Raw genomic sequence first — 57448 nt, forward strand, 5'->3', positions numbered from 1 at the left:
GGGAGGGCGGGGGGGACGTGGGGGGGTGTGGGGTGTCTTTTTCCCCCCCCCCCCCCCCCCCCCCCCCCCGGTTCTTCGTGCGTCAGGGCGTGTCAGGCGACCGTCGCCGGGTCGGACGGCGCCGGAGCCGTGCCGCTCTCCGAGGCGTCGGCCGACGGGGCGGCCGAGAGGCCGGACGTCGGCGCGGAGGTGCCGCCGCTCGGCTCCCCGGACGAGCCGGAGTCGGTGCCGCCGGTGGGGCCGGTGGTGGTCCCGCCCGAGGGCTCACCGCCGGGGTCTCCCGTACTCCCACCCGTGGGGTCGCCGGAGCCGCCGGAGGAGGAGCCGCCGCCGCTCGTGGGTTCGCCTCCGGTGCCCCCGCCGGACGGGCCTCCGCCGTTTCCGCCCTGCGTGCCGCCGCCCGTGGAGTTCCCGGAGCCCCCGGAACTCCCGGAGTTCCCGCCGGTCGACCCCCCGGCCTTCCCGCCGGTGCCGCCGCCCGAGGAGTCGGCGGACCCCGACGGCTTCGGGGGCTTGGCCGAGGAGTCCGAGGACGTGCCGTCGCCCGACGGCACGTGGCTCTCCGACGGCTCGGCGCCGCCCGGCACCGGGTCCTCGGACGCACCGGTGGTGCCGTCGTGGCCCGGATCCTTCGGAGTGCCGGCCACCGTGCCGGTGCCGCCTGCCCCGCCACCGTCCTGCTGCGGCGTGTCGGCACTCAGGCCGCCGTCGTCGACGCCCTGGCCGGCGGACGGGTTGACGTTGTCGGAGGGGGTGTCGGCGCCGTTCTGGGAGGTGGCGCCGAGCGTCACCACGGTGCCGAGGACGGCCGCGAGCAGCGCGCCGGCGCCGGCCGCCACGAGGTTGCGCCGGGCCAGCCCCTTGAGGCCGACGCGGTGCCTGGCCGGGGTGGACGGCGGACCCGGGACCGGCTTCTGGTGGGTGACCAGTGTGGAGGCGTCCCCGTCGAACGACGGGAACGCCGCGACGGGTACGGCCACCCCACCCGGCGGGGACGCCGACTCCTCGGTGCGGGCCTCCGGCACCTCCTCGCCCGCCGTCGCGGCGAGGCCCGGTGCCGTACCGGAGAGGTCGGCGACCAGGGCCAGGGCGCGGCGTCCGGCGACCGTGCCGCGCTTGTCGGCGAGCGCGCCGCGCAGCCCGATGGAGGCCTCCAGCTCGGCACGGGCCCGGTCCAGCCGGCCGTCGCAGAGTGCATCGATGCCCAACTCGTGGTGGAAGTAGGCCTGTTCGGCGACCTCCCCGGCGAGCCGGGAGGCCTCGGTGCCGTACCGCAGCGCCCGGGCCCAGGCGTTCCAGTCGAGGCCCGCGGCGAACGCGGGGGCCGCGGCACGGGCGAGCCGTACGGCCGTGCTCTCCTCGCCCCCGGCCGACGGCGTGGTGAGCGGCACCAGCACGGCCAGCGCGGCGAGCACGGCGTCCGCCTCGGCGCACACCCGCTCCGGGGTGACCGAGGGGTGGCCGGCCCACCAGGCGTAGTGGCGGGCCGCGGTGAGCGCCTGTTCCTCGGCGTCCTCGCCGTATCCGGCGGCCTCCAGCTGGGTCAGCACACCGGCGGCGAGCCGGTGGCGGGAGCCGGCCGGGGAGATCAGGCCGCAGCTCGCGAGCTCGCCGAGCGCGGCGTCGGCGTGGGTGTCGCCGACCAGCGCCGGCAGGTGCGACTGGTGGGGCACCTCACCGCCGAGCGCGACGGCGAACCGCAGTGCGGCGCGCGCGGAGGTGCTCAGCCGGGAGGCGAGCAGGGGCGCGGGCGCGGCGGCCTCGCCGAGCGACGGCAGGGGCACGTCGTCGCCGTCGTCCCCGTCCAGGACGGACTCCACGGGCGGCGCGTCCTGGAAGACGCCGAACTCCTCGACGGCGCTGGTGCCGGCCCGCAGGTGGTCGTGCTGGCTCAGCAGGGCGCCGGCCTGCACGAAGCGCAGCGGCAGGCCCTCGGACTCGAACCAGAGGTCCCCGGCCCAGTTGGCCTCCTCCTCGGTGAGTACACGGCCGACGGCGCGCTCGATGAGTTCGACTCCGCCGGCCCGGTCCAGGCCGCTGAGGAGGACCTCCTCGATCTCCGACTCGGCGGACGGCGCGGGCACGTCCGGGGCCGCGCCGATCAGGAAGGCGCATTCGGGGGTGGCGTCGATCAGCTCGTCGAGCGCGCCGCCGCCGAACTCGATGTCGTCCACCACGACGACCGCGCCGACCTCCCGGACGTGCTCGAGGAGTTCGTCCCGGTCGGGCCGGTACCGCGGCGCGGTGTACACGGCCTGGAAGAGGTCGTACAGCAGGTCGCTCGCGGTGCGGCGGTAACCGCTGAGGCGGACGACGCCGTCGGGGGCGAGGTCCGCGCAGTCGTCGGCGACGAGGTCGAGCAGGCTGGTACGGCCGGAGCCGCCCGGCCCTGTCAGGCGTACGGAGCGGCCGCGGGCGAGCAGCCGCACCAGCTGCTCGCGCATGTCCTGGCGCTCCAGCAGCGCCTGCGCGGACGGGGCGGGACCGGGCAGGACGGGCGGCCTGGCCCCGCGGTCGTGCTCGGCGCGTTCGGCCGGTGTGTACTTGCGCGGCCGGTCGGGTTGCTCCCCGGGCGGGCAGACCTCGATCTCGCTGCCGTCCACGGGGTTGACGGTGAGCAGGAAGTCGCCCGAGACGAGCTGCACCGTGCGGGCCGGTGCGGGCGCGTGCTGGACGAAGTCGGATGCGAGGGAATCCCTGGGTGGGCGCCGGCTCGGCACGTGGCCGTCGCCGCCGTGGCCCATGTCCTCGGGTTCCCGGGTGTTCGGGTCCATAAGGTTCCAAGCCCCCCAAAAGCGTCGTGTGCCGGTCACGACCGGCCCCTCCCGGCCTTGCCGCACACCGCGCTGTCGCTTCTGGTCCGGGCCCGCTCGAGGGTTGCTGAGCTGCGGGCGACCGAACCCTAAACCTTCGGCCAGTATCCACGACAGGCCGGGGTACCGTCCGGCCCGAGACGTCACGGTCTCATGAGGATTGCGCGCCACGTACGGTTCGCCGACGTGCGCCCGGGTCTCCCCCGTCGCCCGGTTTCACACCTGTTCGGGCCGGGCCCGTGCGGACCGGTCTAGACGCGGGGCAGGGAGTCGACGCCGATGCCGCCCTCGATGGCGAGGATGCGGTGCAGCCGGGTGGCCACCAGCAGGCGCTGCATCTGCGGCGGCACGTCGCGCAGCACCAGCCGCCTGCCGCAGCGGCCGGCCCGGCGGTGGACGCCCATGATCACGCCGAGGCCCGTGGCGTCCCAGGAGTCGAGCTCGGACAGGTTGAGCACCAGGTCGCCGACGCCGTCGTCGACCGCCGAGTGCAGGACCGTACGGGCGTCCGCCGCGCTGCGGACGTCGAGGCGGCCGCCGACGACCAGCTCGGCGTGGTCGCCCCTGATGTGCATATGCGCTCCCCGTGAATGCTGTGGCGTACTCCGTGGCGGTGGCTGTGCAACCTCTGACTGCTTCCGCGGCGGTCTGGTTGCTGCTTGTAAGCGAACCGATACCGAATTCACCCAGGAGGGTGACCCCCGTGGCCCCTGTGCGGTCTCAGTGCTTGTAGAAGCCCTGCCCGCTCTTGCGCCCGATGTCACCGGCGTCAACCATCCGGCGCATCAGCTCCGGCGGCGCGAACTTCTCGTCCTGGGTCTCGGTGTAGATGTTGTCGGCGGCGTGCAGCAGGATGTCGACGCCGGTCAGGTCCGCGGTCGCGAGCGGGCCCATGGCGTGACCGAAGCCGAGCTTGCAGGCGAGGTCGATGTCCTCGGCGGTGGCCACGCCCGACTCGTAGAGCTTCGTCGCCTCGACCACGAGCGCCGAGATGAGCCGGGTGGTCACGAAGCCGGCCACGTCCCGGTTGACCACGATGCAGGTCTTGCCCACGGACTCGGCGAACTCCCGTGCCCGGGCGAGGGTTTCGTCGCTGGTCTTGTAGCCGCGGACCAGCTCGACGAGCTGCATCATCGGCACCGGCGAGAAGAAGTGCACGCCGACGACCCGCTCCGGGCGCTCCGTGACGGCCGCGATCTTGGTGATCGGGATGGCGGAGGTGTTGGAGGCGAGCACGGTGTCCTCGCGGACGAGCTTGTCCAGGGTGCGGAAGATCTCGTGCTTGACCTCGATCTTCTCGAAGACGGCCTCGACCACGACGTCCGCGTCGGCGGCCGCGTCCAGGTCGGTGGTCGCGGTGATGCGGGCGAGGGCGGCGTCGGCGTCCTTCGCCTCCAGCCTTCCCTTGGCGACGAACTTGTCGAACGAGGCCTTGATGCCGTCCGTGCCACGCCTGAGTGCCTCGTCGGTGACGTCCCGCAGGACGACGTCCCAGCCCGCCTGCGCGGAGACCTGGGCGATGCCCGACCCCATGAGGCCGGCCCCGATGACGGCGAGCTTCCGTGCCACTGACGACTCCCCTTCGAAACGACTGCGCGACGACTGCGTGAGCGCCGGCGTTCACCCGCTGCTTACGCATGGCTCCTGTGCGGACACTAGCGCTCACCCGGGTCCTTGAGACCCTTAAGTAATGCGTGTCACTGTCTCAGGGCGTGAGACGCCGGTCACGTCCGGGGCAGCGGACCCGGCCACGAAATCCTCCCCGCTCGGGGCGGGTTGGCACCACCGCGCAAACGCCGCGTCGCGGCCGTCGCGGGAACGTCTAGATTGGCCTCATGGTCAACCTGACGCGTATCTACACCCGCACCGGCGACAAGGGCACCACCGCCCTCGGCGACATGAGCAGGGTCGCCAAGACCGACCTGCGGATCTCGGCGTACGCCGACGCCAACGAGGCGAACGCGGCGATCGGCACGGCGGTCGCGCTGGGCGGTCTCGGCGACGACGTCGTCAAGGTCCTCACCCGGGTGCAGAACGACCTGTTCGACGTGGGTGCGGACCTGTGCACGCCGGTGGTGGAGAACCCGGAGTTCCCGCCGCTGCGGGTCGAGCAGTTCTACGTCGACCGGCTGGAGGCGGACTGCGACCTCTTCAACGCCGAGCTCGACAAGCTCCGCTCCTTCATCCTCCCCGGCGGGACGCCGGGCGCGGCCCTGCTCCACCAGGCGTGCACGGTGGTCCGCCGGGCGGAGCGCTCGACCTGGGCCGCCCTGGAGGTGCACGGCGAGACGATGAACCCGCTCACCGCGACCTACCTCAACCGGCTGTCGGACCTGTTGTTCATCCTGGCGCGCACGGCCAACAAGGCCTCCGGGGACGTGCTGTGGGTACCGGGCGGCGAACGCTGAGCGTTCCTTCCCGCCGAGGCGCCCCTCGCCCGCTCACCGTCCGGCCGGTGTGCGCTCCCCGTCCGTGCGCTCCTCGCCCGGGCCGGCCGACCCGGCCGGCGCCTTCTTGGGGAAGAGCAGGTACGACAGCGCGATCAGCCCGTGGATCCCGGCGATGCGCAGCGTGGTCCCCTGCCAGGACCTGAGCGGCTCGGTGGCGGACGCGTCGCCGACGTACAGGATCGCCGCCTGGAGCAGGGCGAGGGCGACACACGACGCGAGGAGGGTGCGCAGCCAGAGGCCGCCCTCGTAGCGGGCCCGGGCCAGGCCGTGGCGGGGCGGCTTCTCGGGGCGCGGACCGCCGGCCAGCCGGTGGGTCGCGTGGGCGTCGAGTCGGCGGACGGTGTAGTGGCCGTAGCCGACCGTGAAACCGATGTACAGGGCTGCCAGGCCGTGCTCCCAGCCGGGCTCCGCACCGTTCCTCAGGTCCAGGGCCGTGGCGACGAACAGCACCACCTCCAGCAGCGGCTCGCCCAGCAGCAGGGCCAGGCCGGTGCGGCGCCACCGCAGGAGGTAGCGGGCGGCCAGGCCCAGCGCCAGCAATACCCAGAAGCCCACCTCGCAGGCGACGACCAGTGCGACGATCACGGTTGCTCCCCTCGGTCCCCGCTCTCAGGATTCCGGGGGATCGCGTCCGGTCCGTCGTCGGCAGTGACGAACCGCGACTGCATCCTTCGATGTAGTCGAGATGCTCCCCGGGTATCAGGCGGCAGGGCGCCGGGCCGTGTTGGATGGACCCATGGCCGTACGACTGCCCCGCCCGCACCGGGACGACGTGCGGATCGCGCTGGGCGGGCTGCTCGGCGGGCTGCTGCTGTGGGCCATCGGTCTGGGTCCCCGCGAGAGCGCGGACGGCCTGGTGCTGTGGCCGCAGCGCTGGGTCGTCATGGTGCCGCTCGCGGTGACGGCGGGCTGCGAGCTCATGCGCCGCACCCGGCCCGGGGCGGCTGTGCTGATCGGCACGGCCGCGCTGGCCGCGGACACCCTGACGCGGGGCAGCGTGGTGACGGTCGTGATGTTCACGGACCTCATGTACGCGGCCGTCCTGTACGGCACCCCGGCCTCCGCCCGCCGCCTGCCCTGGGTGACCGGGCTGCTCACCGTGATCGGCGGTGTGGTGCCCGCCGCGCTCTGGCGCACTCCCCAGGGCCTGCTGGTCGGCGTGGGCGTCGGTGTGGTGGCGCTCGCGCCCGCGAGCACCGGCTGGGTCGTGCGCAACCACCGCGAGGCCGCCGAGGCCGCCCGGCTGCGCGCCGAACAGACCGCACTGCTCGCCGAGACGGACCGCACCCAGGCCGTTGTCGCCGAACGTGCCCGTATGGCCCGGGAGTTGCACGACCTGGTCGCCAACCACCTGTCCGCGATCGCCATCCACTCCACGGCCGCACTGTCCATCGACGACCCGGAGACCTCGCGGCACGCGCTCACCGTGATCCGGGAGAACAGTGTCGAGGGGCTGGCGGAGATGCGGCGGCTGATCGGCGTCCTGCGCGACAGCGGGGACGAGCACCCCCCTGCCGCCGCGCCGACCCTGGACGGTCTCGAGGCGCTGGCCGAGGCCGCCCGCGGCAACGGGCTCGAGGTCACGCTCGACGCCCGCCACGACAAGGTTCCGACGCCGGTGGAGCTGGCGGCGTACCGGATCGTGCAGGAGTCGCTGACCAACGCGCTCAAGCACGCGGCGCCGGGCCCCGTCACCGTCACGCTGGCCAGGGGCGCACCTCCGGGGCCGCCAAGGCACTCGGATGACGACGGCGCGCTGGAGGTGCGGGTCACCAGCCCCTACGGCCACCGGGGCGGCCCGCGCGCTCCGGGCTCCGGTGCTGGCCTGATCGGGATGCGGGAGCGGGCCGCACTGCTCGGTGGCACGTTCGCGGCCGGTCCCGAGGGCGCCGTCTGGACCGTCCGTGCCACCCTCCCCCTGGGCGACGGCGAAGGAGAACCCGCATGATCCGTGTCCTCGTCGCCGAGGACCAGTCCGCAGTCCGCGCCGGGCTGGTGCTGATCCTGCGCGGCGCGGCCGGCATCGAGGTGGCCGGCGAGGCGGCGGACGGCGAGCAGGCGGTGGCGCTGGCCCGCGAGCTGCGCCCCGACGTGGTGCTGATGGATGTCCAGATGCCGCGCCTGGACGGGGTGTCGGCGACCCGGCAGGTGGTGGCGGAGCAGTTGGCGGACGTCCTCGTGCTGACCACCTTCGACTTCGACGAGTACGTCTTCGGGGCGCTGCGCGCGGGAGCGGCCGGGTTCCTGCTCAAGAGCGCCGAGGCGCGGGAACTGGTGGAGGCGGTGCGCACGGTGGCACGCGGGGAGGGGATCGTCGCGCCCGCCGTCACCCGGCGACTGATCGCCGAGTTCGCCGCCGGTCCGGCACGGGAGGCGAAGGCGGCGCCGGCCTCGCTGGGCACCCTCACCCCGCGGGAGCGCGAGGTGCTGTCGTGTCTGGGCGAGGGGCTGTCCAACGCCGGGATCGCGCGCCGCCTGGACCTCGCGGAAGGCACCGTGAAGACCCACGTCAGCCGCCTGCTGAGCAAGCTGGGGCTGCGCAGCCGAGTGCAAGCGGCCGTCCTCACACAGGAGTTGGGGATCTGAGGAGCAAGGAGGACTAGTGGTCCAGACCTATTGACCCGTGGTCCAGACCTTTCTATTCTCGCGGCACCGGTGGGCGTGATGGCTCAGCCACGCTCCCGACCACAACCCCCACCGCCGAAGGGGTGGCCGCAGCGCCCCGCAGGCGACATCAAAAGAGGAGGCGCGGTATGCGCTTCAGACACAGAGCCGCGGCCGGGTTCGCGACCCTGCTGCTCCCGCTGGCCGGCCTGGTCGGCCTCGCGGGCTCCGCCCAGGCCGCGACAACGGCCACCGCCACCTACGCCAAGACCCAGGACTGGGGCACCGGCTTCGAGGGCAAGTGGACGGTGACCAACTCCGGCTCCGCCGCCATCAGTTCGTGGACCATCGAGTGGGACTTCCCCTCCGGGACCTCCGTCACCTCCGCCTGGGACGCGGACGTGACCAGCTCCGGCACCCACTGGACCGCCAAGAACAAGTCCTACAACGGCACCCTCGCCCCGGGCGCCTCCGTCTCCTTCGGCTTCAACGGCGCCGGCGCCGGCTCCCCGAGCAACTGCAAGCTCAACGGCGGCAGTTGTGACGGCGGCAGCACCGTACCCGGCGACAACCCGCCCTCCGCCCCGGGCACCCCGACCGCCTCGAACATCACCGACACCTCGGTGAAGCTCACCTGGGGCGCGGCCACCGACGACAAGGGCATCAAGAACTACGACGTGCTGCGTGACGGCAGGACGGTCGCGACCGTGACGACGACCTCGTACACGGACACCGGACTGACCGCCGGCACCGACTACTCCTACAGCGTCCAGGCCCGCGACACCGCCGACCAGACCGGCCCGGTCAGCGGCTCGGTCGCCGTGCGCACCACCGGCGGCGACAACGGCGGCGGCGACAACGGCGGCGGCACTCCCCCGCCCGGGAGCAAGGTGCGGCTCGGGTACTTCACCGAGTGGGGCATCTACGGCCGCAACTACAACGTCAAGGACATCGTGACCTCCGGCTCCGCGTCGAAGATCACGCACATCAACTACGCCTTCGGCAACGTCACCGGCGGCAAGTGCGCGATCGGCGACTCCTACGCCGACTACGACAAGGCGTTCACCGCCGACCAGTCGGTCAGCGGCGTCGCCGACACCTGGGACCAGCCGCTGCGCGGCAACTTCAACCAGCTGCGCCAGCTCAAGGCCAAGTACCCGAACATCAAGGTGCTGTGGTCCTTCGGCGGCTGGACCTGGTCCGGCGGCTTCGCGGACGCGGCCAAGAACCCGACCGCCTTCGCCCAGTCCTGCTACGACCTGGTGAAGGACTCCCGCTGGGCCGACGTGTTCGACGGCATCGACATCGACTGGGAGTACCCGAACGCCTGCGGTCTGACCTGTGACACCAGCGGTTCCGCGGCCATCAAGAACGTGGCGGCCGCGCTGCGCGCCAAGTTCGGCAACGGCGCCCTGGTCACGGCGGCCGTCTCCGCCGACGGCACCTCCGGCGGCAAGGTCGACGCCGCCGACTACGGCGGGGCCGCGCAGTACCTCGACTGGTACAACGTGATGACGTACGACTTCTTCGGCGCCTGGGACGCGCAGGGCCCCACCGCCCCGCACTCCCCGCTCACCTCGTACGACGGCATCCCGCAGGCCGGCTTCACCACGGCCGACGCGATGGCCAAGTACAAGTCCAAGGGCGTCCCGGCGAGCAAGCTGCTCATCGGCATCGGCCTGTACGGCCGCGGCTGGACCGGGGTCACCCAGGCCGCCCCGGGCGGCACGGCCACGGGCCCGGCGAACGGCACGTACGAGCAGGGCATCGAGGACTACAAGGTGCTCAAGACGTCCTGCCCGGCCACCGGCACCATCGCCGGCACCGCCTACGCCAAGTGCGGCAACAACTGGTGGTCCTACGACACCCCGGCCACCATCGGCACGAAGATGTCCTGGGCGAAGCAGCAGGGACTGGGCGGTGCCTTCTTCTGGGAGTTCAGCGGTGACACCAGCAACGGCGAACTGGTGAACGCCATCAACAGCGGTCTGTCGTAGGGGCCCACCGGCCCCCGAGACCGGAAGAGCTCCCCCGGATCCACGTCCGGGGGAGCTCTTCCGTCGTACTACGCGACGTTCACCCTCTGCCCGGGCGGCGCCGCCTCCAGCCAGGCGAGAAAACCGGTCAGCGCGTCCTCGCTCATCGCGAGTTCCAGCCGGGTGCCGCGGTGCAGGCAGGTGAGGACGACCGCGTCGGAGAGCAGGGCGAGTTCCTCCTCGCCCTCGGGCAGCCGGCGGCCTGCCACCTCGATGGACGCCCGTTCCAGGGTACGGCGGGGCCGCAGGGCGTAGGAGAAGACGCGGAACCACTCGACGCGGTCGCCGTTGTAGCGGGCCACGCCGTAGCTCCAGCCCTTGCCGCTGGTGTCGGTCTTCTCCGGTACGTCCCAGCGCAGGCTGCAGTCGAAGGTGCCGCCGGAGCGCTGGATAAGCCTGCGGCGCAGGCCGAAGACGAACAGTCCCACCACCACGAGCAAGACCACCAGCCCGCACACAGTCAGAGCGAGGACCATCGACACCGACCTCCTCGTCTCCTAGGTAATGGAACGGAAAAAACACCCACATTCACCTCAGCCGCGGCCGGTTCCGGATTGCTCCGGTACCGGCCGCGGCTGAGTGACGTCATCACACGGCTGGCTGGTTCAGCTCGCGGTCGCCGCGCGCAGTCGGACCTCCGCGCGACGCTCGGCATGAGCGTCGCCCTCCGCCTTCGCGCGTTCGAGCTCCCGCTCGGTGCGCTGGACGTCGATCTCGTCGGAGAGTTCGGCGATCTCCGCCAGCAGCGACAGCTTGCCGTCCGCGAACGAGATGAAACCGCCGTGCACCGCGGCGACGACCGTCGCACCTTCACTCGTACGGATGGTCACCGGGCCCGACTCCAGCACACCGAGCAGCGGCTGGTGACCGGGCATGACGCCGATGTCGCCGGACGTGGTGCGCGCGACGACCAGGGTGGCCTCGCCGGACCAGACCTGGCGGTCGGCAGCGACCAGCTCGACGTGCAGCTCAGCAGCCAAGAGTGGCTCCTCGGGTCACCACCCGGCGGGACTGCCGGGTGTTGGGGTCAATTCTAAGGGGCGTGGGAGAGGGGGCGGGACGTACCCCGCCCCCTCAGGTGAGCTGGATGCTCAGGAGACGCCCAGCTCCTTCGCGTTCTTCTTCAGGTCCTCGATACCACCGCACATGAAGAACGCCTGCTCGGGGAAGTGGTCGTACTCGCCGTCGCAGATCGCGTTGAACGCCGCGATCGACTCGTCCAGCGGCACGTCCGAGCCGTCCACACCGGTGAACTGCTTGGCGACGTGGGTGTTCTGGGACAGGAAGCGCTCCACGCGACGGGCACGGTGGACGACGATCTTGTCCTCCTCGCCGAGCTCGTCGATGCCGAGGATCGCGATGATGTCCTGCAGGTCCTTGTACTTCTGCAGGATGTTCTTCACGCGCATGGCCGCGTTGTAGTGGTCCGCCGCGATGTAGCGGGGGTCCAGGATCCGGGACGTGGAGTCCAGCGGGTCCACGGCCGGGTAGATGCCCTTCTCCGAGATCGGACGGGACAGAACCGTCGTCGCGTCGAGGTGGGCGAAGGTGGTGGCCGGGGCCGGGTCGGTCAGGTCGTCCGCGGGGACGTAGATCGCCTGCATCGAGGTGATCGAGTGACCGCGGGTCGAGGTGATGCGCTCCTGGAGGAGACCCATCTCGTCGGCCAGGTTCGGCTGGTAACCCACCGCGGAGGGCATACGGCCGAGCAGCGTGGAGACCTCGGAACCGGCCTGCGTGAAGCGGAAGATGTTGTCGATGAAGAACAGCACGTCCTGCTTCTGGACGTCACGGAAGTACTCGGCCATGGTCAGGCCGGCCAGCGCGACGCGCAGACGGGTGCCCGGGGGCTCGTCCATCTGACCGAAGACCAGGGCGGTCTTGTCGATGACGCCCGACTCGCTCATCTCGTCGATGAGGTCGTTGCCCTCACGGGTGCGCTCGCCGACACCGGCGAACACGGAGACACCGTCGTGGTTGTTGGCGACGCGGTAGATCATCTCCTGGATGAGCACCGTCTTGCCGACGCCGGCGCCGCCGAACAGACCGATCTTGCCGCCCTTGACGTACGGGGTCAGCAGGTCGATGACCTTGACGCCGGTCTCGAACATCTCGGTCTTCGACTCGAGCTCGTCGAAGTTCGGCGCCTTGCGGTGGATCGCCCAGCGCTCACCGTCGTACTTCGCGTCGACGTTCAGCACCTCACCGAGGGTGTTGAACACCTTGCCCTTGGTGAAGTCGCCGACCGGGACGGAGATCGGCGCGCCGGTGTCCGTCACCGGGGACTGGCGGACCAGACCGTCGGTGGGCTGCATGGAGATCGTGCGGACGATGCCGTCACCGAGGTGCTGGGCGACCTCGAGCGTCAGCGTCTTCTGCTCGCCCGCGTTGGCCGGGTCGGCGACCTGGACGTGAAGGGCGTTATTGATGTCCGGCATCGCGTCGACGGGGAACTCCACGTCGACGACCGGGCCGATGACCCGCGCGACGCGGCCCGCCGCCGTGGCCGTCTCAACAGTGGTGGTCATTACTTGTCACTCCCCGCGGTCGCGTCGGCCAGGGCGCTCGCGCCACCGACGATCTCGCTGATTTCCTGGGTGATTTCGGCCTGGCGGGCCGCGTTGGCAAGACGCGCGAGCGTGTTGATCAGCTCGCCCGCGTTGTCGGTGGCCGACTTCATCGCGCGCCGCGTGGCGGCGTGCTTCGAAGCGGCCGACTGGAGCAGCGCGTTGTAGATCCGGCTCTCCACATAGCGCGGCAGCAGCGCGTCGAGGACGTCCTCCGCCGAGGGCTCGAAGTCGTACAGCGGGAGGATCTCGTCCTTCGCCGCGGCCTCCTCCGACACCTCTTCGAGGCGCAGCGGCAGCAGCCGGGCGTCGGTCGCCGTCTGCGTCATCATCGAGACGAACTCCGTGTAGACGATGTGGAGTTCGTCCACGCCGCCGTCCTCGGTGTCCTGCTGGATGGCCTCGATCAGCGGGGCCGCCACCGTCTTGGCGTCCGCGTACGAGGGCTCGTCGGTGAAGCCGGTCCACGACTGAGCGATCGTGCGCTCACGGAAGTTGTAGTGGGCCACACCACGCCGGCCGACGATGTAGGCGTCGACCTGCTTGCCCTCGCGCTCGAGGCGCGCGGTCAGCTGCTCCGCCGCCTTGATGGCGTTGGAGTTGAAGGCGCCGGCCAGGCCGCGGTCGCTCGTCAGGAGCAGTACCGCGGCGCGGGTCGGGTTCTCCGCCTCCGTGGTCAGCGGGTGCTTGGTGTTGGACCCGGTTCCGACCGCCGTGACCGCGCGGGTCAGTTCCTGCGCGTACGGCGTGGAGGCCGACACCTTGCGCATCGCCTTGACGACGCGCGAGGCGGCGATCATCTCCATCGCCTTGGTGATCTTCTTGGTCGCGGTGACGGATCGGATGCGACGCTTGTAGACCCGGAGCTGAGCTCCCATGAGTCAGGTCCCTTCCTTACGTCACTTGGCGGCAGCGGCCGGGGTGTCCTCGCCGAGCAGCTTGCCGTCGCCCGTCTCGAACTGCTTCTTGAACTCGACGATCGCCTCGGCGACGGCCTGGAGCGTGTCGTCGGACATCTTGCCGCCCTCCTTGATGGAGGTCATGAGGCCCTGCTCCTTGCGGTGCAGGTACTCCAGGAGCTCCTTCTCGAAGCGGCGGATGTCGGCGACCGGCACCTCGTCCATCTTGCCGGTGGTACCGGCCCAGACGGAGACGACCTGGTCCTCGGTGGCCATCGGCTGGTACTGGTCCTGCTTCAGCAGCTCGACCATGCGCTGACCGCGCTCCAGCTGGGCCTTGGAGGCCGCGTCCAGGTCCGAACCGAAGGCGGCGAACGCCTCCAGCTCACGGAACTGGGCCAGGTCCACGCGCAGTCGGCCGGAGACCTGCTTCATCGCCTTGTGCTGCGCGGAACCACCGACTCGGGAGACGGAGATACCGACGTTCAGCGCGGGGCGCTGACCGGCGTTGAACAGGTCCGACTCCAGGAAGCACTGGCCGTCGGTGATGGAGATGACGTTGGTCGGGATGAACGCCGAGACGTCGTTGGCCTTGGTCTCGACGATCGGCAGACCGGTCATCGAGCCCTTGCCCATGTCGTCGGACAGCTTCGCGCAGCGCTCCAGCAGACGGGAGTGCAGGTAGAAGACGTCGCCCGGGTAGGCCTCACGGCCCGGCGGACGGCGCAGCAGCAGCGACACGGCGCGGTAGGCGTCGGCCTGCTTCGACAGGTCGTCGAAGATGATCAGGACGTGCTTGCCCTGGTACATCCAGTGCTGACCGATGGCGGAACCGGTGTACGGCGCCAGGTACTTGAAGCCGGCCGGGTCGGACGCCGGGGCGGCCACGATGGTCGTGTACTCCAGCGCGCCGTTCTCCTCCAGCGAGCGCCGGACCGACGCGATGGTGGAGCCCTTCTGGCCGATGGCGACGTAGATGCAGCGGACCTGCTTGTTCGGGTCGCCGGTGCGCCAGTTGTCGCGCTGGTTGATGATCGTGTCGACGGCCAGGGCGGTCTTGCCGGTCTGGCGGTCGCCGATGATCAGCTGACGCTGACCGCGGCCGATCGGGGTCATGGCGTCGACGGCCTTGTAGCCCGTCTCCATCGGCTCGTGCACCGACTTGCGCTGCATGACCGTGGGGGCCTGCAGTTCGAGGGCGCGGCGGCCCTCGGTCTCGATCTCGCCGAGGCCGTCGATCGGGTTGCCGAGCGGGTCGACGACACGGCCGAGGTAGCCCTCGCCGACCGCGACCGAGAGCACCTCACCGGTGCGCTGCACCGGCTGGCCCTCCTCGATGCCGCTGAACTCACCGAGGACGATGGCACCGATCTCGCGCTCCTCGAGGTTGAGGGCGAGGCCGAGGGTGCCGTCCTCGAACTTCAGCAGCTCGTTGGCCATGGCCGAGGGAAGGCCCTCGACCTTCGCGATGCCGTCGCCGGCAAGGGTGACCGTACCGACCTCCTCGCGCGAGGCCGCGTCCGGCTTGTACGACTGGACGAAGTTCTCCAGCGCGTCCCGGATCTCCTCCGGCCGGATCGTGAGCTCCGCCATCTGGGTTCCCTGCTCTCCTTGTTGGGCCCGAAGTTTCACTTGGGGGGTGTTCCACGAGTTCGGGACTCCCCCCAGTAAGAGGTGAATCCTCTGCACGGCCCAACCAGGGCCGTCGTGTACGTCTTGCGTGTTGAGTTACTGCTAGCTCGCCATGCGGCGGGAGGCGTCCTCGAGCCGGTCCGCGAGGGAGCCGTTGATGACCTCGTCGCCGACCTGCACCCGCATCCCGCCGAGGACGTCGGGGTCCACGTCGAGGTTGAGGTGCATCTGACGGCCGTAGAGCTTGGCGAGGGCCGCGCCGAGGCGCTGCTTCTGCGGGTCGCTCAGCGGGACCGCCGAGGTGACGACGGCGACCATGCGGTTGCGACGGTCGGCGGCGAGCTTGGTCAGGGACTCCAGTCCCGCTTCCAGGCTACGTCCCCGCGGCGCGGTCACAAGGCGCGTCACCAGACGCTCGGTGGTCGCGGCCGTGCGGCCGCCGAGCAGCCGGCGCAGCAGCTCCTTCTTGGCCGAGGCGGTCGCGGCGCGGTCGGTCAGCGCCGCGCGCAGCCCGGTACTGGAGGAGACGATCCGACCGAAGCGGAACAGTTCGTCCTCGACGCTGTCGAGCGTGCCGTTCCGCTGGGCCGCGGTGAGGTCGGCGGTGTCCGCCAGTTCCTCGAGCGTGTCGACCAGGTCGCGGGGCTGCGACCAGCGGGAACGCACCAGGCCCGACACCAGGTCGACGGCGGTGCCGCCGATCTGCCCGCCGAGCAGGCGCTGCACCAGCGTGGCCTTGGCCTCGCCGGACTGCGCCGGGTCGGTCAGGACCCGACGCAGGCCGACCTCGCGGTGGAGCAGCGCGGTGACGGCCGCCAGCTCGTCGGCGAGCTGCGCGGCGTCCACGGAGGTGGAGTCCGTCAGCGCGTCCAGACGCGTACGTGCGGCGGTCAGTGCCTCACGGCTGGCTCCGTGCATGGTCATCGAGTCGCCTCGGCCTTCGAAGCGGCTTCGTCGAGGCCGTCGAGGAAGCGGTCGATCACACGGCTCTGCCGGGCGTGGTCCTCGAGGGACTCGCCGACGAGCTTGCCGGCCAGCTCGGTGGCCAGCGTGCCGACGTCCTGCCGCAGGGCGGACGCGGCGGCCTTGCGGTCGGCCTCGATCTGGGCGTGGCCGGCGGCGACGATCTCCTCGCGCTGACGCTGGCCCTCGGCCCGCATCTCGGCGATGAGCGTGGCGCCCTGCTCCTGCGCCTCCTGGCGCAGGCGCGCGGCCTCGTGGCGGGCCTCGGCGAGCTGAGCCTTGTACTGCTCAAGAACGCTCTGGGCCTCGGTCTGAGCGGCCTCGGCCTTCTCGATACCGCCCTCGATGGCCTCGCGGCGCTCCTCCAGAACCTTGTTGATGTTCGGGAGGAGCTTCTTCGCGAGGAAACCGAAGACGATGACGAAGGCGAGCAGGCCGATGACGAGCTCGGGAATCGGCGGGACGAGGGGGTTCTCCGTCTCGGCCGCCAGAATGAGCAGCTGGCTCATGTCATTGCCTTTCGTCTAGGGGGCTTTCGCTGATCGGCGAATCAGGTGCCGTAGACGAACGGCATGACCAGACCGATGAGGGCGAGCGCCTCACAGAAGGCGAAGCCGAGGATCTGGTTGGCGCGGATCAGGCCGGCGGCCTCGGGCTGGCGGGCCAGGGCCTGGGTGCCGTTACCGAAGATGATGCCGACGCCGACGCCGGGACCGATGGCAGCGAGGCCGTAACCGACGGAGCCGAGCGAGCCGGAAACAGCGGCAAGGGTCTGGGACATGCCAGTTCTTCCTTTTCTTTACGGACCGGTGGGGGTTGGCCACCGGACGATCAGGGGGTTGCTCTGCGGGACGCTCAGTGGTGCTCGGCGAGCGCGCCCTGGATGTACGTGCACGTCAGGAGGACGAAGACGTACGCCTGCAGTGCCTGGATGAAGAGCTCGAAGGCCGTCATCACGATCGTCATGACGAAGCTGACGCCCGCGTAGGCGATGCCGATGCCGTTGAGCAGGTACCAGCTGGCGATCGTGAAGAGCAGCAGCAGCGTGTGGCCCGCGAACATGTTCGCGAAGAGCCGGACCGCGTGGGTGAAGGGCCGGACCAGCAGGTTCGAGAAGAACTCGATGAGCATGGCCAGCGGCAGCACCGGGCCCAGCGACTTGTCGTAGCCCGTCACGTTCTTGAAGAAGCCCACGAAACCGTGCCGCTTGAAGGTCAGCGAGACCCACAGGACGTAGACGATCAGGGCCAGCACGATCGGGTACGCGATGATCGAGGTCACCGGGAACTGGGCGACCGGGACGATCGACCAGAGGTTCATCATCCAGATGAAGAAGAACAGGGAGACGACGAGCGGGACGTACTTCTCGCCTTCCTTCTTGCCGATCGTCTCGTAGACGACACCGCGCCGGATGAAGTCGTAGCCCGCCTCGGCGACCATCTGGAGCTTGCCCGGCACGACCGTCGGCTTACGGAAGGCGGTCCAGAAGAACCCGATGACGATGATGGAGCCGAGCAGCGCCAGCAGCATCGGCTTGTTGAAGTACAGGTTGCTGTCCGCGTTGCCCCAGAGGGGCTCGAACAGGAACGAGTGCAGGCCCGGAGCGGGGAAGCCACAGCCGGCGAAGATGTGGCAGTCGGTCTCGAAGGCGAGCACCTGCGTCGGGTCAGCACTCACCGCGGGCTCCTTCAGCATGGCGCATAGGTACGGCAACCTCGTTGTGTCGGCGCGGCGCGCTGCCGCGGTTCGGCACGGGACTGGTATTACGGATGTGGGGGCGGCAGTGGGGCATCTCGCCTCGCGATCGAACAGGCGTCAGCTCGGATGCCCGCGCCCGCGATGCCGCAGTTGGCACCGGACGATAGCAGGATCTCTCATGCGTCTTTATCCCGGCCCTACCGCTCACGACGAGCGCTCCGTCTTTTCGGACTTCTGGCCGGCCGTGGACGGAGCCGAGTCGGGCTCGACGTAGAGGATCTTGGACTTCATGTGGGCCCGCGTCTGCGCCGCGATCCATACCAGCGTGGCGGCGAGCAGCGTGAAGGCGAAGGCCTTGGGGTTGAACAGCGTCGTGTGCTTGAACGCGGCCAGGAAGACGAACAGCAGCAGGATCTGGGCCGCGTAGAGCATCAGGCCCATCGCCTGGAAGAGATGCGGAAGCGATTTGGCGGTGCGCTGCAGGACGTAGAGGCCGAGCCCCATGAACAGGATCACGACCACGGTCGCGACGACCGCACCGATCGTCCCTTTGCCACCGGCGACCACGCCACTGATGACGGCGGCGACCACACCGACGGCGGCTGTGGGCACAGCGGCCTCGGCCAGGATCCGGGCGTCATTGGACGGCATCGCGGCAACTCCGCATTCACAGGGGGCAGGGCGTCGTCATGGGACGAGCGTAGTCCCGGTGCCGAGGGGGAAAACCTCGGCCCCACCAGGACCTTCGCACTGTGGCCCTTCGGCTCTCCGGGATACTCGTGAACGGTATCACAAACTATTTGATGAGGTCTTTACCTCGCGGGTGTGCTGACCCTCACACGTGAGAGTACAGCCGCACTTCTGTGCAAAATCCAGACCCATTCGCCCGGTATTGGGGGAATTTGACGCCCCACGGGTTGGCAACGCCTTAGTCAGATTCTTACCTTGACGCCCGTCAGCGCGACGTTCCGGCTTTCCGCCCGTCCAGGACGCGCGAACGGGCTCCCACGGCGGTCGCTCCGTTGACACCGGCCGCACCGGTCGCGCCGGCACGGACCCCCACGCCCGCCGCCACGGGCGTCTCCCCCGGCGCCGGGCTCTCCGCTGCCGCGGACGCCTCCGTGTGCTCCCGGGACTCCTCCTGGGGCTCCTCATGGGGCGCGGACGGCGTCGCCGCGGGCGTGGCGGCGTCCGGGGCCGCGCCCACGCGACGGCGCCGGTAGCGCGGCGGCACGAACCGCTCGGCCCAGCGCGGGGCGCGCGGGGTGAAGCGGGGCAGCAGGAGCAGCACCAGGCCGATGAAGCTGAGGGCCACGATGCTCAGCACGATCCACATGGACGCCGACTTGACCGAGTAGGAGAGCGCGCCGAAGCCGATCAGGGCCGACCAGAAGTACATGATCAGCACGGCCCGGCTGTGCGAGTGGCCGATCTCCAGCAGGCGGTGGTGCAGATGGCCGCGGTCGGCGGCGAACGGCGACTGGCCGTGCCAGGTCCGCCGCACGATGGCCAGCACCAGGTCGGCGGCCGGGATGGCGATGATCGTCAGCGGCATCAGCAGCGGGATGTAGACCGGCACCATCTGGTGCACGGAGTTGCGCTCGGAGCCGGTGAACAGGTTCATCAGGTCCGGGTCGACCTGCCCGGTCACCGAGATCGCGCCGGCCGCCAGGACCAGGCCGATGAGCATGGACCCCGAGTCGCCCATGAAGATCCGCGCGGGATGCATGTTGTGCGGCAGGAAGCCCAGGCACATGCCCATGAGGACGGCCGCGAAGAGGGTCGCGGGGGCGGCGGCCTCGATGCCGTACGAGTACCAGATCCGGTAGGCGTACATGAAGAACGCAGCGGCCGCGATGCACACCATGCCGGAGGCCAGGCCGTCGAGGCCGTCGACGAAGTTGACCGCGTTGATGGTGATGACGACCAGCGCGACCGTGAGCAGGGTGCCCTGCCACTGGGTGAGCGCGACCGTGCCGACGCCGGGCACGGGCAGCCACAGGATCGTCAGACCCTGCATCACCATGACACCGGCGGCGATCATCTGGCCGCCCAGCTTGATCAGGGCGTCAATCTCGAACTTGTCGTCCAGGACGCCGATCAGCCAGATCAGGGCGGCGCCGGAGAGCAGCGCGCGCGGCTCGTTCGACTTCTCGAAGACCTCGTTGAGGTTGGTGAGGTGGTCGGCGACCAGCAGGCCCGCGCACAGGCCGAAGAACATGGCGATCCCGCCGAGCCGGGGAGTGGGCTCCCGGTGCACGTCACGTGCCCGGATCTCCGGCATCGCCCCCGCCACGATCGCGAACTTGCGTACCGGCCCTGTCAGCAGATACGTCACCGCGGCCGTGATGCAGAGCGTCAGCAGGTATTCACGCACAGGCTTCCCCACAGGTCTCGCTGGCCTTCTCAGCCCCACACCCTAGCGACGCAGGCATATGTATGGGGACTTCCGGGTAGCGACGATGGTTGCACGTGTGGCTGTGTACGGGTTTGTACGCCCGTTCCGCCACCCCGTCTCAGCCGGGATACGGCGGAAACCGGCCAGTGAGTTCGCGCACGTCCTCACGCGCGCTCGCCCCGTCGACCTCGCCGCGCAGCACCTTGCCGAACAGGACGGCTATCCGCTCCATCTCCTGCTGGCCCATGCCCTGGGTGGTCACCGCTGCGGTGCCCAGGCGCAGTCCGCGGCCGTCGGCGTGCGGCAGCGCGCAGCAGTCGAGGACGATACCGGCGGCTGCCAGTCGTCCGCGCGCGGCGCGTCCCTCGACGCCGAGCGGCGCCGGGTCGGCGGTGATCAGGTGGGTGTCCGTGCCGCCGGTGGTGACGGCAAGGCCCTCCGCGGCCAGCCGGGCGGCGAGGACGCGCGCGTTGGCGACGACCTGGTGGGCGTAGGCGGCGAAGGCCGGGGTCGCGGCCTCGCCGAACGCCACGGCCTTGGCGGCAATGGTGTGCATCTGGGCGCCTCCCTGGGTGAAGGGGAAGACGGCGCGGTCGACGCGCTCGGCCAGCTCGCCGCCGCACAGGAGCATCCCGCCGCGCGGCCCGCGCAGCACCTTGTGGGTGGTGGCGCACACCACGTCGGCGTACGGCACGGGGTTGGGCGCCGCCTTGCCGGCGACGAGCCCGATGGGATGGGCCGCGTCGGCGATCAGGTAGGCGCCGACCTCGTCGGCGACCGTGCGGAAGAAGGCGTAGTCGATGTGGCGCGGGTAGGCGATGGAGCCGCACACGATCGCCTTGGGCCGGTGGGTGCGGGCGAGCGTGCGGACCTGCTGGTGGTCGATGAGTCCGGTCTCGGCGTCGACGCCGTAGCCGACGAAGTCGAACCAGCGGCCGGAGAAGTTCGCGGGCGAGCCGTGCGTGAGGTGCCCGCCGTAGGGCAGGCCGAGGGCGAGCACGGTGTCGCCGGGCCGCAGCAGCGCCGCGTAGGCGGCGAGCACCGCGGAGGAGCCCGAGTGGGCCTGCACGTTGGCGTGTTCGGCGCCGAACAGGGCCTTCGCCCGGGCCACGGCGAGGCGTTCGGCGACGTCGACGATCTCGCAGCCGCCGTGGTGCCGGGCGCCCGGGTAGCCCTCGGCGTACTTGTTCGCCAGCACCGAGCCGAGCGTGGCGAGCACCGCGGGCGAGGTGAAGTTCTCCGCCGCGATGAGCTGGAGCGTCGTCGACTGCCGGTCGAGCTCACCGAGCAGGACGTCGGCCAGTTCGGGGTCCTGCCGCCGCAGGAGATCGGCCTCGAGAACGGGGATGACCGACATGTCGCGCTCCGGACGGTCGACGTTGACGTACGTCCAATGTAGGCCGCCCCACCCCACCCCGCGCGGCTCCTTACGCCGTCACGACTACCCCTGCGGCCGACAGGGTGCGGCAGGTTCGGTGGGTCCGCCTCGGCCGGTGGGGGGGTGACGCGGCTCACGGCGACGGCGGCTCCGGCGCCGGTTCGCGGGCGTCTGGCGGCCCGGGAGCTCGTGGACGACTCCAGGTCCGCCGGCGGGCCTGCCGATCCGGTACACACCGGCTCAGGGCCCCTGAAGGGGCGACCGGGGCGCACCGGCCCGTGGGCGTCCGCCGCTCGGTATCACTCTCGGAGCCCCGCCACGACGCCGCGTCGGGGACACGGCCTCCGAGCCGGGACACGACCTCCGAGCCGGGACACGACCTCCGAGCCGGGACACGACCTCCGAGCCGGGACACGGCCTCCGAGCCGGGACACGGCCTCCGGGCCGGGGCACGGCCTCCGGATCCGGTGCGCGGCCTCGACACGGCCTCCCGGCCCGCACGCGCGGGGGGTCTACGGGACTCGGGCGGGCACACCCGGTCCGAGGCCGGGCGGCTGCGGCGGAGCCGGCGGCCGGCCGCGGGGCCCGCGTCGAGACCCGTCGGCGGCGAGGCCGGTGTGTCAGGCTCGGGTCGGGACGCCTGTCAGGGCCGTGACCACCGGGTCCAGGGCCTGGTGTATCTCGTCGCCGACGGAGCGGAAGAACGTCAGGGGGGCACCGTAGGGGTCGTAGACCTCGTCGGCCTCGGCCGTCGGGGCCAGGAGCCACCCGCGTAGAGCGGCGGCGGCACGGACCAGGGCGCGGGCGCGTTCGACCACGCCGTCCTCCAGCGGCGGCAGCGTGGCCGGGTCTATCGCCCTCACCAGGCGGGTGAACTCCTTGAGCGTGAAGGTGCGCAGACCTGCCGAGTGGCCCATGGAGATGACCTGGGCACGGTGGTCGAGGGTCGCGGTGAGCACCAGGTCGGCACGGATCACGTGCTCGTCCAGCAGTTCCCGGCCGGTGAAGCCGGAGGCGTCCGCGCCGAAGTCGGCCAGCACCGCCTCCGCGTTGGCCTCCATCGGCGCGCCCTCGTGACCCCAGGTGCCCGCGCTCTCCACGATCAGCCCGCCGCCCCGCGGATCCCCGAGCCGGTCCGCCACGAAGTGCCGGGTCAGCCGCTCGGTGATGGGCGAGCGGCACACGTTGCCGGTGCTGACGTGCAGGATGCGGAAGGTGTCGCCTATGCCACGCCCCGCGTCAGGGGCCGTCAATTCGCCACCTCGAGGTCGGGTACCACCTTGCGCAGCTCCTCCGGCGACAGGGCGCCCTCGCGCAGCAGCACGGGCACCTTGCGGGTGACGTCGACGATGGAGGACGGGACGTTGCCGGGGGTCGGGCCGCCGTCGAGGTAGACGGAGACGGAGTCGCCGAGCATCTCCTGCGCGGCACCGCAGGTCTCCGGCGCGGGATGGCCGGTCAGGTTCCCCGACGACACGGCCATCGGGCCGACCTCCGTGAGCAGTTCGATGGCGACCGGGTGCAGCGGCATCCGCACGGCGACCGTGCCCCGGGTGTCCCCGAGGTCCCACTGGAGGGACGGCTGGTGCCGGGCGACCAGCGTCAGCGCGCCCGGCCAGAAGGCGTCCACGAGTTCCCAGGCCATCTCGGAGAAGTCCGTGACCAGACCGTGCAGCGTGTTCGGGGAGCCGATGAGGACGGGGGTGGGCATGGAGCGGCCCCGGCCCTTGGCGGCGAGCAGGTCGGCCACGGCCTCCGCGGAGAACGCGTCGGCGCCGATGCCGTACACGGTGTCGGTGGGCAGCACCACGAGTTCGCCCCGGCGGACGGCGGACGCCGCCTCGCGCAGACCCGTCACGCGATCGGTGGCGTCGTTGGTGTCGTATCGCCGTGCCATTGTCAGCGGACCTCCTCGTACACGTACTGCTGGTTAGAAGTGCTGATGGGGGTCACGGCAGCGCCTTGCGGGCGGTGGCGAACCGCGGCCGGTTGTTGAGGTCGGGGTGGTCGGCGGCGTCGGCCCAGCCCCGCTCCTCGGTGAAGATCCACGGCACCTGTCCGCCCTGGGTGTCGGCGTGCTCGATGACGACGACTCCCCCGGGCCGCAGCAGCCGGTGCGCGGTGCGCTCGATCCCGCGGATCAGGTCGAGGCCGTCCTCCCCGGAGAACAACGCCAGCTCCGGGTCGTAGTCGCGGGCCTCGGGTGCGACGTACTCCCATTCGGTGAGCGGGATGTACGGCGGGTTGGAGATGACGAGGTCGACCTGGCCGTCCAGGTCCGGGAACGCCGTCCGGGCGTCGCCCTGGCGCAGGTCGACCCTGGACCCCTCCGTGTTCTTGCGGGTCCACTTCAGGGCGTCCTCGCTCAGCTCCACGGCGTGCACACGCGAACGCGGCACCTCCTGGGCGAGGGCGAGGGCGATGGCCCCCGAGCCGGTGCACAGGTCGACGATGCACGGCTCGACGACGTCCATGGCGCGTACGGCGTCTATGGCCCAGCCGACCACGGACTCGGTCTCCGGCCGGGGCACGAACACCCCGGGCCCGACCTGGAGTTCCAGGTACCGGAAGTAGGCGCGTCCGGTGATGTGCTGGAGCGGCTCGCGCTGCTCGCGCCGGGCGATGACCTCCCAGTAGCGGGCATCGAAGTCGGCGTCCTTCACGGTGTGCAGCTGGCCCCGCTTGACGCCGTGCACGAACGCCGCGAGTTCCTCCGCGTCGGTGCGCGGCGAGTCGACGCCCGCGTCGGCCAGCCGCTGGGTGGCCTGCGCCACCTCCGCGAGCAGCACGCTGCGGGGACTCGGGGGCCGCCCCCCGGATTCTTGCTGCACGCTGGTCCTCCGTTGGTGCTCGTACGTGCGCACGTCCCGCGTGCGCACGAGTCTTACGCGGCCGCGAGCTTGGCGGCCGAGTCCGCGTCGACGCAGGCCTGGATCACCGCGTCCAGTTCGCCGTCCAGTACCTGGTCCAGGTTGTACGCCTTGAACCCGACGCGGTGGTCCGAGATGCGGTTCTCCGGGAAGTTGTAGGTGCGGATCTTCTCGGAGCGGTCGACGGTGCGGACCTGGCTGCGGCGGGCGTCGGCGGCTTCCCGCTCCGCCTCCTCCTGCGCCATGGCGAGCAGCCTGGAGCGCAGGATACGCAGCGCCTGCTCCTTGTTCTGCAGCTGGCTCTTCTCGTTCTGGCAGGAGGCGACGACTCCGGTGGGCAGGTGCGTGATGCGCACCGCGGAGTCGGTGGTGTTGACGGACTGGCCGCCGGGCCCGGAGGACCGGTAGACGTCGATGCGGAGGTCGCCCGGGTTGATCTCCACGTCCACCTCCTCGGCCTCGGGGGTGACCAGCACACCGGCCGCGGAGGTGTGGATACGGCCCTGGGACTCGGTGGCCGGCACCCGCTGCACGCGGTGCACCCCGCCCTCGTACTTCAGCCGGGCCCACACGCCCTGGCCGGGCTCGGTCTGCCCGCGGGTCTTCACCGCGACCTGGACGTCCTTGTAGCCGCCCAGCTCGGACTCGGTGGCGTCGATGATCTCGGTCTTCCAGCCGACCCGCTCGGCGTACCGCAGGTACATGCGCAGCAGGTCGCCGGCGAACAGGGCCGACTCGTCGCCGCCCGCGCCCGCCTTGATCTCCAGGATGACGTCCTTGTCGTCACTGGGGTCGCGCGGGACGAGCAGGAGGCGCAGCTTCTCGGTCAACTCCTCGCGCTGCTGCTCCAGCTCCTTGACCTCGGCCGCGAAGTCGGGGTCGTCCGCGGCGAGTTCGCGCGCGGTGTCGATGTCGTCGCCGGTCTGCTTCCAGGAGCGGTACGCGGCGATGATCGGGGTGAGCTCGGCGTAGCGCTTGTTGAGCTTGCGCGCGTTGGCCTGGTCGGCGTGGACCGACGGGTCGGCGAGCTGCTTCTCCAGGTCGGCGTGCTCGGCGACGAGTTCCTCGACGGCCTCGAACATCTTTCGGCTCCTGTACTGCCGGTACTGCTGGGGTGGGGGAAGGCGGGCGACCAAAAACGCCGGTCCCGGCGCACCCCGCGGCGGGGGCACGGCCGTGGACCGGCGAAAAGGGGCTCGCTACTTCTTGGAGCCGGCGGCAGCCTTGCCGAAGCGGGCCTCGAAGCGGGCCACACGGCCACCGGTGTCGAGGATCTTCTGCTTGCCCGTGTAGAACGGGTGGCACTCGGAGCAGACCTCGGCACGGATGGCGCCGGAGTCGATGGTGCTGCGAGTGGTGAACGACGCGCCGCAGGTGCAGCTGACCTGCGTCTCGACGTACGCGGGGTGGATGTCGCGCTTCAAGGTGTCTCCTATGTTCCGGGAGGGCGCCGGGTCGCAGCCGCGGGATGCGGAGCGTGAACCGGAGCCGACGTACCAGTCTGCCAGGACTGGGGCCATCCACCCAAACCGGGGGGTGGGGTCGGGTATTCCCCGCGGGTCCCCGCGGGGCTGTGGGGGTTTTCCGCGTGCCGGGGGTGCCACTTGTTCACCATGGGCGGGCGCGGGTCGTTCGTGGCTTGTCGCGCAGTTCCCCGCGCCCCTCAGGGTGCGCTCACCACGCCCTTGGCCTTGCCGGTGGCCGTGCCCTCGGTGGCCGCCTTGGGGATGGGCTTGTCGTCCCTCAGGGCGTTCCAGACCTGCTGGGCCTTGTCCTTCTGCACGAGGACGCGGTTGGGGTTCGCCGGGTCGTACTGCACCGGCATCGTGACCATGGTCATGTGGGAGGAGCTGATGCCCTTCAGGCCGTCGGCGAAGGCGATCAGGGAGTTCACCGAGCCGAGGTCGGAGTCGGCGGTGACGGCCTTGGTCGCGGTGTCGGCGAGGTCGTAGAGCTTCTTGGGGTTGGTGAGGACGCCGATGTGCTTGACCTGGTCGGCCAGCGCCTTGACGAAGGCCTGCTGGAGCTGGATACGGCCGAGGTCGGAGCCGTCGCCCACACCGTGCCGGGTGCGGACCAGACCGAGGGCCTGCTGTCCGTCGAGGGTGTGTGTGCCGGCCTTGAGGGCGAGGTGGCTCTTCGGGTCGTCGATGTTCCTCGTCGTGGTGACCTGGACTCCGCCGAGATCGTCGATGAGCTTCTGGAACCCGCTGAAGTCGACCTCCAGGTAGTGGTCCATGCGCAGGCCGGTCATCGACTCGACGGTCTTCACCGCGCAGGCGGCGCCACCGACGGAGAACGACTCGTTGAACATCGCGCCGTGCGCCGCCGCGTGCCTGCCGCCCTTGGCGTCGGTGCACTCGGGGCGGTCGACGAGGGTGTCGCGCGGTATCGAGACCACGCCGGCCTTCTTGTGGCCCTTGTAGACGTGCACGATCATCGCCGTGTCGGAGCGGGCGGTGCCGTCGTCGGCGCCGCCGCCGAGCTTCTTGTTGCCGCCGGAGCGGGTGTCGGAGCCGAGGACGAGGATGTTCTCGGAGCCGTTGTCGGCCTTGGTGGGCCGGTCGCCACCGAGGGCCTGGTTGATGTCGACCGTCCTGAGGTTGCCGTTGAGCTTGAAGTAGAGGACGCCCGCTCCCGCGCCGCCGAGCACGACGATCCCCGCGGCGGTCCAGGCCAGGACCGTCAGGGCCCTGCGCCGCCCGGTGGGGGGCTTGCGACGGCGGCCCTTGCCGCGGCGGCGGGGCCCGGTGTCGCCGGTCTCCCCTGGTATGCCCGGTCCTCGCGTGCTGTCGGCAGGCATGCGCTCCTCGGCTCTCGCGTCTGCGGTCGGTTAACCCCCTGCGGTCGGGGTCGGGCCCCGGTCGGTTCTCGGTCGGTGAGACCCGTACCGCACTATCGTCGCTCCTCCGGTCAGACGGGGGAACTCGGGAAAGGGTTGCACAACGCTGCGTGTCCACCCCATACGGACATAGCCACCATGCACCGCTGTGTACCAGTTGGTAACCCCGCTCACCTGCGGTGACGCCGGGCCGGGCGACGCCGTGGGGGTCGAGGGGAGGCGCGGAGCCTGTGGCGAAGGTCTCGCGGGGACCGCAACAGCCTCACAGGGACCGCAACAGCCACGCAGGGACAGCAACAGCCACGCAGGGTCCACAACGGCAGAAGGCCGCCCCCCTGAGACAGGGGGGCGGCCTTCGCTGCGCCTCTTACCGGCTTGCCCGGCGTGCCGGTAACCCGGCGAAACGACTAGTCGCCGTTGCCGGGAGTCGGCGTGGTCTTCTGGATCTGCATCAGGAACTCGACGTTCGACTTGGTCTGCTTCATCTTGTCGAGGAGCAGCTCGATCGCCTGCTGCTGGTCGAGCGCGTGCAGCACCCGGCGCAGCTTCCAGACGACGCCGAGCTCCTCGGCGCCGAGCAGGATCTCCTCCTTGCGGGTACCGGACGCGTCGACGTCCACCGCGGGGAAGATGCGCTTGTCGGCGAGCTTCCGGTCGAGCTTGAGCTCCATGTTGCCGGTGCCCTTGAACTCCTCGAAGATCACCTCGTCCATGCGGGACCCGGTGTCCACCAGGGCGGTGGCGAGGATGGTGAGCGAGCCGCCGTCCTCGATGTTGCGGGCCGCACCGAAGAACCGCTTCGGCGGGTACAGGGCGGTGGAGTCGACACCACCGGACAGGATGCGGCCGGAGGCCGGGGCCGCCAGGTTGTACGCACGGCCCAGACGGGTGATCGAGTCCAGCAGCACGACCACGTCGTGACCCAGCTCCACCAGGCGCTTGGCGCGCTCGATGGCGAGCTCGGCGACCGTGGTGTGGTCCTCGGCCGGGCGGTCGAAGGTCGAGGAGATGACCTCGCCCTTGACCGACCGCTGCATGTCGGTGACCTCTTCCGGACGCTCGTCGACGAGGACGACCATCAGGTGGCACTCGGGGTTGTTGTGCGTGATCGCGTTGGCGACCGCCTGCATGATCATGGTCTTGCCGGTCTTCGGCGGGGCCACGATCAGACCGCGCTGGCCCTTGCCGATGGGCGAGACCAGGTCGATGATGCGGGTGGTCAGGACGCCCGGGTCGGTCTCCAGACGGAGCCGGTCCTGCGGGTACAGCGGCGTCAGCTTGTTGAACTCCGGCCGCCCACGGCCGTGTTCGGGCGCCATGCCGTTGACGGAGTCCAGCCGGACCAGCGCGTTGAACTTCTCGCGGCGCTCGCCGTCCTTCGGCTGGCGGACCGCACCGGTGACGTGGTCGCCCTTGCGCAGGCCGTTCTTGCGGACCTGGGCGAGGGAGACGTACACGTCGTTGGGACCCGGCAGGTAGCCCGACGTGCGGATGAAGGCGTAGTTGTCGAGGATGTCCAGGATGCCCGCGACCGGGATCAGGACGTCGTCCTCGGCGATCTGCGGCTCGGAGACGTCGTCGCGGCCACGGCGGCCACGGCGGTCGCGGTAGCGGCCGCGACGGCCCCGGCGGCCGCCGTCGAAGTCGTCCCCGTCCTCGTCGGGCCGCTGCTGACGGTCCTGCCGGCCGCCGCCCTGCTGCTGGCGCTGCTGCTGGCCGCCCTGGCCCTGCTGGTCGTCGCCCTTGCCGCGGCGGTCGCGGTCACGGTCCCGACCGCGCTCACGGCGGTCGCGACGACGGCCCTCGCCGCCGTCACCGGCGTCGCCCTGCGACTGCTGCTGGGCCGGGGTCTCGCCCTTCGGCTCGGCGGCGACGGTCTCGGTGCTGCCCGCCGGGGCGCCCGCCTCGGCGGTGGCCCGGCGCCTGCGGCGCTCGGCCGGAGCGTCCTCTCCCCCACGCTCGCCGCCGCCGGCCGGCTGGCCGGGGATCTCGATCTGCTGCTGCGCCACGGACTTGGCGGGGGTCCCGGACTGCTCCGCCTCGTTCGAGGTCTTGGCTGCGGGGGCCTCGGCCGACTTCTTCGCGGGCGCGGCCTCCTCGCCCGTACGGGCCCGGGAGGTGCTGCGGCGCTTCGGCTTGGTCTCGGCGGCGTCCCCCGCGGCAGGCGCGGCCTTCGCGGCGGGGGCGCCCCCGGCCGCCTGCGCCTCCTTGATGACCTCGATCAGCTGGCTCTTGCGCATCCGCGCGGTACCCCTGATGCCGAGGCCGGATGCGACCTGTTGCAGCTCGGCCAGCACCATGCCCTCGAGGCCGGTACCGCGGCGCCGCCGGGAGCCGGCACCGGTGGCAGGCGCGGAGGCGTCCGTGGCGGGCGCGGCAGCGGTCTCCTCGACACGTGCGCCCATCAGATCGGTGGTGTCGCTCACGAAGGGTCCTTCCCTGGAGCGGACGTCGGCCTGTCTGGCTCGGCGACCGGTTGTGCTGTCCGGCTTCGGTCCTTGCTGGTGAACCGTGCCGGGGCGGTGGTCCGCCCAAAACGGCGGAAGAGATATCTGGTGATTGGCGCTTCCTCGACCATCAGCGGCACCGAGTGTCGCTGAGTCACGTGGCCTGGTCGCGCCGATTCCGGAGCGTGCCCGGTGGACCGCTCAGTGTGCGCATACGAGGTACTGCCCAGGTACGTCGTACACCACACAGTGCGGCGTGGGGGGCTCCCGGAGAAATGTCTGTCCCGGACGGGGACACGAAGCACCTCGCCATGGTGGGGTCGGGTGCAGACTTGAGGTTAACACTACCGGATCCAACAAACATTCCCCCTCTCGAAACCGGCGACAGCCGGCTTTCAGATCTCCGCGCCCGCCGCGAGCGGCAGTACGCAGGCTCCCTTCAGGTCGAGACTCAGCCGGTTGGCGGCCCAGTCGGCGCCCGCCAGTTGCTCCACCTTGTCGGCGGTGCCCGCGTCCGCGAGCGCCATGACCGTGGGTCCGGCGCCGGAGATGACCGCGGGAACGCCGTCCGCCCTCAGCCGCTCCACCAGCGCCGCGCTCTCCGGCATGGCAGGGGCGCGGTACTCCTGGTGGAGGCGGTCCTCGGTGGCCGGCAGCAGCAGCTCGGGGCGCCGGGTGAGGGCCTCGACGAGCAGGGCGGCGCGGCCCGCGTTGACTGCGGCGTCGACGTGCGGCACGGTGCGCGGCAGCAGGCCGCGCGCGGTTTCGGTGAGTACCGGCTTTCCCGGCACGAAAACCACCGGAACGATGGAATCGGAGGGCTCCATCCTGATGGCCCGGGCGGCTCCGGCCTCCATCCAGGACAGGGTGAACCCGCCCAGCAGGCAGGCCGCCACGTTGTCCGGGTGGCCCTCGATCTCGGTGGCCAGCTCGAGCAGCGCGGTGTCGTCGAGCCTGGCCTCGGCGCCTATGGTCACGGCGCGGGCCGCGACTATTCCGGCGCAGATGGCGGCGGAGGAGGAGCCGAGGCCGCGGCCGTGCGGAATCCGGTTGGCGCAGACGATCTCCAGGCCGCGCGGCTGTCCGCCGAGGACGTCGAAGGCGGTGCGCAGCGAGCGGACGAGCAGGTGCTTCTCGTCCCGCGGCAGCGTCTCGCCGCCCTCGCCGGCGATGTCGATGTGCAGCCCGGAGTCGGCCACCCGGACCACGACGTCGTCGTAGAGCCCCAGCGACAGGCCGAGGGCGTCGAAGCCCGGGCCGAGGTTGGCGCTGGTGGCGGGGACGCGCACCCGGACGGCGGCGGCGCGGAACGCGGGACCGGCCATCGCTCGTTGACTCTCCTTGAGCTGCGTGATGGTCGAATGACGATCGACAGGAACGGGGAGGACCCTCAGGCCGCGAAAGACGGCGGACCACCGCCACCTGCATGGGCGTGTGCGGCGGTCGGGTTGCCTACAGCCTATCGAAGGAAAGTTCAGTGGCGACATAGGGCGCACGGGAGGCGCACGATGCGTGTCGCAAGCCCCCTGTGCCACCCTCCTCCGATGTCCCTTGGCCAAGACGCCTCCACACGCCGCGCGGTTGCGTACCCGGCGCGGGGTGCGCGCGTTGCGCCGACCGGGCGAAACGCGGCGGGCGGGGCGTCGACGGCGGGGACCGCTGACGGGGACGTGGACGGCGGGGCCGCCGACCGGGCCGCGCTCAGGCACTCGGTGCCGTACGCGTCCGGCATCGGGAGGCCACCGCGGTCAGGCGGGCGATGACACACGGGCGACGGACGGCTGAACCGGCGACGCCCGACCGCCACCGGTTCGACCGGCGCCGGCCCGTGCGGGGCCGGACGCCGTCGGTCGTCGCGATCGCCGTCGACGGTACGGGTCGACGGTACGGGAGGTGCCGTCAGGCCAGGCCCAGGCGTTCGGCCGCCGTGGCCGCGTCGACCGGGACCGTGACCGGCTGGGGGGCGCCGGCGACGGCCCAGTCGGGGTCCTTGAGGCCGTTGCCGGTGACCGTGCAGACGATCCGCTGGCCGGGGTCGACCCTGCCCTGCTCGGCGGCCTTCAGCAGGCCGGCCACCGACGCGGCGGACGCCGGTTCGACGAAGACGCCCTCCTGCGCGGCCAACAACCGGTAGGCGCGCAGGATTTCACGGTCCGTGACCTCGTCGATGGCACCGCCGGACTCGTCGCGCGCGGCCAGCGCGTACGTCCAGGAGGCCGGGTTGCCGATCCGGATCGCGGTGGCGATGGTCGACGGGTCCTTGACGACCTCGCCGCGCACGATCGGCGCACTGCCGGAGGCCTGGAAGCCCCACATGCGGGGCGTCCTGGTGGCGAGGCCGTCCGCGGCGTACTCGCGGTAGCCCTTCCAGTAGGCGGTGATGTTGCCCGCGTTCCCGACCGGAAGGACATGGATGTCGGGCGCGTCGCCGAGCATGTCGACGATCTCGAAGGAGGCCGTCTTCTGACCCTCGATACGCACCGGGTTGACCGAATTGACCAGCGCCACGGGGTAGTTGTCGCTGAGCGCGCGGGCGAGCGTGAGGCAGTCGTCGAAGTTGCCGTCGACCTGGAGGATCTTCGCGCCGTGCACCAGCGCCTGACCCATCTTGCCGAGCGCGATCTTGCCCCGCGGCACCAGCACCGCCGAGACCATCCCGGCCCGTACGGCGTAGGCGGCCGCGGAGGCGGAGGTGTTGCCGGTGGAGGCGCAGATGACGGCCTTCGCGCCGTCCTCCTTGGCCTTGCTGATCGCCATCGTCATGCCGCGGTCCTTGAAGGACCCGGTCGGGTTCGCGCCCTCGACCTTGAGGTGGACCTCGCAGCCGGTGCGCTCGGACAGCACCTGCGCGGGCACGAGGGGCGTACCGCCCTCACGGAGCGTGATGACCGGCGTGCTGTCGGACACCGGCAGCCTGTCCCGGTACTCCTCGATGATTCCGCGCCACTGGTGGGTCATTGCTGCTTACTCTCCTTCAACCCGCATGATGCTGGCGACACCCCGCACGGTGTCGAGCTTGCACAGCGCCTCCACGGTCCCGCCGAGGGCGGCGTCGGAAGCACGGTGGGTGACGACGACGAGGGAGGCCTCACCGTCCTTGCCCTGCTGGCGCACCGTGTCGATGGACACCCCGTGCTCGGCGAACACGGTGGCGACCTGGGCGAGCACACCCGGTTTGTCGGCGACGTCCAGGCTGATGTGGTACCGCGTGACGACGTCCCCCATGGGCGACACGGTCAGCGCCGCGTACGCCGACTCGCCGGGCCCGGTGGCCCCGTTGAGCCGGTTGCGGCAGACGGCGACGAGGTCACCGAGCACGGCGGAGGCGGTGGGCGCGCCGCCGGCGCCGGGCCCGTAGAACATCAGCTGCCCGGCCGCGTCGGACTCGACGAACACGGCGTTGTAGGCGCCGCGCACGGAGGCCAGCGGGTGGGTGAGCGGAATCATCGCGGGGTGCACGCGCGCGGTGACGGACCCGCCGTCCTCGGCCCGTTCACAGATGGCGAGCAGCTTGATGGTGCAGCCCATCTCCTTGGCGGAGGCGAAGTCCGCGGCGGTGACCTCGGTCATGCCCTCGCGGTAGACGTCGTCGAGCCGTACCCGCGTGTGGAAGGCGATCCCGGCGAGGATGGCGGCCTTGGCGGCGGCGTCGAACCCCTCGACGTCGGCGGTCGGGTCGGCCTCCGCGTACCCGAGCGCGGTGGCCTCGTCGAGGGCTTCCTGGTAGCCGGCCCCCGTGGAGTCCATCTTGTCGAGGATGAAGTTGGTGGTGCCGTTGACGATGCCGAGCACCCGGTTGACCTTGTCCCCGGCGAGGGACTCGCGCAGCGGCCGGATCAGCGGGATGGCGCCGGCGACGGCGGCCTCGTAGTAGAGGTCCCTGCCGTTCGCCTCCGCGGCGGCGTGCAGGGCGGCCCCGTCCTGGGCGAGCAGGGCCTTGTTCGCGGAGACGACGGAGGCGCCGTGCTCGAAGGCGGTGGTGATGAGCGTCCGGGCGGGCTCGATCCCCCCGATGACCTCGACCACGACGTCGATGTCGCCGCGTTTGACGAGCGCGGTGGCGTCGGTGGTGACGAGGTCGGCGGGGACGCCCTCACGCACCTTGTCCGGGCGCCGCACGGCGACCCCGGCGAGCTCCACCGGGGCCCCGATCCTGGCCGCGAGGTCGGCGGCGTGCGTCGTCATGATGCGCGCCACCTCTGAGCCGACAACCCCACAGCCCAGCAGCGCCACCTTCAGCGGACGCGTACGCATCATCCGACCTCGTTTCCTCATACCGTCTTCGGTGGGACCAGTCTCACGCACCGGTCCGGGGTATCTGCTATTTGTCCGGAACGTGAGACGTTTATTTCATTTCCGCCGGCCGGGAAGACGGGAGATCTTCCGGCCGCGCCTCGGCGATGTCACCGTTGTTCGTCGTGGTCGCGTGGGGCCGTCGTGATCGCGTGGGGTCATCGTGAGCGCGTGGGGTCATCGTGATCGCGTCGGGCCTCATCCGCCGTCGAGCCTCATCCGACGTCGAGCCGCAGAAGGTCCTCCTCCGTCTCCCGGCGGACGATCACCCGGGCCTCCCCGCCCGCCACGGCGACGACCGGCGGCCGCAGCACGTGGTTGTAGTTGCTGGCCATGGACCGGCAGTACGCCCCCGTGGCCGGCACGGCGACGAGGTCACCGGGCGCCAGGTCGGCCGGCAGGAAGGCGTCCTTGACGACGATGTCCCCGCTCTCGCAGTGCTTGCCCACGACCCGGACGAGCATCGGCTCGGCCTCGGAGACACGGGAGACGAGCGCCACGCTGTACTCGGCGTCGTAGAGCGCCGTGCGGATGTTGTCGGACATGCCGCCGTCCACGGACACGTACGTCCGCAGCCCCTCCAGCGGCTTGATGGTGCCGACCTCGTAGAGCGTGAAGGCGGTGGGCCCGACGACGGCGCGCCCCGGCTCGACGGAGATGCGGGGCGTACGCAGCCGGGCGGCCTCGCACTCACGGGTGACGATCTCGGTCAGCGCCTTGGCGATCTCGTGCGGCTCACGCGGGTCGTCGTTGCTGGTGTACGCGATCCCGAGCCCGCCACCGAGGTCGATCTCCGGCAGCTCGACCCCGTGCTCGTCCCGGATGTCCTTGAGCAGCCGCACCACGCGGTGCGCGGCCACCTCGAACCCGGACATGTCGAAGATCTGCGACCCGATGTGGGAGTGGATCCCGATGAGTTCGAGTCCGTCGAGCTGGAGGGCCCGCCGTACGGCCTCGGCGGCCTGCCCCCCGGCCAGCGGGATGCCGAACTTCTGGTCCTCGTGCGCGGTGGCGATGAACTCGTGCGTGTGCGCCTCGACGCCGACGGTGATCCGGATCTGCACCCGCTGCCGCTTCCCGAGGGACTGCGCGATGTGGGCGACCCGCACGATCTCCTGGAAGGAGTCGAGCACGATCCGCCCGACCCCGGCCTCGACGGCCCGCTCGATCTCCTGCGGGGACTTGTTGTTGCCGTGGAAGGCGATCCGCTCGGCCGGCATTCCGGCCGACAGCGCGGTGGCGAGCTCGGTGCCGGAGCAGACGTCGAGGTTCAGCCCCTCCTCGTCGAGCCACCTCACGACGGCCCGGGACAGGAACGCCTTGCCGGCGTAGAAGACGTCGGCGTCGTGCCCGAAGGCGTTGCGCCAGGCCCGCGCCCGGGCCCGGAAGTCGGCCTCGTCGAGGACGTAGGCGGGGGTGCCGAACCGTTCGGCGAGGTCGGTGACGGCGATACCGCCGACGGTCACGACGCCGTCCTCGCGCCGGCCGACGGTCTGCGCCCAGACCTTGGGGTCGAGGGCGTTGAGGTCGGCGGGCGGGGCGGAGTAGTGCCCCTCGGGCAGGACGTCGGCGTGGCGGGGCCCGGCGGGATGTGCGGAACGGCTCATGTCAGTGCGGCTCTCTGTGGGCTCTCTCAGAGGTGTTCGGGTGCGTCGATGCCGAGCAGGGACAGGCCACCGGCCAGCACCGTCCCGGCGGCTTCGGCAAGGGCGAGCCGGGCGCGGTGGGCGGCCGAGGGTTTCTCCTCCCCACGCGGCAGCACGGTCGCGAGGAAGGGCAGCACGGCATCGGCAACGCTGACGAGGTGCCGGGCGAGAACGTCGGGAGCACGGTGGTCCGCGGCGCGGGCGAGCACGCGGGGATGGTCGGCGAGCAGGGTGAGCAGCTCGGGCGGGGCGACGTCGACGGGCCCCGCCTCGGCCCCGAAGCCCAGGTCGGCGGCGTTGCGGCCGAGGGCCCGGGTGCGGGCGTGGGCGTACCGGACGCGGAAGAGCGGGTTGCTCTCGCGCTGCACGAGGTGCCGGTCGAGCGCGTCGTGCCTGCCGGGCGTGCAGCGCTCGTCGTGCCCGTCGGGTCCGTCGTGCCCGCCGGGCGTGCAGCGCTCGTCGTGCCCGCCGGGCGTGCAGCGCTCGTCGTGCCCGTCGGGTCCGTCGTGCCCGCCGGGCGTGCAGCGCTCGTCGTGCCCGCCGGGTCCGTCGTGCCCGCCGTACTCGTCTTGCCCGTCGCCGATACGGGGGCGGTCGTGGCCGATACGGGGCCGGTCGTGGCCGGCGGGGTGCAGCAGGGCCCAGCGGGCGGCGTCGCGGCCGAGGGGGAGGGGGTCGGCGGGGGCGGGAACGGGCCGGACACGGACGCGAACGGGGGCGCGGAGGCCGTGCGGCGTGTCCTCACCGGAAGCATCGACGTGACCGGGGGCATCGACGTGCACGCCCAGGACCCGCTCCCAGTCGGCGGGGACAGGACCCGCGCAGACGACCCGCCCCTCGCCGCCCTGGGACCGGAGCAGCCGCGCCACGACATCCGCGACGACGACGGCGCGGACCTCGCGGGGGCAGCACAGTTCCACGACGGTCGGGGTCGACTGAGGACTCCCCGTCGCCCGGGACCGAGGGGTGCCCGTCACCCGGGACCGCGGGGTCCCCGTCGTCTCCGGGGCTCCCGTCGCCGGCGGGGCGTACCCGTACCGCTCCCCCGACCGCCGGACGTCCTCCACCAGCCGGACGAGGGCGGCCTCGGCGTCGGCGTCACGGAGGCTGATGTTGAGGAACCCGGGTCCGGTGACGGTGACGTCGTCGATGCCGTCGATGCCGAGCAGATGGCCCCGGAGCACCTGGGCGACGACCGGGGCCGGCTGCCCGGCGGACCGGGCGAGCCGGAGGGCGATGTTGGTGGCGTAGTCACCACAACCACCGGGCCGAGGCGGCGTGACCACGACCCGCTCGGGCACACCGACGCTCAGCTCCCCCACGTCGACAGCGCGACGGACCGCGCTCAGCACGGTACGGGAGAGCTCCACGGGGGTCACGGGACAAGCGTAGGGGAGGAGGGGGGTGGGTAAGCGAGCTGGTTTGGGCGCGGTATCGCCATGTGGACCACGTGAACGAGAACCGCCGGAATCGACGGGGCTGCCGAGCTGGGACTGCGGAGCCGGAGCTGCCGAGCCCCAGGAACCGGGAACCGTCTCACCCGCTGCTACGCCCGGCGGGCTCGGCCTCCCCCGCCCCACGGGCCCCACCGTCGATCAACCGCCGCACGACCCGCACGAGCTCCGCCGGCTCGAAGGGCTTGGCGAGGAAGGCGTCGACGCCGACGTCGAGCCCGGCGTCGACCTCGTACTGCGAACAGGCGCTGACGATGGCGAGCGGAAGATCACGGGTGAGCGGATCGGCCCGCAACCGGGCCGCGGTCCGCAGCCCGTCAAGTCGCGGCATGACGACATCGAGCGTGACGACATCGGGCCGCACCCGATGCACGACATCCAGACACTCGGCACCATCGGCCGCGGTCACGACCTCGAGCCCCTCAAGCTCAAGATTGACCCTGATCAACTGCCGGATGACCTTGTTGTCGTCCACAACAAGCACCCGGCCCGAAGCGGCTGGCACCACTCGAGAGTAGGTCCGGACCGGCCACCGCGTCCGGCTTTTCCCCACTTCCACCCCGTCCGGGGGACCCACCCCCGGGACCCCACCGGAAAACGTTCATGACCACCCTCCCGGAACTGGTAGTGTTCTACCCGTCGCCGCGCAGACAACGCGCCCGACCCGCCCCCGTAGCTCAGGGGATAGAGCAACGGCCTCCGGAGCCGTGTGCGCAGGTTCGAATCCTGCCGGGGGCACCCTTCATGAGGTGCCCAAAGACCCCGTCACCAGCGGAAACGCTGAGGCCGGGGTCTTCTTGTATGTGTAGGCGTATGCAGCGCTGAGCGGCCCTAGGACGGGGTCTGTGGACTATTCGTGGACAGGATCTTGGAGCATCTGCCCAGGTCGGCCCCGGCAAACGGAAAGGCCCCCGGACAAGTCCAGGGGCCCCGCGCTCTTCCATGACCGTAGCCCTTCCACCGACAGGAGCCCGTGACTGCCAGCGGCAGCCGCGCGCAGCCCGTCGGCCGAGGTGGTTGCTACGGCTCAGCCCGTCGCCGCCCCTTCCTTGGACGGTCCTCGGCGGGGCGTTGCACGGTCCAAATGGACCACCACGGTGGTGTAAAAGCGGTGCACCGCGTCGTCGACGCTGCGGATGAAGCCGGACTCGGCGTTGCCGCGGCCGCTTCCCATGCTCTTGATCAAAGACAGGCGGAAACCGGTGATGCGGGTGCCGCTGTCCTGCGGGAGCATGTCCGCCGGCTCGGGGCGGAGCCGTTCCAGCGTGCCCCGCGGGCCACCTTTCTCTCCGTCGACGACGGTTTCGATGTGGAGAGTCGCCGGCGCTTCGGCCAAGCTCCGGATGAGCCGTTTCGCCCAGGACAGGGGATAGCCCTGCTCTGGTGCCGGGATCTCGATGGAGGTACGCAGTTTGCCTGTACGGAGGTCCGCACTGATCGCCAGGATGCCGGGCGTTCCCTCGATGCGCAGTTCCGCCTGCAGTTTTCCATCGAGACAGAGTTGATCGGCGAGGCGGCTCCGACGTGCTCCTGGATCCGTTCCCCGCTTGGTGCGCTGCACGGGGAGGACTTTCTGCCCCAGTTCGCCGCCGAGCCCGAGACATACCTGCCGGATGAGCCGTTCCCAGCTCTCGACGACCTCCAGTGCGCGCGAATCTCCCTGGCACAGGGTTTCGTCGTCGATTCCGTTGCGTACGGGGACCCAGGCCGGGCCCATGTTCTGGAAGCCGTGGCAGCCGGAGTTGTCGTGCTGCAGGTAGTACAGCAGTTCTTGCAGCAGCCAGGCGTGCGCCGCATTGCCGACGCCCTCGTAGCGGATCAGCATCTGTGCCTGGTGCGCAACTTCCGCCCAGGAAAGGTGCCAGAGGGCGACCTTGTGCTTGCGCCGTCCGTCGATCTTGACGTCGACGAGCGGGCTGCCTTCCAACGCGACGTCGTTCGACAGCGTGATCACAGCCTCGTAGCCACGGCGCGCGGCGATATCCATGTACGCCTGCACCTGATCGGCCTTGAGGGCGTTGCCGTTGGTCTTCGTCTCGACCAGGGCCGTCCAAAGCTTGCCTGCCCGCTCGACACGGATCACCCCGTCGGGACGCCGCGGTGTGTCGCCGTGCGGCAGGGTGACCTCGGTGAAGGTCTCCATGCGACCTGCCGGCGCTCCGAACGCTGCGGTTAGTCTCCTGCCGAACTCCGGCACCTGCGCCATCACAGACAGCAGCACCGAGGTGGCCCGCATTTCACGGTCCCGGTCGCTCTTGAGCGCCGACACCGGAAAGAGCCGGGCCTCCCTCCAGGACTCGTTTTCCGCCAAGGTCTTCTTGGCCACCTTGGGCAGGGTGACCTTCTTCTTCGCGGTACGAGGTCGAGCGGTCGGCTTCCGTGACTCGCCACCGTCTTCGGGCTGACGAGGAGACGGAACGACCTCCGGCGTTCGTTGTGGACTCGGCTCGTCGACCGAGGACGGAGCCGCCATGTCCTCCTGATCGTCGATCGCTGCACTGTCCTGTGCTTCTGCTGCTTCCGCGTCGTCCTCGATGTCGACGCCGAAGTCCGTTGCCAGACCGGCGAGACCGGTGTCGTAGCCCTGACCGACAGCGCGAAACTTCCACTCTTCTTCGCGCCGGTACAGCTCACCGAAGATGATCGCACTCATCGAGTCGACGTCGTCGATGGCAAAGCGAAGAAGGTCCTCACCGGCTCCGTCGGCCAATGACAGGCGTACGTCCTCAAGTTCACCGAAGCGCGCTCCGTTGTACCGACTGGCAGCCACGACTATGCGGTCGACGTCGGCCGGAACTGCAGTCAGGTCGAAGCTGATCCGGTCCTCGTTGCCGTCCGCCGTCGGCGTTTTACCCAGGAGCTGCACGCTCCCGTCGGCAGCAACCGGGTTGTTGTAGAAGTAAAAGTCGGTGTCGCTGCGGACCTTGCCGTTCGCGTCCAGCAACAGGACGGAGACATCCGCGTCTCCTTCGCCGGTCGGGCTCCCCCAGCCCAGGCTGACGATCACCGAACCGACGTTCTCACTCAGGGTCGCCAGAGCCACATTCGAACCCTTGGTCATTTCACGCATAATGCCCCCCAACTGGCACGAGTCAGGCGTGAAGGTGTCAATGCCTCAACTGTCCGACGCGCAACGCAATGTGACGCGCCGTGCACATGTAACTGTAGTGCCCACAGAGCGGAGCGCAGGGGGCCAGACGGGATCTTCGGGCACTTTCCCTGACCCACTGCAGCAACGGCTCAGCCCCCAGACAAAGCCGGAAACCTGAGACTGATGCCGCACATGATCACTCGTACTCGCGCAACAACTCTTCGATCTTGCGGTTGGCGATCTCCTGCCGCCCGTCGATGCACTTGGCGTAGCGGCTCAGCAGGACCTCGACGCTATTGCCGGCGCGCTGGGCCACCTCGGTCGGGTCGACTCCGGAGTTGAGCCAGGTCGACAGCGCCGAGTGCCGGAGGTCGTACGGCCGGGCAGCGAGCGGCGAGGTAACCGCAGCCGGCGGGAGCGCCAGCGTCCGAGCTTCCTGCCAGACGCGGTAATACGTCGAGGAGCCGACCACTCCCCCGCGTTCGTTCGTGAACAAGCGCCCGTCCTCGGCAGTGCCGAACGTGTCGAGGTGCTGCCGGAGGATGGTGGCGAGCTCAGGCGGGATCGGTACGAGCCGAACCTCTTCGGCCGGCCGGTTCTTCAGGCCGCGGTCGTCGTGGGTCTCGCCGGAGTCCGTCCACTGCTTGCCGACACTGGGGCGCGTCCGGTTCAGCAGTGCCGTCCCCCAGCCGACCTCGGGCAGCTTCGGCGGACCTCCATGTCACTCGTGGCTGCCGTTGACGACGCCGACCTCCGAGTCAGGCGAGTTGGGCGGCGATGGCTTCGGCCAGCGGCAGCGGGACGCCGAGCCGGGCGCGAAGGGTCGAGGTGTCGATGGGCGTTCCGGTCCGGGCGCGGTGTTCGTCGGCAACCTTGCGCGCGAGCGTGACGAGCGCCGGCGGAACCGGGGTCGTGGAGAGCGGAGCTGCTTCGGGCTCCGCAGCGGGCAACTCGGGTGCAGAGGCGGGCGCTTCGGGCGCCGTGGGTTCCGGGGCCGACTCACGCTCTGCCGGTGGGGCATCCGCGGTTGCTCCGTGGGCGAGCAGCGTCCCGCCCAGGAAGGCGACCGCCGGCCATCCGGCCACGAGGATGCGCAGCCAGGCCGGTACGGCGCCCAGGTCGAGGAGCCCGGCCGTGGCGACGTTGGCGCCGAGCGAGGCGGTCAGTGCGATGAGGAACCAGCACCACCCGGCCGCTTTCGACCCACCGGAGCGGAGTCGCCGCCAGGCCGCCACCAGCAGCAGGTCGACGGAGACCGGGTAGGCCCATGCCTTCCATCCGTGCTGTCCGGCAGCCGAGGCCAGGTCGTGCAGGTGGGCGAAGGACAGCGCGGCGGCGATCAGCGCTTGGACGAGTACGGCGTCGAGGCGGACGGGCAGGGCACGCACGGCGCGACTCCTTCCGGTTCCAGGCATGGAGGGGGTAGGGACGTGGCACGGAACGGCCGTGCCGGCCGTGGGAGCAGGTGCGCCTACTCGGTGACCGGGCGAGCCGTGGCCCCTGGCCCGGGCGCCTCCACCGGCATCGGCTGGACGTACGGCCGGAAGGGATCGAGCGCCGGTACGTCGGGGGCGAGGTGAGCCGTCGTACGGCAGGTGGCCGCAGCATCGGCGAGGGAGAGGTAGGGGGTACGGATGCGGGACCAGCCGCCGGAGGTGTCGCCAATGACGGCCAGGCCGGGCAGCTCGGGGGCGATGGCGCAGGCCGCGAAGACGGCCTCCGGGGCGATGTCGCCGAGCGCCATCTTGGCCGAGGCCTCGTCGTTCACCCGGTGGCAGACGCGGCCGGTGAGCTGAGCGCGGAGCATGGTCGCACCCTTGCCCAGCTCGGCGCCGAAGCGCTGCCCGCACACTTCGAGGTAGATGCCGGCGGCCCGGCCGAGTTGGGCGAGACGGATGAGCTGGGTGACCATCTCGTCCCGCCGTTCCTCCTCCTTCCGCGTGGCGACGGGGAAGAGTTCGGCCACCTCGTCGATGAAGAGCACGATCGCAGCGGGACGTTCGTCCTCCGGCAGTCCCCAGATGTCCGAGGTGATCAGCTCTTCCGAGGTGCCGGGCGCGATGCCCTGCCGGGCCTTGATCAGGTCGTATCGGTCCTCCATTTCCTTCACGAGCGCGGGAAGCAGCTCGGCCGCTTGGTCCGGGTCGGTGGCCAGGGCGGAGAGCCGGGGCGCGAAGGGCGCCAGCTCAACCCCGCGCTTGCAGTCGATGCCGACCAGGACCACCGGCTGAGTAGCAAGCCCGGTCAGCAGGTTCCGCAGGTACATGGACTTGCCCGAGAGCGTGGCGCCGAGCACCAGCTCATGCGGCACAGTCCGGTAGTCCCGTACGAACGCGGTCGCGTCTTCCCGTAACGCCACCGGGACCTGAAGCGGGCCGCCGTTGAGCCGACGGGGCATCCGCACTTTCCGCTGCACGTCGAAGCCGACGAGCTGCAGTTCGACGACGCCGGGCTTGATGTCCCGCACGTGGACGGCGTGGACGCCCCAGGCGTGCCGGAGGCGTTCGGCGGAGGCCGCCACGTCCGCCGGCTCCTGGCCCGGAGCCAGCCGTAGCCGCATGCGCAGGCCGGTCGTGGTGGGCCGGATGATGCCCCGACGAGGAGGCACCGGCCGGACCTCACGGCGGGTGGTCGCCCGGACGGCCAGTACCCGCCACCGGGACGGCTCCACGGTCAGGCCGCAGGCGTCCATGGTCGAGGAGTACGAGACCAGCAGCCGGGCCACCGAGAGCGGCAGCCCGACCGTGGACCAGTACGCCGCCGGGTAGGTGTGCCGGGCGTAGGCGGCGCCGCCTATCGCAGCGAGCGGACCGCCCAGCTCGGCCAACGTCACCAGGTCCGTCACGGCGATCAGCCCGCCTGCACCATCGGGAAGGCACCCGGGGCAACGGCGGTCGCCCGGTAGGCGATGCCGTGCCGCTCCTTGCCGTTGAACACGCTCTCCCAGGGCCGCGCCACCAGACCCGGAAGCGAGACCGGAGCACCAACCGTCAGGCCCTCGATCACTCCGCTTTCCGGAAGGGTGACCTGCATCAGCGACGACTCGCCCTCGTCGATGTAGACGACGCCGACGGTCATCAGCGCCTCACCGGTCACCGCATCCTTGGCGATCTCGCCGGTCTGCCGGTCGCGCACCTTCGGCGCCGGAGCCTCGGTGAGCAGGACTGTGGCGGTTGAGGCGTCAACGCGGATCACACGCACAGGGATTACTCCTTCTGAGAGTCGATCAACCCGCCGACCTGACAAGTTGACTTAGCAAGTTCGACGCTAGGGATGCCAGGTTGACTTGTCAAGTGACTATCGGGGGAGTCTCGCCCGAAGGGCGGCGTCAGCTCAGGCGGTAGGTGTCTTCGAGTTCCTGCCGGTCAGCCGGAAGGAGCACGTCAGAGACCTGCAAGGATCGGCCGGAGGCGTCGCATGCGACGACCAGGACGCTCAGCACGGGAACGCCGTCCGGCAGATCCAGCAGCTCGGCCTCACGCGCCTCGGGCAGCCGAGCGGAGACCCGCTCGGTGACGTGGTCGAAGCGGACTTTCTTCCGCGCTTCGAGGTGTTCGCGGGTGCTCCCGCTCAAAGGTTCGTCGGACCCCAGCTCAGTGCCCTCGACCAGGTCGGCGGGGAAGTACGACGAGACCAACTCGACAGCTTCGCCGTCCTCTTCGACCAGGAAGCGACGCATGAGGACTTCGGCCCTCTTCGGCAGGCCAAGCTCCGAGGCGACCCGAGCCGGGACAGGTACGTGCCTGACTTCGACCAGGCGGCCCGCACTCTGCGACTCGTCGCGCTCCAGCGCCTCACGCCCCCGCCGGTCCTTTTGTTCGATGACTTCCGGGCGGCCTCGGACGATCGTGCCGTACCCCTGTCGGGACTCAAGCCAACCGTCCCGCTTCAGCAGCTCCAGGGCTCGCACGACGGTCGGGCGGGACATCCCGAAGGCCTGCACCAGCTGGTTCTCACTCGGTACGCGGGTGCCGGGCGCATACGTGCCGTCCTCGATGCGACGCTGAAGCGTCTGCGCGAGGCGCACGTACTTCGGTGGCTCCACTTCATACGTCATGAACGCCGCCTGTCGAGATTGGCCAAGTCAACTGGTCAACCAGACTAGCGGCAGTTTTAGCGTGACAGTAGAAGAGGTGGGCTATCCCATCACGCCGGCCAGGCATCAGCGACCACGAAGGAGACGGCCGTCCCGCCGAGGTGGCTGGGCCCGGAGTGCCAGGAGTCGGCGATGGAGTCGACCAGGAGCAGCCCCCGCCCGTGAGCGTCGTTCGCTTCCGGGTGCCGCAGCCGTACATTCGCCGGGAAACCCGGGTTGTGCACCTCGACGCGGAGCGAGGTTCCCTCGCGGAACCACTCGACCCGCACCAGCCAGGGGTCGTCCGACTTCCCGTAGCGGATGGCGTTGGTCACCAGTTCCGAGATCATCAGCGTGCAGTCATCGATCGAGCAGGCCGGGTTGTATGGAGCGATGAACTTCCGGAACCAGCGCCGAGCCCGGGGTACGGACTCAGGCTCCGGATGCAAGATCATCGCTCCGAGCCGCGATGAGTCCTGGCAGGGGTACCGGTCGATCATGTAGGCCATGCGTGCTCACTCCTTGCCGCTGCCGTCGCAGTCGAGGCAGCGCCGCTTCGACGTGGCACGGTTGCGGTCATTAGCCGTGGAGAGCGCAAGCGCCGTTCGGGAGCCGACGCGCTTCCACCCACGCCCCCGACACCCCCGGCAAGCTAACCGCGCACCCTGCTCCGGCCGCCGACTCGTCACGCCGTGCCCCCTTCTCACCCAAGTGGCCTTAGCCACTTCCTGGATAGTGGCATTGGCCACTTCGAGAGTGCAAGCGGTTCGCCGCAACTGGCGGGTCGTCAGGTGAGCGGGTAGCCCTGCTCGAACGCCCAGCGGTGCGGCGGGTAGGTGGCTTCGGCGAACTCCAGCGGCCGGTCCTGGAGGTCGAAGACGACGTGATGGACGATGAGGACCGCGGATCCCGGCTCCAACCGCAGGTCGGCCGTCTCCTCGTCTGTGGCAGCCCGGGCGCACATGCGGTCTTCTGCGTAGCTGCCTTGACGCCCCGTCATTCTCTCGACGTACATGAGCGTCCCTTCCTGGATCCGCTCGGGATCCGTGAGCTTGGGCGCGCGCTGGCCGACGTCCGGAGCAAACCACGAGGTGGACAGCGTGATCGGACCGTCCTGGTTGTTCGTCACGCGCCGGCGGTGCACGGCTCGACGATCCTTCACCATCCCCAAGGCCTCAGCGACGTAGTCCGGCGCCTCCAGCCAACCGGCCGAAGTGATCACCGCGTACTCTCCGGACGTATAGATCTTCCCAGTCTGCCGGGCCCGCCCGTACAACTCCCGTGCACGCCGGTTCACTTCGAGGCTACGCACGTACGTCCCCGAGCCCTGACGCTTCTCGACCAGGCCCTGATGGCTCAGCGCTTCCAGTGACCGCGCGGCCGTGGGCCGGGACACCTTCCAGTCCGCGGCGAGCTGCCGTTCCGAGGGAACTTCGTCCCCCGGCCGCAGGTCACCCCGAAGAATCTGATCACGGATGTAGTGGGCGATCTGGAGATACTTCGGCTGAGCCTCTTCGATCTGAGGCATCTCCCCTCCTTGTTGTCCAACTGGCTATGGCCTTTGGCCACTATAGAGTGAGTGGCCAACCTGTGAACCCGTAGTCTGATCGCATGACGCGGTTGATCGTCGCAGCAGGAGGAGGGGGCGACGCAGTCGCCGCCGCAATGCTTCACGCCGCCCTCTACGGCGACGAGCACCAGGCGGTGATCCTCACGTACGCCTGGGATCGCCTCCTAGTCGACCCGCTTCCGGGACCGCGACGACCCGCCGACTTCACCGGCCTGCAGCGTCTCACCCCGGCCGTGTGGGCAGTGCCGGCACAGGCACGCCCGATCGCACCCGCAGGCTCCACACTCCCCCGACTCGCAGCGGAGCTCCCGCACACCTTCGCACTGCTCGACCCCTACCAGGGGGCTGAGGGCCTCACCCACCAACTCGAAGACCTCGTGAGCCGCTTGGAGCCCGAGTCGATCGATCTCCTGGACGTGGGCGGAGACATCCTCGCGCGGGGCGACGAGCCGACACTGAAAAGTCCACTCGCCGACGCCCTCACTCTGGCAGCGTGCTGCCAGGTGAACGCGCCTGTCCGACTCCTCGTTGCGGGTCCGGGCCTGGATGGCGAGCTTCTGCCAGAAGATTTGGCCACCGCGCTGGGCCCCGTAATCCACACCTTCACCGCGAGCGACGCGGGTGTGATCAGCCCAGTTCTGGAGTGGCACCCATCCGAAGCAACCGCGCTCCTCGTGGCGACGGCCCGAGGCGTGCGAGGCACGTGCGAGATCCGAGACGCAGGACTCCCCGTGTCGCTCACGGACGAGAGCCCGACGGTGCACGAGGTCGACCTGGACGAGGCCATCAGCCGCAACCAACTGGCCCGAGCCATCATGGCGACCACGCATCTGGACGAGGCCGAGGCCTACAGCCGCGAGATCTGCGGCTACTCGGAGATCGACTACGAGCGCAACAAGGCTCTGTGGCTCAAGGAGCAGCAGCCCACCAAGCTGGAACCGGCCGCAGTCTGGGCCCAGCTCGACCAGTTCGAGAGTGAAGCCCGCGCCCGCGGGGTCACCCACACGACGTTTCGCCGCATCACCGAGGCCTTGAACTTCAGCGGCTTGCAGCGCGACGACTTGCGGCAGCTCCTCATCAACAGCCGGCCTGAGCAGTACGACGTACCCCTATGGCGCATCCCAGATGCAACCTGAGTAACAACTTTCTTCACGGGTTCAAGGCGGCTCGCTCCGCTCCCCGCGCGCGGCCCGGCCCCCGGCCGGGCCTGCGCTCCTGTCTCCGCCCCGCTCCAGCCCGGCCGGCGCCCGTGCCGCGTTGGCAGAATGCCCTCTTCATTCCGCAGAAGGCGCAGGCTGCAAGGCGGTCAGGCTGACGACGTGGAAACAGCCACTGGGTCATCAGGATTCCAAGATCAATAACGGGCTCCACCCGCTGTACCCCGCCTAGCACCGTGATGCGCCGCCTGTCGACTACTACTGCTCGGTGGCTTGCTGATAGGACGTCAGGCCCATAGGATCCATGATTCAGCGAGTATCAAGGCCTGAGGGGGAACGCCATGTCGGCCTATTTCAACTCTAAAATCCTGGCCCGAATGTGGGAACGAGTTGAGCAGAGCAAACAGGATTCCGACGTCGCATACTTTCACGACCTGATGCTCCTCGGCGAGTTCCTGGTTAAACTCCTCACATCGGCAGTCCTAGCAGGTGTAGGAAACGATAGGGATCGGCAAAGGTACAAGGTTGAGTATCAGCTAGTTCGAGCTGACGGTATCGGCGAGTGGTCAAGGGCCTTGGAAGAGGTGATTTCTGGACCAGCAAATGCCCATATCCTTCCCGAAGCTAGGCCTCTCGTTCGTGAGCTTACCGAGAATTTTCTGACCGGTGAGGCTTCGTGGCAGAGGGTAGCGATCGATAATCTGAGTGCCGCATGCCAGGAGATCGACTCAGATCTCGAACAAGCTACCCGAAAAACAAATCTCCAGTGGTGGGTAAGGAATTTCGCTACTCTGCGCAATAGGACGCGCGGCCATGGCGCCATCACCATTCGTAAGTGCTCGACCGCAGCACCGCTCCTCGAAGTATCCATCTTGTCACTGATGACTGGCTGCGCAGCGTTTTCAATCCCATGGATTTACCTGCACCGCAACATTTCAGGGAAATACCGCCTGTCCGCAATTTCGGGAGATATATCTGATTTTTCCTACCTCAAATCAGAAAAAGATCACGTATACGCAGATGGAATTCACATTGCTTTTGCAGAGAAATTGGTACGCCTTCCTCTGCTTCATGGCGACGTAGACATTCATGATTTCTACATGGCGAACGGAGGATACAAGGAAGGCAAGGGAGGCACCGGGTCAACCTACGAAGCGCTTTCATACATCACGGACACCAGGAGACGTGAAAGCGCCGAGTCCTATCAAACGCCTCCCAATTCACTACCACCCAGCGAGACGGAGGGGCACCCCGACCTCGACCTCGAAGGAAAGTCATTCGCCAACATTCCGCCCTCTCTGAAGGATTACATTAAGAGGCCGGACTTGGAGTCCGAGGTTTTCTCCCTTCTCCAGGATGATAGGCACCCAGTGGTCACTCTTGTTGGAAGGGGTGGCATCGGAAAGACTTCGCTCGCTTTGGAGGTACTCCATCGCGTCGCGCAAACTGGTCACTATTTTGCGATTCTCTGGTTCAGTTCCCGGGACATTGATCTGCTTCCCAACGGTCCGAAGCCTGTCCGGCCGGCAGTGCTGTCCAAGGAAGACATCGCCAAGCAGTTTGTGGAACTCATGAACCCGGCCGAGGCGAAGGTTAAGGGGTTTAAGCCGATTGATTACCTAGCAAGCACTCTAGCCGAGCGGGACGAAAGTAGGAGACTTCTTCTGGTTTTCGATAACTTCGAAACCGCCTCACATCCCCTTGAACTGTATCAGTTCATCGACTCTCACGTTCGGTGTCCAAATAAGGTCCTCATTACGACCCGAATGCGCGACTTCAAAGCGGACTTTCCAGTTGAAATCCGCGGAATGAAGAGGGCGGAATTCGAAGACCTTGTGATGTCAACCTCGCGAAAGTTGGGTATTGAAAGCCTCCTGACCGTCTCGTATATCGAATCGCTGTATGAGGAAACTGACGGACATCCATATTTCGTGAAGATCCTTTTGGGAGACACGAAGCGAGAAGGTAAAGCGATTCCCGTCGGGCGACTCTTCCTCAACAAAGAAGACTCCCTAAGGACTCTTTTTGAGCGGTCGTATGGGGTGCTATCTCCAGCAGCTCAGCGCGTTTTTCTAACGCTGAGCAATTGGCGTTCTCTAGTCCCTAGGCTTGCCCTGGAGGCCGCTCTAATCAGACCTCAGAATGAGACTATGGACGTTGATGACGCCCTAAGTCAGCTAGAACGCTACTCAATGATTGAGGTTCTAACGGACGATGACGGATCGCAGTTCTTGCGAACACCGATGACTGCGGCCGTCTTCGGCCAAAGTAAACTCAAGGTGAGTCAACTCAGACCCCTTGTCCTTGCTGACACTCAATTGATTCAGCAGTTTGGCCCCATGCAAGTCAGCGATGTCTCAAAGGGGATGCTTCCCAGGATCGAACGAATGATTAGAGTGATCGCCTCCCTTCGTCAATCTGGCAAGGACTATCAACCTCAGATAAGAGCCCTTGAGTATGTCGCGGGGCGCTACCCGGAGGCATGGCTGCGGATCGCCGACTTTTACCTAGAGGGATCTCGTGATGACTGGGATAAAGCACGGGTCAGCATCGAAAGGCTCCTGGAGCTTGATGAGGCTAATGTTGCGGCATGGCGCAAATTGATCTATGTAAATCAGCGGCTAGGCGACGCCCTTCAGGAGCTGAATGCTCGTATCGTTCTGGCCGAAATGCCGGATGCAGACTATTCGGAGATTGCGAATGCGGCAAGTTTCTTCGCCCACACGCAAAGGAATCAATCTCTTCAATTCGACCCAGAAGTAAGAGCCATGATGATCTCCAATCTAACTCACCTTATGGAAAGCAGGAAAACCGAAGCGACTCCGACGGAACTTAGTCGACTGGCATGGCTTTATTTGTATTCAAAAGACGTCACCAAAGCCAGTGAAGTAGTGACAGAGGGACTCCAGCGCGATCCCACTAATCCTCATCTCGCGAAGCTCGACGAGAAATTGAGAGAGTCCCCTGAAGTTAGCTGATGACTTCCCAAGCAAAAGAAAGAGTTGCTCGCCAGAGACTGGCCTCTCAAACGGCAATGTCGTCGGAGCTCGCGCAATCAACGGCACCAGTAGCACGGCTGAGGCTAGTGGGGGTACAGCGAGGCACACGCGCGCCTGCACGGTCGGCTGACCCGCCATCGTGGCTGACTGCCGTCGGCTGAGGCTCAGACACTCCGGGCCAGCTCCACCAAGGAGCGTGCGAGGCGGAAGGACCGTGCCATTCGCGTGCCAGATCCTGCGGAGAAGTCACGGGAAACAGACGAAATTGGCCTCTGGTGCGACCTGGTGCTAACACCGCTCCGCCGCAGGTCAACCCAGCGTCCGCCGGCGAGAAACCCGAGCTTTCCAAGCTCAGTGCTCTACGCCGCTGGCACTGCGGGTCCCCGTGTAGTGCTCGCCATCGTCCCCGACGAGGGTCGCCGCCAGCTCTGCTGCGAGGTCGGCCACAGCAGCCCTGGGCGTGTTGGGACCCTTGTCGGGTGGCCCGGGGCATCTCATCGCCGCCAGGGTCCCACAGGACGGTGCGTTAACGTCTCCCGTCTTCTTGAAGGCTGCCAGCGTCCGGCCGCCGCGAGAGTGAGCTCTGCTGGGCATGACAATGACAAGGCTTCCGTGCCCATCCTCCCTGGAGCCGTCTGTCTGTCAGTGCTGCTCCGTAGAGTTCAGAGCGAACAAATCTTCCAACGATCACGGCCTATGGGGGGCATGCTCAGTGAGCGCAACACGCCGCAGGCGCCAGTCCGCTAGCCCGGAACCGACGATCGTGCCGGTCTCCCGGCTCGCCGACCGTGTGCTGACCGGCGAGATCGTGCTTCCGAAGTACCAGCGGGCGTTCGTGTGGGGGCCGCACCAGATCCTCCACCTCCTGGACTCGGTGCTGCGCAACTACCCCATCGGCAGCCTGCTGCTGTGGGACACCACGGAGCAACTCGCCAGTGAGGAGACCGTCGCAGGCTTGGATGTGGACCCGCCTCGTCCCAGTCGCCCGGTCAAGTACATCCTCGACGGCCAGCAGAGGCTCGCCAGCATCATCGGCGCACTGCACGGCGGCACCGGCTCCTGGGACATCGCCTACGACCTGGAAGAGGAGCGCTTCTTCCAGCGCACTCTGGAGAGCGCGACCGGACCGCACATCATCCCCATGCGGAAGGTGAGTTCGCCAGGATCCCTCTTCGGGCAGGTAGCCGAGTTGTCCCCCGAGCTGCGCGAGCGCGCGACCGAGTTGTACGAGCAGTTCGCCAATTACCTGGTGCCAGTGGTGACCTTGGACCAGATGTCGGCTGAGGAGTCGGCGGAGGTTTTCGTACGGATCAACAGCACGGGCACGACGATGAACATCGTCGACGTGGCGCGGGCGGGCACATGGAGCCCCGACTTCGACCTCAAGGAGGAGATCGAATCACTGCTCCAGGTCCTCGACGCGAAGCGCTACGGCCGGGTCGACACCAAGACCATGCTCCGCACGATCGCGGTTGCCTCCGGATTCGGGTTCTCCACCAAGGACATCAACCGTCTGAGAGAACTCGACAAGGAGCGGTTGCGGGAGGCTGTGGCCGAGGCGGCGAAGGCGGCCGAGCGGGCGGTGGACTTCCTCAGCACCCAGATCCGTACACCGAAGGCCGATGCGCTGCCCTACTACAACCAGTTCGCGGTGCTCGTCGAAGTGTTCCGGCAGCTACCAAAGCCTTCCTCCGCGCAGTACGACGCGTTGCGCCGCTGGTTCTGGCTGACCGCGAGCGGTGAGTACTTCAAGGGCTGGAGCGAGGCCCAGATGGGTCCCGACCTGCAGGCGATCACTTCCTTCGCCAAGAGTGAGGCTCAAGAGATCGAGACGGGAGCGGCACTCCCGCGGAGCGCTGTGTGGCGGCGGAGCGCTTTCTCCAAACGGAACGCACCGAGCAAGCTCCTCGCTCTCCTCCTTGCGTACGAGGACCCGCTGGACCTGCTCACCGGACAACGGATCGACGTGGGCAGGGCCTTGTCGTGGCAGAACGATAAGGAGTTTCACCACTTCTTTCCCAAGGCATTTCTGCGGTCGCGCGGGGTGAGCAGCGCCGGGGCGAACGTCTGCGGCAATCTGGTCATGCTGACCTCTCACAGCAACATCTGGGTCACCGACCGGCCGCCCTCGCAGTATCTGCGGGACCTGGCCGATATCGAGGGCGAGGGGCCGCTACGTGAGCGGTTGAGCACCTGCCTGGTAGAGGAAGACGCCTACCAGGCGGCGCTGCGGGACGACTACGACACATTTCTGCGCGTGAGGTCGGAGACGTTGCACCAGCGGTTGATGCAGTTGATCGGTGGAGCGGCGGGACCGGTGAGTCCTGCCGCGAGGGGTGAGGCGCAGTCGTTGCCCGATGACGAGGGGCTGGAGGAGGAAGCGGACTCCGACTCCCTCTTGGACGAACCGATCGACCGCGATTCTGCGGACTGATGGGTGAGGCGGGGCCGGAATGCGGATGGCGGATGTACCGGTTGCTGATCGGCCCCGTGAGCGGCTGCTGGACCGAGGAGCGGAAGCGCTCTCCGACCGCGAACTCCTCGCCCTGCTGATCAGCTCGGGTACGGGCGTTGCGATGCGGTGGAGCTGGCGGGGCAGCTCATCGCCCGGCGCGGCGGGCTCTACAAACTCTCCCGGACACCGGCACATGAGCTGATGGCGGGGCTACCGGGGATGGGGCCGGCGGCGCGCGTCGCGGCCGCCTTTCAGCTGGAGCGCCGGGCAGCACCAGCCGAGGTCCAGAGTCGGCAATACGTCCGCGGATCCGCCGACCTGGCCAGGATCGCAGCTCCGCTGCTGACTGGCCTGAGGCACGAGCGGGTTGTGGTCGTCGTGTGCGACACGGCTGGCGCGCTACTGCGGAAGGCAACGCTGACCGAGGGCGCGGTTCACTGCTCCCTCCTTCCTGTCCGCGATGTGCTGGCCCTGGTCTTGGCCACGGGCGGCACGGCCTTAGGCGTGGCCCACAACCACCCCACAGGCCGCGTGGAGCCCAGCGAGCCCGACCGCCACGCGATATCCCGCCTGGCGACGGGAGCGGAAGCGATCGGGCTCCGGTTCCTGGACCATGTGGTTGTCACGGACCGGGAGTGGCGGCGGGTGGAAACGACGTCCGGCTGAGAGTCAGTTCCGGGGCCGACTACAGCTGCCCGGAGAACGCGGCGTTGAGGAGGGCGGGGCGGAGAGCAGCCACTTGTGCAGTCTGTTCTGCTCCGGCTTCAGTTGTCCGCCGAACCACGGTTAGTTGCCGTGCGATGCGCCGTTGCTCGGGGAGACCGGGAAGCGGGACCGTGGTAGCTAGAAGTCGATCAACATTCACACGTTGCCGTCTGGATCCCATGCCTGTTCCCTTGTCCTTGAGGGCATCATGCAGCCCGGACCAACGAGCAAGGTGGGTCATGTACTCGACGTCGGCGACGGAGGGGTCGATATCGAACGTAGGGAACTCGTGCGAGACGTGGATGCCTTCGAACTCTGCAGGAACGACGGCGAGCGAGCCCTCCCAGCCAAAGAGTTTGCTGTAGACGAACTGACCGGTGTGCAGCCTATTGTACCGAGGGTACTTAGTGTCACTGCCCGAGATGACTGGACGATGGAAGAGGCCGCGCCCACGGTTGAGAATACCCGCAGTCTGATAATTATCGTCGGGTTCCACGACCACGAAGTCGCTGCTTGGGCGCAGTGCCACGGAAAGCGACAACTGGTCTTCGATGGGCCGAAACAGTGAGTCCATGCACTGATCGGCGAGCTGACTTGAATACTCTCGCAAGGTAGCGAACTGGGTGATTCGCGACATTGCGGCGTCGAGCTTGTCGGCAACACGGCGCTGCTCTGCCAGATCAGGCAGTGGAACCTCAGTGGCGAGAAGCGTGGACGGGGTTGTCCTCTTTCGCCGGACCATGGATCCGCGAGGTGTCAGCCGATTCCACAGTTCTGGCCACGTCAACAAATGCTCGACATATCCGACATAAGCATTCTCTGAATTGATGCTGAACACCGGATATTCCGGCGACACGTACGTATCGCTAAATGGCTCATCAACGACAGCCAGCGCACCCTCCCAGGCGTTTAGTTTACTCATAACGATCTGACCAGCCCTCAGCCTGGCCATTCGCTGGTAAGAGGTCTCATTTCCTTGGATCGCGGGACGTTTGATCAGGCCGCGCCCAAAGCTATAAATACCCGTGATCGGATAGATGCCACCTGGCTGCACGTCGGTCATCTGCGCATCCTCATAGAGGGCATCGGAAAGCGGGCGAACTCGGGTGTTATTCATTGCTACCCTCCAGCGTCCCGCGCAGCTCTTCAAGTAGCCCTAGAATCTCACTCTCGGTCTTGATGAGCTCGTTTACAAGCTCCCCTGGTGAGCGATGGGTAAGGTCTTGCCCGACATGCGGGTTTGAGATGTCGAGGTCGAATCCAGCCCTCTCGATTGCGGTGGCCGACACCTTCCACGCGTTACTGCCCTCTTCGCGGCCCTCCCGTCTCTTGCCACCCCACCACTCCACGCACGGGTCGAACTCCTCGACCCGCATCGGCTTCGTCTTGGTGTAGCCGCGGCGTCCTTCCGGCAGCGAGACCTCGTAGAACCAGACTTCCTCCGTCGACTTGCCCTTATCAAAGAACAGCAGGTTCGACGGGATTAGGGTGTACGGCGCGAAGACGCCCTGAGGCAGGCGGACGATAGTGTGCAGGTCGCACTCCTTCATCAGCTTCTGCTTGATACGTGCACCGACACCCCCATCGGAGAGGCTCCCGTTCGGCAGGACGATCGCGCAGCGCCCCCCTTTCTTCAACCGGTCAAGGATGGCGTGTAGGAAGAGCCACGAAGTCTCCTGGGTCTGATAGCCCTTCGGGAACTTCTCGACCACCGACCGCTCTTCCTCGCCGCCAAACGGCGGGTTCGTCAGCACCACGTCCACCCGGTCCGCTGCCGTCGCGTCCCGCATCTGCAACAGGGCGTTCTCTCGTACCAGCCGCGGCGCACCGATACCGTGCAGCAGCAGGTTCATGCTGGCCAGCAGGTACGGAAGAGACTTCTTCTCGACGCCTCGGATGTCGTCGTGCAGCTGCCTGCGCTGGGTGTCGGTGTCCACACGCTGCACCAAATCCTCGTATGCCTGCACCAGGAAGCCCCCAGTACCGCAGGCCGGGTCGAGGATCGATTCCCCGAGTTCGAGGAAGGACTGTTGCACCATGAAGCGGTTTACCGGGCGAGGCGTGTAGAACTCGCCGGAGTCGCCGGCCGCGTCTCGCATCTCCTTGAGGATCGACTCGTACAGGAACGCCATCGTGTGGATGTCGTCCGAAGAGTCAAAGTGAATCTGGTCCACCAGGTTCACTAGGTCCCGGAGGAGGGTTCCGGACTGCATGCGGTTGGTGATGTCCTTGAAGATGGTCGACAGGACGTTCCGCGGATCCTCGGCGTCGCCGTCGGCGCCCTTCAGGCCGGCGAGATGCGGAATGAGTTCGTCGTTGACGAAGGTCTTCAGTTCGTCGCCGCTGAAGTCCGGCTTCGTCGCCCAGTCCTCCCACCGGTAGGGCTTCTCAATCGCCGGACGATAGTCGGGGTCGAGCAGCGGTCCCACCTGCTCAACACGCTGGTCGAATGCCTTGAGGAATAGCAGCCAGGAGAGCTGGGGGAGGCGATCGAGGTCACCGTTGAGGCCGGCATCCTTGCGCATGGTGTCGCGCGCCGACTTGATGACGGACGCGAGCCGCGCCCTTGACGTGGTGGCCGCAGCCGCCTTCTTCTTGGGGGACACCATCTCAGTCTTTCTGCTTCGGTTCGGCTTCGCTGTTGTCAGATGCCTCGAGCCAGAATCCGCGCACCAGGTCGAGCGCGGCGTCGAGTCGAGGGAGAGCCTTGGTGAGGCCCTCGGCCAGTTCGGGGTAGATGTCGACCCAGCTCGGCGGCGGTTCGGGGAGCACCGCCGGCACCTCATGTGTCGCCCGTACGGCGAATACGTGCCGTACGGCATCAACCACGGATGTGTCTGGGGCCAGGCCGCTCTCGATGAGTCGTACCAGGTCCACCAGGTCCTTGACTCTGGTGTTGGGTCGGTCGCCGTAGTCGCGGGTGAAGGCGTGCAGCTTTTCGGCGAAGTGCTGGCGCCGGTCCACAGCCTCGATGTCTCGGGGCGGAGTTCCGGCGAAGCCCAGGGTGTTGGGGAGCGGAAGCCTCTCGGTCAGGGCGATCTCCTCTCCCCGGGCAACGAAATCGACGCGTACGGTCGCGAAGATCCTGCCCGCCACTCGGAACTCGACGGAGAACGCCAGCCGCCTCGGCCCGCTGTGTCCGCCTTGAGCTCGATGGGAGGAGACACCTGGAATAGAAAGCCATCCTTGTCCTCGTCTACTGCGAGCACGTCGATGAGGAGTTCACGCACTGCTGGGCCGTCAAGTCCTGGTTCGCCGTCCGAGCGGTCAGCGAGGTCCATGTCCTTGGTTGTGCGCGCCCTGCCACGCAGACGGAACTCCATCACCGCCCCGCCCTTGAGGAACCAGCCCGCTGCCGGGTCAGCGGAGAGCCGGGCCGCGACTCGATCAAAGGCGACAAGACGGCGCCGCCTAGCTAGGTCTGTACCGGTATCGGCCGCCTCCTGTCTGAGCCGTACCTCAAGGGCCCGCCGGAGCGCAGTGGCGTCACGATAGCGATCAGTCACTGCGCCTCCTGAAGCGCCCGCTCGATACCGAGTTCCGCTCGCGCGCCCAGCCGCTGGGCCGTATGCAGGAGGCGTCGCCGGGTGGCCAGCCCACGCTCCAGAGCCTCGGCGACTGCGGAGTCCACTACGTCTTGGTCCATCTGCACAGCCGCGCACTCGATGATCGCCCGTACTGGCGTCGTCACGCGGTAGCCGTCACGCTCCTCGATCTCATCCTGGGCGAGTTCGGCCCGGTGAAGGATCACGGCATCGTCTTTCTGTCGAAAGCCGGGAGGCACTGTGAAGTGGATCTGCGAGGGGTTGGCCGTCCCCAGGTCGTGGACAGACAGGGCAGTGGCGTGGGAAATGATCGCGCGCCCCTTGCTCCACAGGGACCAACGGACCAGATGGTCGTCCTCACCGCCGGGCAGGGCGTCGAACTCGCGGAAGCGGTAGATGCCACGGTCGACGGCCGTCCAGTTGCCGCGCTGGGCGTGATACCGCTGCGCTTGATACGAGTACCCAGCCTCAAGCGCCTGAGATGCTGTGAAGTAGCCACGCTGCCCGCCAGCGATACGCCAGAGGGCAGCCCTGGTGTCCGTACGGTCCCTGAGCACACCTCCACACTATCAGGGACGAATACCTAACAGTCGTCTTTAGTTTAGTGTCATTCATAGACATCAAACTAAAGTTTTATTTTACTTACGAAGCTTCCAGGAGCCGCTTACTCAGCTCGTCAATGGCCTCGTGCAGAGGCTTGGCGCCGCCGAAGCGGTTCGCCAGCTCGACCACCGAACCCATCTCGGTGAAGGGGCGCACCCCGAGGGTTTCCGGCTTGAGCTGGGGCGAGCCATGCTCGGCGAACTTCAGCAGCATCTCCTCCAGCACCTGTCGGGCTTGAGGCTGGAAGGACTCCAGGAA

The 57448-nt window shown here is 68.7% G+C and carries 50 protein-coding genes, 1 tRNA gene and 1 pseudogene (1 of these 52 cut by a window edge); 10 read left to right on the forward strand and 42 right to left on the reverse strand.

Annotated elements, in window-relative coordinates:
• Positions 1 to 92: 92 nt before the first annotated feature.
• The 3 genes from ACTYVM_RS14025 to ACTYVM_RS14035 all read right to left on the reverse strand — a co-directional run bounded on the left by ACTYVM_RS14025 (position 93) and on the right by ACTYVM_RS14035 (position 4382).
• The gene (locus tag ACTYVM_RS14025; protein ID WP_445526273.1) at positions 93 to 2774 is read right to left on the reverse strand and encodes an ATP-binding protein; all 2682 of its coding nucleotides are present in this window, start codon (positions 2772 to 2774) and stop codon (positions 93 to 95) included.
• 290 nt (positions 2775 to 3064) lie between these two features.
• On the reverse strand, positions 3065 to 3388 hold the full coding sequence (locus ACTYVM_RS14030) for an STAS domain-containing protein (protein WP_400029163.1): 324 nt from the start codon (positions 3386 to 3388) through the stop codon (positions 3065 to 3067).
• Between the two features lie 145 nt (positions 3389 to 3533).
• On the reverse strand, positions 3534 to 4382 hold the full coding sequence (locus ACTYVM_RS14035; RefSeq protein WP_445526274.1) for a 3-hydroxyacyl-CoA dehydrogenase family protein: 849 nt from the start codon (positions 4380 to 4382) through the stop codon (positions 3534 to 3536).
• A gap of 266 nt (positions 4383 to 4648) precedes the next feature.
• Here ACTYVM_RS14035 and ACTYVM_RS14040 point away from each other — a divergent pair, with 266 nt between their 5' ends.
• Entirely contained in the window at positions 4649 to 5221 is a 573-nt protein-coding gene (locus ACTYVM_RS14040) for a cob(I)yrinic acid a,c-diamide adenosyltransferase (protein WP_445526275.1), read from the forward strand.
• 33 nt (positions 5222 to 5254) lie between these two features.
• Here ACTYVM_RS14040 and ACTYVM_RS14045 read toward each other — a convergent pair whose 3' ends face one another.
• Positions 5255 to 5848, reverse strand: a complete 594-nt coding sequence (locus ACTYVM_RS14045; protein WP_445526276.1) for a hypothetical protein — start codon at positions 5846 to 5848, stop codon at positions 5255 to 5257.
• Between the two features lie 151 nt (positions 5849 to 5999).
• Here ACTYVM_RS14045 and ACTYVM_RS14050 point away from each other — a divergent pair, with 151 nt between their 5' ends.
• The 3 genes from ACTYVM_RS14050 (at position 6000) to ACTYVM_RS14060 (ending at position 9864) form a co-directional block, all read left to right on the forward strand.
• Positions 6000 to 7211 carry a sensor histidine kinase gene (locus tag ACTYVM_RS14050; RefSeq protein WP_445526277.1) on the forward strand — a complete coding sequence of 404 codons (1212 nt, stop codon included), beginning with the start codon at positions 6000 to 6002 and terminating at the stop codon, positions 7209 to 7211.
• Positions 7208 to 7849, forward strand: a complete 642-nt coding sequence (locus tag ACTYVM_RS14055) for a response regulator (protein ID WP_445526278.1) — start codon at positions 7208 to 7210, stop codon at positions 7847 to 7849. The genes ACTYVM_RS14050 and ACTYVM_RS14055 overlap by 4 nt, the downstream gene beginning before the upstream one ends.
• Positions 7850 to 8016: 167 nt before the next feature.
• Complete coding sequence (locus tag ACTYVM_RS14060; protein WP_445526279.1) at positions 8017 to 9864, forward strand: glycosyl hydrolase family 18 protein; 1848 nt, start codon at positions 8017 to 8019, stop codon at positions 9862 to 9864.
• Positions 9865 to 9932: 68 nt separating this feature from the next.
• Here the strand turns inward: ACTYVM_RS14060 and ACTYVM_RS14065 are convergent, their stop codons facing one another.
• From ACTYVM_RS14065 to ACTYVM_RS14185, 25 genes are all read right to left on the reverse strand, one after another.
• Positions 9933 to 10379, reverse strand: coding sequence for a DUF2550 domain-containing protein (locus ACTYVM_RS14065; protein WP_388483073.1), 447 nt, complete (start codon positions 10377 to 10379; stop codon positions 9933 to 9935).
• A gap of 129 nt (positions 10380 to 10508) precedes the next feature.
• Positions 10509 to 10883, reverse strand: a complete 375-nt coding sequence (locus tag ACTYVM_RS14070; protein ID WP_445526280.1) for a F0F1 ATP synthase subunit epsilon — start codon at positions 10881 to 10883, stop codon at positions 10509 to 10511.
• A 111-nt stretch (positions 10884 to 10994) separates the two neighbouring features.
• The gene (atpD, locus tag ACTYVM_RS14075) at positions 10995 to 12431 is read right to left on the reverse strand and encodes a F0F1 ATP synthase subunit beta (protein ID WP_445526281.1); all 1437 of its coding nucleotides are present in this window, start codon (positions 12429 to 12431) and stop codon (positions 10995 to 10997) included.
• Positions 12431 to 13348 carry a F0F1 ATP synthase subunit gamma gene (locus ACTYVM_RS14080; RefSeq protein ID WP_445526282.1) on the reverse strand — a complete coding sequence of 306 codons (918 nt, stop codon included), beginning with the start codon at positions 13346 to 13348 and terminating at the stop codon, positions 12431 to 12433. The genes atpD and ACTYVM_RS14080 overlap by 1 nt, the downstream gene beginning before the upstream one ends.
• A 21-nt stretch (positions 13349 to 13369) precedes the next feature.
• On the reverse strand, positions 13370 to 14962 hold the full coding sequence (atpA, locus tag ACTYVM_RS14085) for a F0F1 ATP synthase subunit alpha (RefSeq protein WP_445526283.1): 1593 nt from the start codon (positions 14960 to 14962) through the stop codon (positions 13370 to 13372).
• Positions 14963 to 15103: 141 nt separating this feature from the next.
• A complete protein-coding gene (locus tag ACTYVM_RS14090) occupies positions 15104 to 15919 on the reverse strand; it encodes a F0F1 ATP synthase subunit delta (RefSeq protein ID WP_445526433.1) in 816 nt (271 codons plus the stop codon).
• 2 nt (positions 15920 to 15921) lie between these two features.
• A complete protein-coding gene (locus ACTYVM_RS14095) occupies positions 15922 to 16473 on the reverse strand; it encodes a F0F1 ATP synthase subunit B (RefSeq protein ID WP_141358336.1) in 552 nt (183 codons plus the stop codon).
• A 41-nt stretch (positions 16474 to 16514) separates the two neighbouring features.
• The gene (gene atpE, locus ACTYVM_RS14100; RefSeq protein WP_073889576.1) at positions 16515 to 16745 is read right to left on the reverse strand and encodes an ATP synthase F0 subunit C; all 231 of its coding nucleotides are present in this window, start codon (positions 16743 to 16745) and stop codon (positions 16515 to 16517) included.
• Between the two features lie 74 nt (positions 16746 to 16819).
• Positions 16820 to 17641: a F0F1 ATP synthase subunit A gene (atpB, locus tag ACTYVM_RS14105; RefSeq protein ID WP_445526284.1), complete on the reverse strand. Its 822-nt coding sequence runs from the start codon at positions 17639 to 17641 to the stop codon at positions 16820 to 16822.
• A 225-nt stretch (positions 17642 to 17866) separates the two neighbouring features.
• Positions 17867 to 18313, reverse strand: a complete 447-nt coding sequence (locus ACTYVM_RS14110; RefSeq protein WP_445526285.1) for a Cg1360 family ATP-synthase-associated protein — start codon at positions 18311 to 18313, stop codon at positions 17867 to 17869.
• A gap of 304 nt (positions 18314 to 18617) precedes the next feature.
• On the reverse strand, positions 18618 to 20039 hold the full coding sequence (locus tag ACTYVM_RS14115; protein ID WP_445526286.1) for an MraY family glycosyltransferase: 1422 nt from the start codon (positions 20037 to 20039) through the stop codon (positions 18618 to 18620).
• Positions 20040 to 20178: 139 nt separating this feature from the next.
• Positions 20179 to 21417, reverse strand: a complete 1239-nt coding sequence (glyA, locus tag ACTYVM_RS14120) for a serine hydroxymethyltransferase (RefSeq protein ID WP_445526287.1) — start codon at positions 21415 to 21417, stop codon at positions 20179 to 20181.
• Between the two features lie 641 nt (positions 21418 to 22058).
• Positions 22059 to 22691, reverse strand: a complete 633-nt coding sequence (locus ACTYVM_RS14125; protein WP_400029147.1) for an arsenate reductase/protein-tyrosine-phosphatase family protein — start codon at positions 22689 to 22691, stop codon at positions 22059 to 22061.
• Positions 22688 to 23335, reverse strand: coding sequence for an L-threonylcarbamoyladenylate synthase (locus ACTYVM_RS14130; RefSeq protein WP_400029146.1), 648 nt, complete (start codon positions 23333 to 23335; stop codon positions 22688 to 22690). Before ACTYVM_RS14130 ends, ACTYVM_RS14125 begins: the two co-directional genes overlap by 4 nt.
• Before the next feature lie 52 nt (positions 23336 to 23387).
• Positions 23388 to 24227, reverse strand: coding sequence for a peptide chain release factor N(5)-glutamine methyltransferase (prmC, locus tag ACTYVM_RS14135; RefSeq protein ID WP_400029238.1), 840 nt, complete (start codon positions 24225 to 24227; stop codon positions 23388 to 23390).
• Between the two features lie 95 nt (positions 24228 to 24322).
• Positions 24323 to 25390: a peptide chain release factor 1 gene (prfA, locus tag ACTYVM_RS14140; protein WP_445526288.1), complete on the reverse strand. Its 1068-nt coding sequence runs from the start codon at positions 25388 to 25390 to the stop codon at positions 24323 to 24325.
• Between the two features lie 117 nt (positions 25391 to 25507).
• A complete protein-coding gene (gene rpmE, locus ACTYVM_RS14145) occupies positions 25508 to 25732 on the reverse strand; it encodes a 50S ribosomal protein L31 (RefSeq protein WP_445526289.1) in 225 nt (74 codons plus the stop codon).
• Positions 25733 to 25971: 239 nt separating this feature from the next.
• On the reverse strand, positions 25972 to 27111 hold the full coding sequence (locus ACTYVM_RS14150) for an LCP family protein (protein ID WP_445526290.1): 1140 nt from the start codon (positions 27109 to 27111) through the stop codon (positions 25972 to 25974).
• Between the two features lie 446 nt (positions 27112 to 27557).
• On the reverse strand, positions 27558 to 29576 hold the full coding sequence (gene rho / locus ACTYVM_RS14155) for a transcription termination factor Rho (protein WP_445526291.1): 2019 nt from the start codon (positions 29574 to 29576) through the stop codon (positions 27558 to 27560).
• A gap of 416 nt (positions 29577 to 29992) precedes the next feature.
• Entirely contained in the window at positions 29993 to 30922 is a 930-nt protein-coding gene (gene thrB, locus ACTYVM_RS14160; RefSeq protein WP_445526292.1) for a homoserine kinase, read from the reverse strand.
• A 574-nt stretch (positions 30923 to 31496) separates the two neighbouring features.
• Positions 31497 to 32555 (reverse strand): threonine synthase, encoded by a 1059-nt coding sequence (thrC, locus tag ACTYVM_RS14165; protein WP_445526293.1) that lies wholly within the window; start codon positions 32553 to 32555, stop codon positions 31497 to 31499.
• Positions 32556 to 32561: 6 nt separating this feature from the next.
• Positions 32562 to 33854: a homoserine dehydrogenase gene (locus tag ACTYVM_RS14170; protein ID WP_400029140.1), complete on the reverse strand. Its 1293-nt coding sequence runs from the start codon at positions 33852 to 33854 to the stop codon at positions 32562 to 32564.
• 251 nt (positions 33855 to 34105) lie between these two features.
• Complete coding sequence (gene lysA, locus ACTYVM_RS14175; protein ID WP_445526294.1) at positions 34106 to 35497, reverse strand: diaminopimelate decarboxylase; 1392 nt, start codon at positions 35495 to 35497, stop codon at positions 34106 to 34108.
• A gap of 26 nt (positions 35498 to 35523) precedes the next feature.
• Positions 35524 to 36915, reverse strand: coding sequence for an ArgS-related anticodon-binding protein NrtL (gene nrtL, locus ACTYVM_RS14180; protein ID WP_445526295.1), 1392 nt, complete (start codon positions 36913 to 36915; stop codon positions 35524 to 35526).
• 157 nt (positions 36916 to 37072) lie between these two features.
• On the reverse strand, positions 37073 to 37543 hold the full coding sequence (locus tag ACTYVM_RS14185; protein ID WP_445526434.1) for a response regulator: 471 nt from the start codon (positions 37541 to 37543) through the stop codon (positions 37073 to 37075).
• Positions 37544 to 37656: 113 nt separating this feature from the next.
• On the opposite strand from ACTYVM_RS14185, the gene ACTYVM_RS14190 reads away from it, so the two are divergent.
• A tRNA-Arg gene (locus tag ACTYVM_RS14190) sits at positions 37657 to 37728 on the forward strand.
• Between the two features lie 289 nt (positions 37729 to 38017).
• Here ACTYVM_RS14190 and ACTYVM_RS14195 read toward each other — a convergent pair.
• The 8 genes and pseudogenes from ACTYVM_RS14195 to ACTYVM_RS14230 form a co-directional block, all read right to left on the reverse strand.
• A complete protein-coding gene (locus ACTYVM_RS14195) occupies positions 38018 to 40060 on the reverse strand; it encodes a TerD family protein (RefSeq protein WP_445526296.1) in 2043 nt (680 codons plus the stop codon).
• 217 nt (positions 40061 to 40277) lie between these two features.
• Positions 40278 to 40787, reverse strand: a pseudogene (locus ACTYVM_RS14200) (site-specific integrase); the annotation flags it as partial.
• Positions 40788 to 40839: 52 nt separating this feature from the next.
• Entirely contained in the window at positions 40840 to 41469 is a 630-nt protein-coding gene (locus ACTYVM_RS14205) for a DUF2637 domain-containing protein (RefSeq protein ID WP_445526297.1), read from the reverse strand.
• Positions 41470 to 41552: 83 nt separating this feature from the next.
• Positions 41553 to 42926, reverse strand: coding sequence for an FtsK/SpoIIIE domain-containing protein (locus ACTYVM_RS14210; protein ID WP_445526298.1), 1374 nt, complete (start codon positions 42924 to 42926; stop codon positions 41553 to 41555).
• Positions 42927 to 42931: 5 nt separating this feature from the next.
• The gene (locus tag ACTYVM_RS14215; RefSeq protein WP_445526299.1) at positions 42932 to 43282 is read right to left on the reverse strand and encodes an SCO3933 family regulatory protein; all 351 of its coding nucleotides are present in this window, start codon (positions 43280 to 43282) and stop codon (positions 42932 to 42934) included.
• 127 nt (positions 43283 to 43409) lie between these two features.
• Positions 43410 to 44138 carry a GntR family transcriptional regulator gene (locus ACTYVM_RS14220; protein WP_445526300.1) on the reverse strand — a complete coding sequence of 243 codons (729 nt, stop codon included), beginning with the start codon at positions 44136 to 44138 and terminating at the stop codon, positions 43410 to 43412.
• A gap of 89 nt (positions 44139 to 44227) precedes the next feature.
• Positions 44228 to 44665, reverse strand: a complete 438-nt coding sequence (locus tag ACTYVM_RS14225; protein ID WP_445526301.1) for an ATP-binding protein — start codon at positions 44663 to 44665, stop codon at positions 44228 to 44230.
• A gap of 278 nt (positions 44666 to 44943) precedes the next feature.
• The gene (locus ACTYVM_RS14230; RefSeq protein WP_445526302.1) at positions 44944 to 45684 is read right to left on the reverse strand and encodes a GntR family transcriptional regulator; all 741 of its coding nucleotides are present in this window, start codon (positions 45682 to 45684) and stop codon (positions 44944 to 44946) included.
• 83 nt (positions 45685 to 45767) lie between these two features.
• Between ACTYVM_RS14230 and ACTYVM_RS14235 the strand changes: the two genes are divergently transcribed.
• The 5 genes from ACTYVM_RS14235 to ACTYVM_RS14255 all read left to right on the forward strand — a co-directional run bounded on the left by ACTYVM_RS14235 (position 45768) and on the right by ACTYVM_RS14255 (position 53003).
• Positions 45768 to 46862: a DUF1152 domain-containing protein gene (locus ACTYVM_RS14235; protein WP_445526303.1), complete on the forward strand. Its 1095-nt coding sequence runs from the start codon at positions 45768 to 45770 to the stop codon at positions 46860 to 46862.
• A 362-nt stretch (positions 46863 to 47224) separates the two neighbouring features.
• On the forward strand, positions 47225 to 49861 hold the full coding sequence (locus ACTYVM_RS14240; protein WP_445526304.1) for a tetratricopeptide repeat protein: 2637 nt from the start codon (positions 47225 to 47227) through the stop codon (positions 49859 to 49861).
• 811 nt (positions 49862 to 50672) lie between these two features.
• Positions 50673 to 52316 (forward strand): GmrSD restriction endonuclease domain-containing protein, encoded by a 1644-nt coding sequence (locus ACTYVM_RS14245; RefSeq protein WP_445526305.1) that lies wholly within the window; start codon positions 50673 to 50675, stop codon positions 52314 to 52316.
• Between the two features lie 25 nt (positions 52317 to 52341).
• Positions 52342 to 52539, forward strand: coding sequence for a UPF0758 domain-containing protein (locus tag ACTYVM_RS14250; RefSeq protein ID WP_445526306.1), 198 nt, complete (start codon positions 52342 to 52344; stop codon positions 52537 to 52539).
• Positions 52464 to 53003, forward strand: a complete 540-nt coding sequence (locus ACTYVM_RS14255) for a JAB domain-containing protein (RefSeq protein WP_445526307.1) — start codon at positions 52464 to 52466, stop codon at positions 53001 to 53003. Before ACTYVM_RS14250 ends, ACTYVM_RS14255 begins: the two co-directional genes overlap by 76 nt.
• 19 nt (positions 53004 to 53022) lie before the next feature.
• On the opposite strand, the gene ACTYVM_RS14260 is transcribed toward ACTYVM_RS14255, so the two are convergent.
• The 5 genes from ACTYVM_RS14260 to hsdR all read right to left on the reverse strand — a co-directional run.
• A complete protein-coding gene (locus ACTYVM_RS14260; protein ID WP_445526308.1) occupies positions 53023 to 54105 on the reverse strand; it encodes a hypothetical protein in 1083 nt (360 codons plus the stop codon).
• A 46-nt stretch (positions 54106 to 54151) separates the two neighbouring features.
• Complete coding sequence (locus ACTYVM_RS14265) at positions 54152 to 55651, reverse strand: class I SAM-dependent DNA methyltransferase (protein WP_445526309.1); 1500 nt, start codon at positions 55649 to 55651, stop codon at positions 54152 to 54154.
• A gap of 1 nt (position 55652) precedes the next feature.
• Positions 55653 to 56138, reverse strand: coding sequence for a nucleotidyl transferase AbiEii/AbiGii toxin family protein (locus tag ACTYVM_RS14270; RefSeq protein WP_445526310.1), 486 nt, complete (start codon positions 56136 to 56138; stop codon positions 55653 to 55655).
• A 406-nt stretch (positions 56139 to 56544) separates the two neighbouring features.
• A complete protein-coding gene (locus ACTYVM_RS14275) occupies positions 56545 to 57144 on the reverse strand; it encodes a type IV toxin-antitoxin system AbiEi family antitoxin domain-containing protein (protein WP_445526311.1) in 600 nt (199 codons plus the stop codon).
• Positions 57145 to 57229: 85 nt separating this feature from the next.
• A protein-coding gene (hsdR, locus tag ACTYVM_RS14280; protein WP_445526312.1) for an EcoAI/FtnUII family type I restriction enzme subunit R crosses the window boundary here: on the reverse strand, positions 57230 to 57448 show its end. It continues 2247 nt past the right edge of the window; only the last 219 of its 2466 coding nucleotides appear in the window; its start codon lies off the right edge, out of view — the gene reads right to left on this strand; its stop codon occupies positions 57230 to 57232.

Source organism: Streptomyces cyslabdanicus (genome assembly GCF_052663305.1).

What these genes read in the sequence shown, in the direction of transcription:
- ACTYVM_RS14025 (WP_445526273.1), bottom strand. Translation starts at nt 2,774, where the DNA reads ATGGACCCGAACACCCGGGAACCCGAGGACATGGGCCACGGCGGCGAC.
- ACTYVM_RS14030 (WP_400029163.1), bottom strand. Translation starts at nt 3,388, where the DNA reads ATGCACATCAGGGGCGACCACGCCGAGCTGGTCGTCGGCGGCCGCCTC.
- ACTYVM_RS14040 (WP_445526275.1), top strand. Translation starts at nt 4,649, where the DNA reads ATGGTCAACCTGACGCGTATCTACACCCGCACCGGCGACAAGGGCACC.
- ACTYVM_RS14050 (WP_445526277.1), top strand. Translation starts at nt 6,000, where the DNA reads ATGGCCGTACGACTGCCCCGCCCGCACCGGGACGACGTGCGGATCGCG.
- ACTYVM_RS14055 (WP_445526278.1), top strand. Translation starts at nt 7,208, where the DNA reads ATGATCCGTGTCCTCGTCGCCGAGGACCAGTCCGCAGTCCGCGCCGGG.
- ACTYVM_RS14060 (WP_445526279.1), top strand. Translation starts at nt 8,017, where the DNA reads ATGCGCTTCAGACACAGAGCCGCGGCCGGGTTCGCGACCCTGCTGCTC.
- ACTYVM_RS14065 (WP_388483073.1), bottom strand. Translation starts at nt 10,379, where the DNA reads ATGGTCCTCGCTCTGACTGTGTGCGGGCTGGTGGTCTTGCTCGTGGTG.
- atpD (WP_445526281.1), bottom strand. Translation starts at nt 12,431, where the DNA reads ATGACCACCACTGTTGAGACGGCCACGGCGGCGGGCCGCGTCGCGCGG.
- ACTYVM_RS14080 (WP_445526282.1), bottom strand. Translation starts at nt 13,348, where the DNA reads ATGGGAGCTCAGCTCCGGGTCTACAAGCGTCGCATCCGATCCGTCACC.
- atpA (WP_445526283.1), bottom strand. Translation starts at nt 14,962, where the DNA reads ATGGCGGAGCTCACGATCCGGCCGGAGGAGATCCGGGACGCGCTGGAG.
- ACTYVM_RS14090 (WP_445526433.1), bottom strand. Translation starts at nt 15,919, where the DNA reads ATGCACGGAGCCAGCCGTGAGGCACTGACCGCCGCACGTACGCGTCTG.
- ACTYVM_RS14095 (WP_141358336.1), bottom strand. Translation starts at nt 16,473, where the DNA reads ATGAGCCAGCTGCTCATTCTGGCGGCCGAGACGGAGAACCCCCTCGTC.
- atpE (WP_073889576.1), bottom strand. Translation starts at nt 16,745, where the DNA reads ATGTCCCAGACCCTTGCCGCTGTTTCCGGCTCGCTCGGCTCCGTCGGT.
- ACTYVM_RS14110 (WP_445526285.1), bottom strand. Translation starts at nt 18,313, where the DNA reads ATGCCGTCCAATGACGCCCGGATCCTGGCCGAGGCCGCTGTGCCCACA.
- glyA (WP_445526287.1), bottom strand. Translation starts at nt 21,417, where the DNA reads ATGTCGGTCATCCCCGTTCTCGAGGCCGATCTCCTGCGGCGGCAGGAC.
- ACTYVM_RS14130 (WP_400029146.1), bottom strand. Translation starts at nt 23,335, where the DNA reads ATGGCACGGCGATACGACACCAACGACGCCACCGATCGCGTGACGGGT.
- prfA (WP_445526288.1), bottom strand. Translation starts at nt 25,390, where the DNA reads ATGTTCGAGGCCGTCGAGGAACTCGTCGCCGAGCACGCCGACCTGGAG.
- ACTYVM_RS14150 (WP_445526290.1), bottom strand. Translation starts at nt 27,111, where the DNA reads ATGCCTGCCGACAGCACGCGAGGACCGGGCATACCAGGGGAGACCGGC.
- thrB (WP_445526292.1), bottom strand. Translation starts at nt 30,922, where the DNA reads ATGGCCGGTCCCGCGTTCCGCGCCGCCGCCGTCCGGGTGCGCGTCCCC.
- thrC (WP_445526293.1), bottom strand. Translation starts at nt 32,555, where the DNA reads ATGACCCACCAGTGGCGCGGAATCATCGAGGAGTACCGGGACAGGCTG.
- ACTYVM_RS14170 (WP_400029140.1), bottom strand. Translation starts at nt 33,854, where the DNA reads ATGATGCGTACGCGTCCGCTGAAGGTGGCGCTGCTGGGCTGTGGGGTT.
- lysA (WP_445526294.1), bottom strand. Translation starts at nt 35,497, where the DNA reads ATGAGCCGTTCCGCACATCCCGCCGGGCCCCGCCACGCCGACGTCCTG.
- ACTYVM_RS14195 (WP_445526296.1), bottom strand. Translation starts at nt 40,060, where the DNA reads ATGCGTGAAATGACCAAGGGTTCGAATGTGGCTCTGGCGACCCTGAGT.
- ACTYVM_RS14220 (WP_445526300.1), bottom strand. Translation starts at nt 44,138, where the DNA reads ATGACGTATGAAGTGGAGCCACCGAAGTACGTGCGCCTCGCGCAGACG.
- ACTYVM_RS14225 (WP_445526301.1), bottom strand. Translation starts at nt 44,665, where the DNA reads ATGGCCTACATGATCGACCGGTACCCCTGCCAGGACTCATCGCGGCTC.
- ACTYVM_RS14230 (WP_445526302.1), bottom strand. Translation starts at nt 45,684, where the DNA reads ATGCCTCAGATCGAAGAGGCTCAGCCGAAGTATCTCCAGATCGCCCAC.
- ACTYVM_RS14235 (WP_445526303.1), top strand. Translation starts at nt 45,768, where the DNA reads ATGACGCGGTTGATCGTCGCAGCAGGAGGAGGGGGCGACGCAGTCGCC.
- ACTYVM_RS14240 (WP_445526304.1), top strand. Translation starts at nt 47,225, where the DNA reads ATGTCGGCCTATTTCAACTCTAAAATCCTGGCCCGAATGTGGGAACGA.
- ACTYVM_RS14250 (WP_445526306.1), top strand. Translation starts at nt 52,342, where the DNA reads ATGGCGGATGTACCGGTTGCTGATCGGCCCCGTGAGCGGCTGCTGGAC.
- ACTYVM_RS14260 (WP_445526308.1), bottom strand. Translation starts at nt 54,105, where the DNA reads ATGACCGACGTGCAGCCAGGTGGCATCTATCCGATCACGGGTATTTAT.
- ACTYVM_RS14265 (WP_445526309.1), bottom strand. Translation starts at nt 55,651, where the DNA reads ATGGTGTCCCCCAAGAAGAAGGCGGCTGCGGCCACCACGTCAAGGGCG.